The sequence below is a fragment of the Lactobacillus delbrueckii subsp. jakobsenii ZN7a-9 = DSM 26046 genome (assembly GCF_001888925.1).
Lineage (GTDB): Bacteria > Bacillota > Bacilli > Lactobacillales > Lactobacillaceae > Lactobacillus > Lactobacillus delbrueckii.
The window spans coordinates 632,046-689,061 of record NZ_CP018218.1; the positions used below are offsets into that span (position 1 = coordinate 632,046).

The 57,016-nt window shown below is 51.1% G+C and carries 56 protein-coding genes, 1 tRNA gene and 1 riboswitch (2 of these 58 only partly in view); of the genes, 46 read left to right on the top strand and 11 right to left on the bottom strand.

Annotated features, from left to right (window positions below; all coding sequences use genetic code 11):
* Positions 1-934: the 5' portion of an amino acid permease gene (locus tag LJ046_RS03255; RefSeq protein WP_002876648.1), read on the bottom strand. 461 nt of this gene lie to the left of the window's left edge; the window shows 934 of its 1,395 coding nt (coding positions 1-934); it begins with the start codon at positions 932-934; its stop codon lies beyond the left edge, outside the window.
* 77 nt (positions 935-1,011) lie between these two features.
* Here LJ046_RS03255 and mmuM point away from each other — a divergent pair, with 77 nt between their 5' ends.
* The 7 genes from mmuM (at position 1,012) to LJ046_RS03285 (ending at position 6,945) form a co-directional block, all read left to right on the top strand.
* On the top strand, positions 1,012-1,944 hold the full coding sequence (mmuM, locus tag LJ046_RS03260) for a homocysteine S-methyltransferase (RefSeq protein ID WP_002876647.1): 933 nt from the start codon (positions 1,012-1,014) through the stop codon (positions 1,942-1,944).
* A 55-nt stretch (positions 1,945-1,999) separates the two neighbouring features.
* Positions 2,000-2,152, top strand: coding sequence for a hypothetical protein (locus LJ046_RS10140; RefSeq protein ID WP_002876646.1), 153 nt, complete (start codon positions 2,000-2,002; stop codon positions 2,150-2,152).
* Positions 2,153-2,512: 360 nt separating this feature from the next.
* Positions 2,513-2,959 (top strand): MarR family winged helix-turn-helix transcriptional regulator, encoded by a 447-nt coding sequence (locus LJ046_RS03265; RefSeq protein WP_002876645.1) that lies wholly within the window; start codon positions 2,513-2,515, stop codon positions 2,957-2,959.
* Entirely contained in the window at positions 2,956-3,963 is a 1,008-nt protein-coding gene (locus LJ046_RS03270; RefSeq protein ID WP_002876643.1) for an asparaginase, read from the top strand. Before LJ046_RS03265 ends, LJ046_RS03270 begins: the two co-directional genes overlap by 4 nt.
* Before the next feature lie 96 nt (positions 3,964-4,059).
* The gene (locus LJ046_RS03275) at positions 4,060-4,890 is read left to right on the top strand and encodes a Cof-type HAD-IIB family hydrolase (protein WP_002876641.1); all 831 of its coding nucleotides are present in this window, start codon (positions 4,060-4,062) and stop codon (positions 4,888-4,890) included.
* A gap of 85 nt (positions 4,891-4,975) precedes the next feature.
* Positions 4,976-5,452, top strand: a complete 477-nt coding sequence (gene mscL / locus LJ046_RS03280; RefSeq protein ID WP_002876640.1) for a large conductance mechanosensitive channel protein MscL — start codon at positions 4,976-4,978, stop codon at positions 5,450-5,452.
* A 269-nt stretch (positions 5,453-5,721) separates the two neighbouring features.
* The gene (locus LJ046_RS03285) at positions 5,722-6,945 is read left to right on the top strand and encodes an IS110 family RNA-guided transposase (RefSeq protein ID WP_072557702.1); all 1,224 of its coding nucleotides are present in this window, start codon (positions 5,722-5,724) and stop codon (positions 6,943-6,945) included.
* Positions 6,946-7,189: 244 nt separating this feature from the next.
* Here LJ046_RS03285 and LJ046_RS03290 read toward each other — a convergent pair whose 3' ends face one another.
* Together LJ046_RS03290 and LJ046_RS03295 are read right to left on the bottom strand one after the other, a co-directional pair.
* A complete protein-coding gene (locus LJ046_RS03290) occupies positions 7,190-8,623 on the bottom strand; it encodes a nicotinate phosphoribosyltransferase (protein WP_035160951.1) in 1,434 nt (477 codons plus the stop codon).
* Positions 8,624-8,691: 68 nt separating this feature from the next.
* Entirely contained in the window at positions 8,692-9,246 is a 555-nt protein-coding gene (locus LJ046_RS03295) for a cysteine hydrolase family protein (RefSeq protein ID WP_002878752.1), read from the bottom strand.
* A gap of 252 nt (positions 9,247-9,498) precedes the next feature.
* Here LJ046_RS03295 and LJ046_RS03300 point away from each other — a divergent pair, with 252 nt between their 5' ends.
* Positions 9,499-10,356 (top strand): hypothetical protein, encoded by an 858-nt coding sequence (locus LJ046_RS03300; RefSeq protein ID WP_002878751.1) that lies wholly within the window; start codon positions 9,499-9,501, stop codon positions 10,354-10,356.
* Here the strand turns inward: LJ046_RS03300 and LJ046_RS03305 are convergent.
* Together LJ046_RS03305 and LJ046_RS03310 are read right to left on the bottom strand one after the other, a co-directional pair.
* Positions 10,349-10,615 (bottom strand): DUF1294 domain-containing protein, encoded by a 267-nt coding sequence (locus tag LJ046_RS03305; RefSeq protein ID WP_002878750.1) that lies wholly within the window; start codon positions 10,613-10,615, stop codon positions 10,349-10,351. The genes LJ046_RS03300 and LJ046_RS03305 overlap by 8 nt on opposite strands.
* A gap of 94 nt (positions 10,616-10,709) precedes the next feature.
* Positions 10,710-11,480 carry an NUDIX hydrolase gene (locus LJ046_RS03310; protein ID WP_002878749.1) on the bottom strand — a complete coding sequence of 257 codons (771 nt, stop codon included), beginning with the start codon at positions 11,478-11,480 and terminating at the stop codon, positions 10,710-10,712.
* Between the two features lie 175 nt (positions 11,481-11,655).
* Between LJ046_RS03310 and LJ046_RS09975 the strand changes: the two genes are divergently transcribed.
* The 5 genes from LJ046_RS09975 (at position 11,656) to LJ046_RS03330 (ending at position 14,813) form a co-directional block, all read left to right on the top strand.
* Positions 11,656-11,829 carry a ComC/BlpC family leader-containing pheromone/bacteriocin gene (locus LJ046_RS09975; protein WP_133281440.1) on the top strand — a complete coding sequence of 58 codons (174 nt, stop codon included), beginning with the start codon at positions 11,656-11,658 and terminating at the stop codon, positions 11,827-11,829.
* Positions 11,816-13,147, top strand: coding sequence for a GHKL domain-containing protein (locus LJ046_RS03315; RefSeq protein WP_002878748.1), 1,332 nt, complete (start codon positions 11,816-11,818; stop codon positions 13,145-13,147). Before LJ046_RS09975 ends, LJ046_RS03315 begins: the two co-directional genes overlap by 14 nt.
* On the top strand, positions 13,140-13,934 hold the full coding sequence (locus LJ046_RS03320) for a LytR/AlgR family response regulator transcription factor (RefSeq protein ID WP_002878747.1): 795 nt from the start codon (positions 13,140-13,142) through the stop codon (positions 13,932-13,934). The genes LJ046_RS03315 and LJ046_RS03320 overlap by 8 nt, the downstream gene beginning before the upstream one ends.
* Positions 13,935-14,086: 152 nt before the next feature.
* Entirely contained in the window at positions 14,087-14,374 is a 288-nt protein-coding gene (locus tag LJ046_RS03325; RefSeq protein WP_002878746.1) for a bacteriocin immunity protein, read from the top strand.
* Between the two features lie 187 nt (positions 14,375-14,561).
* On the top strand, positions 14,562-14,813 hold the full coding sequence (locus LJ046_RS03330; protein WP_002878745.1) for a hypothetical protein: 252 nt from the start codon (positions 14,562-14,564) through the stop codon (positions 14,811-14,813).
* Between the two features lie 307 nt (positions 14,814-15,120).
* Here the strand turns inward: LJ046_RS03330 and LJ046_RS10345 are convergent, their stop codons facing one another.
* From LJ046_RS10345 to LJ046_RS03345, 3 genes are all read right to left on the bottom strand, one after another.
* Positions 15,121-15,453 (bottom strand): alpha/beta hydrolase family protein, encoded by a 333-nt coding sequence (locus tag LJ046_RS10345; protein ID WP_231128070.1) that lies wholly within the window; start codon positions 15,451-15,453, stop codon positions 15,121-15,123.
* A 115-nt stretch (positions 15,454-15,568) separates the two neighbouring features.
* Complete coding sequence (locus LJ046_RS03340) at positions 15,569-16,369, bottom strand: ABC transporter permease (protein WP_002878742.1); 801 nt, start codon at positions 16,367-16,369, stop codon at positions 15,569-15,571.
* Positions 16,366-17,076, bottom strand: a complete 711-nt coding sequence (locus tag LJ046_RS03345) for a metal ABC transporter ATP-binding protein (RefSeq protein WP_002878739.1) — start codon at positions 17,074-17,076, stop codon at positions 16,366-16,368. Before LJ046_RS03345 ends, LJ046_RS03340 begins: the two co-directional genes overlap by 4 nt.
* Positions 17,077-17,493: 417 nt before the next feature.
* Here LJ046_RS03345 and LJ046_RS03350 point away from each other — a divergent pair, with 417 nt between their 5' ends.
* A complete protein-coding gene (locus LJ046_RS03350) occupies positions 17,494-18,162 on the top strand; it encodes a CPBP family intramembrane glutamic endopeptidase (protein WP_002878737.1) in 669 nt (222 codons plus the stop codon).
* Positions 18,163-18,233: 71 nt separating this feature from the next.
* Here LJ046_RS03350 and LJ046_RS03355 read toward each other — a convergent pair.
* A tRNA-Gly gene (locus tag LJ046_RS03355) sits at positions 18,234-18,304 on the bottom strand.
* A gap of 181 nt (positions 18,305-18,485) precedes the next feature.
* On the opposite strand from LJ046_RS03355, the gene trpS reads away from it, so the two are divergent.
* The 13 genes from trpS (at position 18,486) to LJ046_RS03420 (ending at position 32,786) form a co-directional block, all read left to right on the top strand.
* Positions 18,486-19,511, top strand: a complete 1,026-nt coding sequence (trpS, locus tag LJ046_RS03360) for a tryptophan--tRNA ligase (RefSeq protein WP_002878734.1) — start codon at positions 18,486-18,488, stop codon at positions 19,509-19,511.
* 1 nt (position 19,512) lies between these two features.
* Positions 19,513-19,995, top strand: a complete 483-nt coding sequence (locus LJ046_RS03365; RefSeq protein ID WP_025896120.1) for a deoxycytidylate deaminase — start codon at positions 19,513-19,515, stop codon at positions 19,993-19,995.
* Entirely contained in the window at positions 19,976-20,590 is a 615-nt protein-coding gene (locus LJ046_RS03370; RefSeq protein WP_002878722.1) for a hypothetical protein, read from the top strand. The genes LJ046_RS03365 and LJ046_RS03370 overlap by 20 nt, the downstream gene beginning before the upstream one ends.
* 105 nt (positions 20,591-20,695) lie before the next feature.
* Positions 20,696-20,859: riboswitch (M-box (ykoK) riboswitch) on the top strand.
* An 88-nt stretch (positions 20,860-20,947) separates the two neighbouring features.
* Complete coding sequence (gene mgtA, locus LJ046_RS03375) at positions 20,948-23,638, top strand: magnesium-translocating P-type ATPase (RefSeq protein WP_002878721.1); 2,691 nt, start codon at positions 20,948-20,950, stop codon at positions 23,636-23,638.
* A gap of 135 nt (positions 23,639-23,773) precedes the next feature.
* Positions 23,774-25,756: a methionine--tRNA ligase gene (gene metG, locus LJ046_RS03380; protein WP_002878719.1), complete on the top strand. Its 1,983-nt coding sequence runs from the start codon at positions 23,774-23,776 to the stop codon at positions 25,754-25,756.
* Entirely contained in the window at positions 25,756-26,535 is a 780-nt protein-coding gene (locus LJ046_RS03385) for a TatD family hydrolase (protein ID WP_002878718.1), read from the top strand. Before metG ends, LJ046_RS03385 begins: the two co-directional genes overlap by 1 nt.
* On the top strand, positions 26,519-27,091 hold the full coding sequence (rnmV, locus tag LJ046_RS03390) for a ribonuclease M5 (RefSeq protein WP_002878717.1): 573 nt from the start codon (positions 26,519-26,521) through the stop codon (positions 27,089-27,091). The genes LJ046_RS03385 and rnmV overlap by 17 nt, the downstream gene beginning before the upstream one ends.
* Positions 27,066-27,956 (top strand): 16S rRNA (adenine(1518)-N(6)/adenine(1519)-N(6))-dimethyltransferase RsmA, encoded by an 891-nt coding sequence (gene rsmA, locus LJ046_RS03395; RefSeq protein ID WP_002878715.1) that lies wholly within the window; start codon positions 27,066-27,068, stop codon positions 27,954-27,956. The genes rnmV and rsmA overlap by 26 nt, the downstream gene beginning before the upstream one ends.
* 59 nt (positions 27,957-28,015) lie before the next feature.
* The gene (locus tag LJ046_RS03400; protein WP_002878713.1) at positions 28,016-28,267 is read left to right on the top strand and encodes a Veg family protein; all 252 of its coding nucleotides are present in this window, start codon (positions 28,016-28,018) and stop codon (positions 28,265-28,267) included.
* A gap of 106 nt (positions 28,268-28,373) precedes the next feature.
* A complete protein-coding gene (gene purR, locus LJ046_RS03405) occupies positions 28,374-29,204 on the top strand; it encodes a pur operon repressor (RefSeq protein ID WP_002878711.1) in 831 nt (276 codons plus the stop codon).
* Between the two features lie 61 nt (positions 29,205-29,265).
* Positions 29,266-30,651, top strand: coding sequence for a bifunctional UDP-N-acetylglucosamine diphosphorylase/glucosamine-1-phosphate N-acetyltransferase GlmU (gene glmU / locus LJ046_RS03410; RefSeq protein ID WP_002878710.1), 1,386 nt, complete (start codon positions 29,266-29,268; stop codon positions 30,649-30,651).
* Between the two features lie 169 nt (positions 30,652-30,820).
* On the top strand, positions 30,821-31,576 hold the full coding sequence (locus tag LJ046_RS03415; protein ID WP_002878707.1) for a hypothetical protein: 756 nt from the start codon (positions 30,821-30,823) through the stop codon (positions 31,574-31,576).
* Positions 31,577-31,805: 229 nt separating this feature from the next.
* Positions 31,806-32,786, top strand: coding sequence for a ribose-phosphate diphosphokinase (locus LJ046_RS03420; RefSeq protein WP_002878703.1), 981 nt, complete (start codon positions 31,806-31,808; stop codon positions 32,784-32,786).
* A gap of 71 nt (positions 32,787-32,857) precedes the next feature.
* Here the strand turns inward: LJ046_RS03420 and LJ046_RS03425 are convergent, their stop codons facing one another.
* Entirely contained in the window at positions 32,858-34,171 is a 1,314-nt protein-coding gene (locus tag LJ046_RS03425) for an HD domain-containing protein (protein WP_002878701.1), read from the bottom strand.
* A gap of 138 nt (positions 34,172-34,309) precedes the next feature.
* Here LJ046_RS03425 and LJ046_RS03430 point away from each other — a divergent pair, with 138 nt between their 5' ends.
* The 9 genes from LJ046_RS03430 (at position 34,310) to alr (ending at position 43,374) form a co-directional block, all read left to right on the top strand.
* Positions 34,310-34,708: a YwiB family protein gene (locus LJ046_RS03430; RefSeq protein WP_002878700.1), complete on the top strand. Its 399-nt coding sequence runs from the start codon at positions 34,310-34,312 to the stop codon at positions 34,706-34,708.
* Positions 34,709-34,753: 45 nt separating this feature from the next.
* Positions 34,754-35,323, top strand: a complete 570-nt coding sequence (rpoE, locus tag LJ046_RS03435) for a DNA-directed RNA polymerase subunit delta (protein ID WP_002878697.1) — start codon at positions 34,754-34,756, stop codon at positions 35,321-35,323.
* A 116-nt stretch (positions 35,324-35,439) separates the two neighbouring features.
* Positions 35,440-37,059 carry a CTP synthase gene (locus LJ046_RS03440; protein WP_002878695.1) on the top strand — a complete coding sequence of 540 codons (1,620 nt, stop codon included), beginning with the start codon at positions 35,440-35,442 and terminating at the stop codon, positions 37,057-37,059.
* A gap of 120 nt (positions 37,060-37,179) precedes the next feature.
* Entirely contained in the window at positions 37,180-38,451 is a 1,272-nt protein-coding gene (locus LJ046_RS03445) for a UDP-N-acetylglucosamine 1-carboxyvinyltransferase (protein ID WP_002878694.1), read from the top strand.
* Between the two features lie 99 nt (positions 38,452-38,550).
* Positions 38,551-38,802, top strand: a complete 252-nt coding sequence (locus tag LJ046_RS03450) for a type B 50S ribosomal protein L31 (RefSeq protein ID WP_002878693.1) — start codon at positions 38,551-38,553, stop codon at positions 38,800-38,802.
* A 124-nt stretch (positions 38,803-38,926) separates the two neighbouring features.
* On the top strand, positions 38,927-40,294 hold the full coding sequence (locus LJ046_RS03455) for a UDP-N-acetylmuramoyl-tripeptide--D-alanyl-D-alanine ligase (protein ID WP_002878688.1): 1,368 nt from the start codon (positions 38,927-38,929) through the stop codon (positions 40,292-40,294).
* A gap of 9 nt (positions 40,295-40,303) precedes the next feature.
* The gene (gene cshA, locus LJ046_RS03460; protein WP_002878686.1) at positions 40,304-41,749 is read left to right on the top strand and encodes a degradosome RNA helicase CshA; all 1,446 of its coding nucleotides are present in this window, start codon (positions 40,304-40,306) and stop codon (positions 41,747-41,749) included.
* 85 nt (positions 41,750-41,834) lie between these two features.
* Positions 41,835-42,260 carry a holo-ACP synthase gene (acpS, locus tag LJ046_RS03465; RefSeq protein ID WP_002878685.1) on the top strand — a complete coding sequence of 142 codons (426 nt, stop codon included), beginning with the start codon at positions 41,835-41,837 and terminating at the stop codon, positions 42,258-42,260.
* Positions 42,244-43,374, top strand: a complete 1,131-nt coding sequence (gene alr / locus LJ046_RS03470; RefSeq protein WP_002878684.1) for an alanine racemase — start codon at positions 42,244-42,246, stop codon at positions 43,372-43,374. The genes acpS and alr overlap by 17 nt, the downstream gene beginning before the upstream one ends.
* 53 nt (positions 43,375-43,427) lie before the next feature.
* Here alr and cbpA read toward each other — a convergent pair whose 3' ends face one another.
* Entirely contained in the window at positions 43,428-44,126 is a 699-nt protein-coding gene (cbpA, locus tag LJ046_RS03475) for a cyclic di-AMP binding protein CbpA (protein ID WP_002878683.1), read from the bottom strand.
* A 169-nt stretch (positions 44,127-44,295) separates the two neighbouring features.
* Here cbpA and pth point away from each other — a divergent pair, with 169 nt between their 5' ends.
* The 10 genes from pth to pepT all read left to right on the top strand — a co-directional run.
* Positions 44,296-44,853 carry an aminoacyl-tRNA hydrolase gene (gene pth, locus LJ046_RS03480; RefSeq protein WP_002878682.1) on the top strand — a complete coding sequence of 186 codons (558 nt, stop codon included), beginning with the start codon at positions 44,296-44,298 and terminating at the stop codon, positions 44,851-44,853.
* Between the two features lie 16 nt (positions 44,854-44,869).
* The gene (gene mfd, locus LJ046_RS03485; RefSeq protein ID WP_002878681.1) at positions 44,870-48,346 is read left to right on the top strand and encodes a transcription-repair coupling factor; all 3,477 of its coding nucleotides are present in this window, start codon (positions 44,870-44,872) and stop codon (positions 48,344-48,346) included.
* A 67-nt stretch (positions 48,347-48,413) separates the two neighbouring features.
* Positions 48,414-48,656: an RNA-binding S4 domain-containing protein gene (locus LJ046_RS03490; RefSeq protein ID WP_002878680.1), complete on the top strand. Its 243-nt coding sequence runs from the start codon at positions 48,414-48,416 to the stop codon at positions 48,654-48,656.
* Positions 48,657-48,721: 65 nt separating this feature from the next.
* Positions 48,722-49,102 (top strand): FtsB family cell division protein, encoded by a 381-nt coding sequence (locus LJ046_RS03495; protein ID WP_002878679.1) that lies wholly within the window; start codon positions 48,722-48,724, stop codon positions 49,100-49,102.
* Positions 49,102-49,455, top strand: coding sequence for a S1 RNA-binding domain-containing protein (locus LJ046_RS03500; RefSeq protein WP_002878677.1), 354 nt, complete (start codon positions 49,102-49,104; stop codon positions 49,453-49,455). The genes LJ046_RS03495 and LJ046_RS03500 overlap by 1 nt, the downstream gene beginning before the upstream one ends.
* 45 nt (positions 49,456-49,500) lie before the next feature.
* Positions 49,501-50,796, top strand: coding sequence for a tRNA lysidine(34) synthetase TilS (gene tilS / locus LJ046_RS03505; RefSeq protein WP_002878675.1), 1,296 nt, complete (start codon positions 49,501-49,503; stop codon positions 50,794-50,796).
* Between the two features lie 71 nt (positions 50,797-50,867).
* A complete protein-coding gene (gene ftsH, locus LJ046_RS03510; RefSeq protein ID WP_002878674.1) occupies positions 50,868-52,979 on the top strand; it encodes an ATP-dependent zinc metalloprotease FtsH in 2,112 nt (703 codons plus the stop codon).
* 44 nt (positions 52,980-53,023) lie between these two features.
* The gene (gene hslO, locus LJ046_RS03515) at positions 53,024-53,905 is read left to right on the top strand and encodes an Hsp33 family molecular chaperone HslO (protein ID WP_002878673.1); all 882 of its coding nucleotides are present in this window, start codon (positions 53,024-53,026) and stop codon (positions 53,903-53,905) included.
* Between the two features lie 485 nt (positions 53,906-54,390).
* Complete coding sequence (locus LJ046_RS03520; RefSeq protein WP_002878672.1) at positions 54,391-56,016, top strand: peptide ABC transporter substrate-binding protein; 1,626 nt, start codon at positions 54,391-54,393, stop codon at positions 56,014-56,016.
* A gap of 9 nt (positions 56,017-56,025) precedes the next feature.
* Positions 56,026-57,016, top strand: partial view of a peptidase T gene (gene pepT / locus LJ046_RS03525; RefSeq protein ID WP_002878670.1) — the 5' portion only. 296 nt of this gene lie beyond the right edge of the window; only the first 991 of its 1,287 coding nucleotides appear in the window; the start codon lies at positions 56,026-56,028; the stop codon falls past the right edge of the window.

The window sequence follows — 57,016 nt, forward strand, 5'->3', positions numbered from 1 at the left end:
TGGTTGAGGCATAGAGGCCGGAATTGCCGGCAGAGATGATGGCTGTCAAAACGACGAAGTTCATCAAGTCGCTGGCAAAAGGAATCCCCATCATGTTAAAGACGTGGACGAAGGGACTTTCGGTAACGCCGGCTTGCTTGTAGGGGATGAGGCAGGCCATGATGAAGATGGAGCCGATGAAGAAGATGATCAGCCGCCATAAGGTGGTGTGGATGGCCTTAGGCAGGGTCTTTTCCGGTTCCTTGGCTTCCCCGGCCGTGATCCCGATCAGCTCCGTCCCCGAGAAGGCAAAGTTGACCGTGAGCATAGTGGTAAAAACCCCGCCAAAACCAGTCGGGAACCAGCCGTCCTCGGTCAGGTTGGTCAAACCTGGTGCTCCTTGGCTGCCCTTTAAAGGAATAACTCCGATCACCGCCAGTCCCCCTAAGATGATGAAGGCGACGATTGCCGCCACCTTGACGGCCGCGAACCAAAACTCGCTTTCCGCGAAAATCTTGACCGAGAAGAAATTGGAGAGGAAAATCAAAATCATGAAGACCAGGCTCCAGATCCAGACGGGGACAGAGGGAAACCAGTGCCGCATGATAATCCCCGCCGCGGTAAACTCGCTGCCCAGGGCAATAGTCCAGGTCAGCCAGTAGAGAATGGCGACCGTAAAGCCGGTGGCCGGATTAAGCAGGTTCTTAGCGTAAACGTGGAAGGAACCCGTGTAGGGCATGGCCACCGACAATTCGCCCAGGCAGAGCATGACGGCGTAAACCAGGATCGCCCCGAAGAAATAGGCGATAATCGTGCCGATGGGTCCGGCCTGGCTGATGGTATAGCCCGAGCTTAAGAAGAGACCGGTCCCGATGACCCCGCCCAGGGAGATCATCTGAATATGCCGGGCTTCCATCTTCCGCTCGAGGTGGTCGACTTTTTCTTGTTGAGCCATAAAAATACCTCTTCAAAACAGATTGGTTTTTTATTAAAATAAACAGTAACATGATAACACATGATGGAGGAAAAACGATGGCGGATTTACCATCCCTTCTGACCCAAGGCCCGGTGACTTTGGACGGGTCCATGTCCACGCCGCTTGAAGCCTGGGGCGAAGACACCAATTCCGACCTCTGGACGGCCAAGGCCCTCGCGGATAACCCAGACCTGGTCTACCGGGTCCACCAGGAGTACTTCAAGGCCGGCGCCCGGGTCACGATCACCGACAGCTACCAGGCCAGCCTGTCGGCCTTCATGAAGCACGGATTAAGTGAGGACGCGGCTCGAGGCTTAATCAGAGATTCCGCTGCCGTGGCCATTAAGGCCAGAGACGACTTTGAAAAAGCGACCGGCATCCACAACTTCGTGGCTGGTTCAGTTGGCCCTTACGGAGCCTACCTGGCTGACGGCAGTGAATACCGGGGCGACTATGCTTTAAGCCATGAAGAATACGTGGACTTTCACGCCCCGCGGATTGAAGAATTAGTTGCCGGCGGGGTGGACTGCCTGGCGGTTGAGACTCAGCCTAAGCTGAGCGAAGTCAGAGCTATTCTGGACTACCTCAAGGCCAAGTATCCGGACCTGCCTGTTTACGTCAGCTTTTCCTTAAAGGATCCGGCCACTATCAGCGAGGGCCTGCCTTTAACTGAAGCGGTCGAGGAAGTCAGCGCCTATGCCCAGGTCTTCGCGGCCGGGGCCAACTGCTTCAAGCTGGCCTGGACTGTCGATGTGGTGAAAAATCTCCGCGCTTCTAAATTGCCAATCGTCGTTTACCCTAATTCCGGGGCCGAATACGATCCTTCTGTTAAAAAGTGGGTCTACCCGCCGGAAGCCGCGGACTTTGGCCAGGCGGGGGCTGACTGGCTGGCGGCGGGGGCAAAACTGGTCGGGGGCTGCTGCACGACGATGCCGGAAGATATCGCCGGACTTGCCGCCGCGGTCAAAAAGGTTTATACTGATTTTTAAAATATTTCTAATCTCAGATTAATAAGCTTCTTGAGCAGAGAAAGCAGGTTAAACAGTGGCAGTTGAACGAGTAAAAGATTTTTTCAAAGATACTGACGTTAACGTAATTGAACTTCCTGAGTCTTCAGCCACCGTGGCCTTGACCATCCCGGCTCTGGAAAAATACTCTGACTATACGGCCTGGGTGGACGTGACCAAGACAGCTTAAGCAAAATAAAGAGAAACAAAAAACGCGAACCGGCTGGTTCGCGTTCTCTGTGATGTGAAAAATTACACTGATAACAATAACAATTTGCCACAGATAAAGTTCAGCGTTTGGTGTTACGCTCAACCTAATCGTAATTTTCTCATCTCAATGATAATACTTTCATTTTATCTCGTAAAGTACTAAGGGTGCTTTTTTTAAAAATACTTGGAAAATAGGGGACTTTTGAGGAAAAAATGGCAAATTTAAGCAAGTTGCGGGAGCAAATCGACCAGGCTAAGCGGCTGGAAGAGGAATTTTAACCGGTAAAAATGGTAAAATAGGCTCTTAGGTATTGTTGGTAGATTAGGAGCCGAGGAAACGATGGATTTAGGGTTAAGAGTCAAGAAGATCAATGATTTGATGGCCAAAAGGGGCAACTATGAGCTCAAGAAATTGGGCCTGACCTTTTCACAGTTTCACTGCCTGGTTTATCTGGAGAAATGCGCGGGCCAGCAGGCGCCTTTAAAGCAGCTGGAAAACCACTTTGAAGTGGCCCAGGCCACCATGGCCGGGATTGTCGGCCGCCTGGAAGGCAAGGGCTATGTCAGAAGCCGCCTGGCGGAAAGCGACAAGCGGGTGAAGATCGTCTGCCTGACGGATGAGGGCCGGCAGATTTGCGCCAGCGCTAAAAAGGGGATGCACAAGCTGCAGGAAAAGGTGGAGCAGCTCTACAGCCGGCAAGAACTAAGCCAGCTGGAAAAGTACCTGGATCGTTTGTATGAGCTTTTGGCTGAGGAAAATCGGGAAGCATGCGAGGAAAAAAGATGACCAATAAGAAAATATTGCTGCTGTCGACTGGGGGGACGATCGCGTCCGTGGCTTCAGAAGAGGGCTTGATCCCGGGCAAGTCCGGGGCGGAATTGCTCCATACCCTGGGCGGCCTGCCTTATGAAGTCGAGGTCAAGGACATTTTGTCTTTGGACTCTTCCAACATCCAGCCGGAAGAGTGGGCTTTTATCGCCGAACAGATTTATAAATTGCGCCGGGGCTTTGATGGTATCGTCGTCTCCCACGGGACTGACACCATGGCTTACACGGCGTCTATGCTCACCTTTATGTTGCAGGGAATTGACCTGCCCGTTGTTTTAACCGGGAGCCAGGCGCCCATGCAGGCCATCTTAAGCGATGCTCCAGATAACCTCCGGGTTGCTTTTGCCGCGGCCGCAACCTGCAAGCCGGGGATCTATATCGCTTTTAACCGGCAGATCATGCGGGGCTGCCGCTGCGTTAAGATCCGGACGACCGGTTTTGACGCCTTCAAGAGCATCAACGTTGACCCGGTGGCTATGGTGACTTCAGACGGCATTGACATCAAGCACAAAGACTTTGAATACGTGCCAAGCGAGCACGCCATCTGCACTTTGAACACCAAGGTGGAGACCCAGGTGGCCATGATCAAGCTTTTCCCAGGCTTTGACCCGGCGGTTTTGTCCGCCATGGTCGACAGCGGGGTCAGGGGGATCGTCATCGAAGCCTATGGCCTTGGCGGCATGAACTACATGCGGCGGAACATGGTTAAGGCGATCGGGGAGATCATCAAGCGGGGAGTCCCCGTGGTGGCCTGCAGCCAGTGTTTGTATGAACGGACTGACTTGACCAAGTATGAGGTTGGCCGGGCGGCTATGCTGGAAGGGGCGATCAGTGGCCGGGACATGACCAGTGAAAGTGCTGTAACCAAGCTGATGTGGGCCCTGGGCCAGGGGATGGGCCTGGAGGACGTCAGAGCCTTTTTCAACAAGGATATTGCCGGTGAGGTAACCATCACCGATTAAGCTGCGGTAAGGCAGCTTTTTTATTTTTTCTTTCCATTTTCTTTTTCATTTTTGTTTTCTTTTTGCTCCTAAAAGCGCTATCATGGTGGTAGAAAAATGATGATCAAACTGATTGCCAGCGACTTAGATGAGACCTTGCTGGGGCCGGGCAGCCGGGTAGTAGAGGAAAATCTGCGGGCTATTAAAAAATGCCAGGAACTGGGCATCAAATTCGTGCCCGCTACAGGGCGCGGCTTTTACTCTTTAAGGCAGACGCTAGAAGAACTGGGCCAGGCGGATCAAGCCGGCCAGTACACGATTTGTTACAACGGCGGGGCGGTTTTTGAAAACAAGGGGCCGCGCCTGATCTCCTTTACCGGGATGGACGGGGACCTGGTTGAGGAAATCTTCAAACGGGGGCAGGAATTAGGTCTGGGGATGCATATCTACACTGAGGACCAGGTTTACGGCTACCAGCTTACGCAAGAAGAGATCGATTTTTGCCAAGGCCGGGCCGACTTTGCGGCTTTGCCAGGCGGGGACTTAACGGCCTTGCGGGCCAGCGGAGCCCGTTTTGCCAAGATTCTTTACGTCGATACTGATTTTTCCCGCTTGAAAAAATTGCGGAAGGACCTGGCAGATTTTGAAAAAGTCAGTGAGATGAGCTTTTCATCCAACCGCTACCTGGAATTCAACCCGCCCAAGGTGAACAAGGGGACAGGCCTAAAGAAACTGTGCCAGGAGCTGGGCTATCAGCTGGGTGAGACCATGGCGATCGGGGACAGCTTCAATGACCTGGCCATGATCAAGGCAGCCGGCACCGGCGTCGGGGTGGCCAATGTCAGCCCGGAAATGCGGGCTGACTGCGATAAGATTACGGAGAAGACCTTTGACCGGGGGGCGGTGGCGGAAGCGATCGGCCGTTGGGTTTTGCCAGATTATGAGTAAGAAAAAACTTGTTAATTTTTCCTTTAGAATGATATAATTAATTCGCTAATTTATATAAGTACTAAATTATGTTTGGGAGTATCCTATGCCAAATCGAATTAATCTGCCAGACGGCCAGCAGGCTGTCGAATCTACTAAGGGCTTCTTCGCGGAGTTCAAGACCTTCATCTCTAAGGGCAACGTGATGGATATGGCCGTCGGTATCATCATCGGCAGTGCCTTCACCACCATCGTCAAGTCCCTGGTCAGCGACATCATCAGTCCGCTTTTAGGTCTGGTCGGTGGGATGAATTTTGACCAGTTCTCACTGAAATTTGCCGGGGTGACCCTGGCATATGGGAAGTTCTTGACCGCGGTCATCAACTTCTTGATGATGGCCTTTGTCCTGTTTTTGATCGTCAAGGCCTTCAATCGGGGCGGGTTCTTGATCAAAAAGGAAGAAGAGGTTGAAGAAGAAGCAACGACCAAGGTCTGCCCTTACTGCAAGAGCGAGATCGACATCGAAGCCAGCCGCTGCCCGATGTGTACGTCACAATTGGAAGAAAAAATGGCTGAACAATAAAATAGCAGGCAAAACATACTAACCTAGTGTTGGATGATTACTCGACGGAGTAGTCGTTCAACACTTTTTCTTTTACTATGTAAAGTGGAGATGAAGCCAATGCCGTTCTTTTTCTGGACACACGATGTCGTAGGCAAAACGGGCAGCTTCACCATTCAATTGTGAATCTCGTCTAAGTATGTTGGCTGTTAAAGTCCTGTTGAGAAAATTAGATCTGATTGGATTAGGTGGAGGTAGCTCATCTCCGAGTAAAGCGGAGGTTTATTCTTATGGATTTATTGAAAACTGTTTTCGGTATTGATGTTAGCAGCCGAAAGTCTAACGTATGCATTATGGTCAATGGCCAAAAAGTTAATGACTATGCCATCTCCAACGATATGGTAGGCTTCAATCAGCTGCTAGGTGACCTTAAGCAGGTTACTAACCCACAGATTATCTTTGAAGCAACTGGCGTCTATTCCAGAAGACTCCAGGCATTCTTGGACATGCACGAATTGCGCTATGTCATGATGAATCCGCTAGAAGCCAAAAGAAAGACAAAGGATGACCTGCACCAGAACAAGACCGATAAGCTTGATGCCTTGTACCTTGCCAAGCTGCAATCTGAGCACCCGCAGCGGCTGGCCTACGTTCAAAGCGAAGAATATCAAGAATTGATGGCCAATAACCGTATCTACGAGCAGGCTTCGCACGATCTGATAACCAACAGGAATAGACTGCACAAAGCCATTCAGCTCACTTTCCCAGAGATTGAGCACTTAATGGTTAATCCGAGAGGGAAAAACTACTGGAGTATTGTCCTCAGATTCCCACACCCAGATATCGTACTAGAAACAAAAGAAGCCGATATCATCGACTTCTTAAAGGGCTTAACCGGTATTGGTAAAAAACGCGCTAACGACATAGCGCAAAGTCTTATTCGGTTGGCTAAAGTCGCATGCCCAGCTGTCAAAAAGAACAGTGCTCATATTCGTGGCCTCAAAATGGCTATTAACAACATTCTGAGCGCTGAAGAAGAGTGCCAGACTGCTTTACAGGAGATGGCAAAGCTGGCTCCTAAACGGGATCTGGAGATCCTCACAAGCATTCCAGGCATCGGCAAAAACACTACTCTAAGAATCATTAGTGAGCTTGGGGATATCAGACGTTTTAACAACCCTAGCCAATTAAATGCCTTCGTTGGTGTTGATCCTCAAGTTTATGAATCTGGCAATCTCACGGCCCACCTGTCAATTTCAAAGCTTGGGACAGCTATTGGCAGAAAGGTGCTGTACTTGGCCATAAACCAAATTCAGTCGGCTAAGAAAGTGGGAAACCCTTGCCATATTGCGGATTATTACGAGAAACGAAAACGGTCTTCTGAGACTGCAAGTCACAAGAAGGCCGCTATCGCATCGATCCATAAATTATTACGGACGATCTTCGCTTTAATTAAGAATGATCAATTGTATAGCTATGACGTAGCCAAACATAACCAAAGACTTTTGTCATAAAAATTGATCCAATAGATATTATAACAGCCTCTTTTTTGAAATTACAGAAGGTGGCTGTATTTATCATGCCCTAAATCAGATATTTAACTCGATTCTCCGGGAACCATTTCCCGATTAGGCCCTTATTTCAAAATAAAATTGCCTAAAATCGTTGATAACACTTGACTTAGAGTAGAAAAGAAAACGAAGCTGCTCTACTTGAGCAACTTCGTTTTTTGTTTATGCAATTAAAGCGATGACTTACTTAAAGCTTGTGGTCCTTGATCATCTTGGCTTGCAGGTCAGCCAGGGCAGGAGTCAGGTAGACCGGGTAGCGGTCCGGGTTAAGCAGTCTTTGGGTTTCTTCAGGCAGTTCAGCCAGCTTTTCGTACATGTGCTTTTGGATCTTGAAGGTGTCGGTTTCGATGGACTTGGCCTTTGGGCCGACAACGACCTGAGTCAAGAGGACGGCATCGAAGTCCTTCAAGTTGGCTTCAGTTTCAGTCATCATCGGGTCCATGTTAATGCCGACGAATTCTTCTGGCAAGCTTTCATCAGCTAGGGCGATAACGTCCGCGAAGGCATTCTTGGTCCCCTTGTGGTAGAGGCGGTAAGCCTTCTTTTCACCAGGCAGGGTGACCTTTTCCTTGGAGTTGGACAGCTTGATCTTTGGCTGCCATTCCCCGTCGCCAATCTTCAAAGCGGCCAGCTTGAAGACCCCGCTCAGAACCGGTGAGCTGGAGCTGGTGATCAATTGTTCACCAACGCCGAAGCTGTCAAGCGGCGCGCCTTCTTGGAGAAGGGAGTGGATGACGTTTTCGTTCAAGGCATTGGAAGCAGTGATGGTTGCTTCCGGGAAGCCGGCGTCGTCCATCATCTTGCGGGCCTTGCGGGACAATTTGGCGATGTCGCCGGAGTCGATCCGGATGCCGAACTTCTTGTGGCCCTTGGCGCGGAGCTCTTTGAAGACTTTGATAGCGTTAGGCACGCCGCTAGTTAAGACATCGTAAGTGTCGACCAAAAGCAGGGCGTTGTCTGGGTAGACTTCCGCCCACTTTTCAAAGGCTTCGAGTTCGGTTGGGTAGCTTTGAACCCAGGCGTGGGCCATGGTGCCGGCAACCGGGATGTTGTACTTGGCTGCTGACAAGACGTTGCTGGTTGACCCGCAGCCGCCGATAACGGCAGCTCTGGCGCCCAGAACGGAAGCGTCCGGACCTTGGGCCCGGCGGGCACCAAATTCCATGACTGGCCGGCCAGCCGCGGCCAGGTTGATCCGGCGGGACTTGGTGGCGATCAAGGACTGGTGGTTGATTAGGTTAAGGACGAAGGTTTCCAGCAATTGACATTGAATCAAAGGCCCCTTGACCGTCAGGATTGGCACCCGCGGGAAGACCGGGGTGCCTTCTGGAATCGCGTATACGACGCAGTCGAAGGTCATGGTTTCCAGGTAGGAAATGAATTCAGCGCTGAAGAGATTGAGGGACTTCAGGTAGTCGATGTCTTCCTTGGTGTAGTGGAAGCCCCGCAGCTGTTCAACGACTTGTTCCAGGCCGGCGGAGACGACGAAGCTGCCGTTGTCTGGAACAGTCCGGTAAAAGACGTCGAAGACAGCTTCGGTATCTCTTGGCAGGGTTTCAAAGTAGCCGTTAGCCATTGAGAATTCGTACAGGTCGGTAATTAACGCGTGTGATAGAGACATAGTGTAAAAATCTGCTTTCTCAAAAATATAACTGTTAAAAGTAAAAATAAAAACTTAAACGGTAAAGGTTAGTCGACGACTTCAGCGCCCAAGCAGGACTTGAAGTGGTTCAGTGCCCATTCCTGTCCCGCGTCGTTTAAAGCGGCAACCGCCTTTTCGTGCACCGTGATGTCGTAGCCATGGTTGTAGGCGTCCATGGCGGTGTGCAGGACGCAGATGTCCGTGCAGACCCCGGCCAGGTGAACCCGGCTGACCTTGCGTTCACGCAAGAAGAGGTCCAGGCCGGTAGCGCAGAAGGCAGAGTAGCGTGACTTGTCCAAGACAAGGACGTGCTCGTCGTCTTGATGTTTATTATACCAAGTTTGCAGGGGTCCGTAGAACTCCCGGCCCCAGGTATTTGGCAGGTTGTGGGGCGGGAAGAGCTTGGTTTCCGGGTGGTAGGGGTTGCCCTTAAAGTGCTTGTCGGTTGGCAGGATAACCCACTTGCCGGCGGCCAAAAAGTGGTCGGCCAAGCTGACGATCTGGCCAGCCAAGGCCTGGGCCGGTGCCCCGCAGGTCAAGGCGCCTTTGTCATCTACGAAGTCATTGGTATAGTCAATGATCAAGAGTGCTTCATTTTCCATCTTTTTCTTCCTCTTTTGTTAAAAGTATAACTTACCTAAAATAGGATAAAAACAAAAAGTAAAATAAACTTTTACTCGCTTGACGTAAACTTTACTCCAGAAAAGATTAATTTGCAAGTTTTTCAGACAAAGAGGGTAAATTAAGCGTTTTTTACCAACAAAAAACGGAACTTTCTTTATAAAAGATCCGGCAAGATCTATAATTAGGGGTGGAAAGTAGGAATAATTATTGACAAAGAAAGAGTGTAAAAAATGAAGAAGAACAGGAAAAATTTGGCCCTGCTTCTGCTGGCGGCCAGCTTGCTTGCCGGTTGCGCGGGTCAAAGCAATAGTCAGTCCAGTCAATCCAGCCAGGCTAAGAGTGAGAAGAAGGCGGAAAGTAAGGCCAGCTCTAAGTCGGCGGCTAAATCCGTGGCCGGTTCTGCCGTTAGTTCGACAAAATCCTCCTCAAGCCAGGCCAGTTCTAAGTCCGCGGCTTCCAGCAGCCAAAGGGCAGATGCAAACCGGATGGGGACTTTAACTAGTCAATTAAGGGTCAAGCTGCCGGGGATGCTTTTGCCCGCGGCTGACGGCTTAGGCCGGGGCAGCAGCAACTTGAATATCCGCTACACCAGTTCAAGCAGCCAGAATGTTGTTTACTACAGCGTCGGAAATAGCCCGCTGGCCTTAAATGACAGCCGGATTGCTAGTGAGAAGCCATATGCCGTTTTAACGGAAAAAAAGAATGTGGCTGACGCCAGCAGCTTGATTAATTACCAAGAGCCCAAGACTGGTCTGCCAGCGGTTAAGATTGCCGGCAATGTGACTGGGACAGAAGAAGGGGCGGCTGGGTCGACTTATCTGCAGTTCAATCAGGGCCAGTGGTCCTTTGTCGTCCGGGCAAGTAATGTCCAGGGGCAAAAGCCGCTGCCAACGGCGAAAAAGCTGCTGGCGCTCTACCAGCAATATGGTCTGCCGGATACGGCGGCAAAGTCCAGCGTGCAGGTTGATGTTGGCGAAAGCCTAGGTTCTTTGAACACGGTGATCACCTGGGCCAAAGGGTCCAGCGTTTATCAGCTTAAGGCCCACAGTACGGAGACCGCCTTTAAGATGCTCAAGAGCCTTAACTAAATCTGAGAATAAGGTAAGCAATCGCGGCCCAGAGGATAAAGCCAGCGAAGATTGCCAAATAGAAGTAGGACTTGCGGACCTTGTGGTGAAAGACCAGCATGCCCAGGATAGACCCGGCAGGGGCCAGCAGGCCGCAGGTAAGCAGCAGCCGTTCGGGGATGCGCCAGGCGTGCATCCGGGCTTTAGCCTTGTCGATGCCATAGAGGGCAAAGGCGATTAAGTTGATAAGCAGCAGGCTGCTTTGCCAAAAGTTGTTCATGTCGTCTCCTGGTTATTTCCTAGTTAGTTTTAAAGAATTACAGGCCACCCTGCTCAGGCAGGGTGGTTTTTTGCAAAAGAAAAGCAAGGCAGTTTTAGCCTTGCTTGTTGTTAGCCTTTCTCCAGAGGATATTGCTCTGCGTTTCCTTAAGGCAATAGAGCTTTGGCGGCCGTCCGCTCTTGTGGTAATTCTTCTGCACGCCCAGCTCGGTAAAGAGGGAGCCATGGGTCTTGCGGAAGTTGGAGTTGTCGATCTCATCGACTGTGGTCTGGAAGAAGGGGGCGTAGACCTCGCGGGCTTCGCGGAGGGTGAATTCGGGGCCAAGGATCTGCAGGATACTGGGCTGGTAGTCCAGTTTGTTGCGGATGCGCTGGATGGCCACGGCGATGATTTCGTCATGGTCAAAGGCCAGGGCGTGGGAATTTTCCGCTAATTCAAAGGTCAGATCCTTGGCAGCGGAAAAAAGCTCATACTTGTGGCCGAAGTTTTCAAAGGCGAACCAGGCAACATCGCTGGCTCCGTAGCCGGGCCGCAGGTTTGGCATGGCGGGCAGGTAGGTCATGTAGGTTAGGGCCAGGGCCCGCTCGCCGGGCGTCCGGTGGGGAGAGGTAAAGGTGGCCAGCTGTTCGGTGGAAGATTCCGGAAGGTCAAGGCCGATTTTTTCTTTGATCAAGCGCACGGCAGCCTGGTCGGCACTTTCGTTTTCCCGAAGGAGGGTTTCCGGCAGGGCCCAGCGGTCCGCAAAAGGTTCGTCCTTGCGCTTGACTAAAAGCAGCTGAACCCGGTGGGTTTCCTTGTTAAAGCTCCAGATCAGGTTGGTGATGGTGATCAAGGGGCGTTCGACTATCTTTTCTAATTCAGGCATCAAAACGTCTCCTTTCAGTTTTATTACTATTATATCATTGCCGGGAGGATTAGCTGGATGTGGAAGAGGGATGAAAAATCAGTCTGAATTTTGACATAATCCGTCTCTTTTTCACGTTTGAGTTAAAATTTGTTAGGATAAAAATAGTTGATTTTTCATAAAAGGAAAGAAAATTATGGATAATAACTTGCATAAAGTTGAAACACTGACAGATGAAGAATTGGAACAGATTGTTGGGGGAAGTATTGCAGGATTTGGTATTTATATTGGCGGTGCTACTCAAGTGAAAAATAGTGAAGCTTCCTTGATTTTCCGTTTATTGCATTACAAGCGCCATGGAAGAAATTAAGCTATATGTTGAATTGATCGCTGGTGTTTTGTCAGCTGCTATTTCGGTTGCGTTTGATATATATGTTGGTTACCATTTAGCGGAAATTAAGCTGACTGGTTATCGCGATCGAATATTTTCTTTCGGACTATGTATACTAGCAATCTTAATGGCCATGCAAGGGAGATGGGAAACAAACGCAGCTAGTGTAGTGGAATTGATACTATTCACTTGGTACTATCGAAAATATGGCTTAGTCAAGGTTTCAGGCGCCTTTATGGTGGGGTTGCTAATAGATTTTTTGTATGATTTGATTATTGTCTTCTTACAAAGAATTCCAAATATCAGCGAATTAATGCTTAGTCTCTGCACATTGGGGCTGTCTATTGTTTACTATCCTCTATGTATTTTGTTGATTAAGCATTTTCGACAATGGCTACTGCAAAGATTGGAAGACCAATACCGAAAAATATTTTGGAGTTTATTAGCGTATTCATTCTGCTCATTGATGGTAGTTAATTTGATCAATATTTTTCTTGATGAGGCCAAACCTTCTGTTATTGTTTATTCTTACCTGTCAATTGGGCAAGCAGCTTTTAGCTGGATCGTTTATTATGCTTTGCGAAGGGCAGAGGATGCACGTTTTAAAGCCCAATTACAGCAGCAAAAGCAAAAAGAGCTGGAGGAATATGCAAACTACCTTGAACAAAGTGAAGATAATCTCCGGGCATTTAGGCATGATTACCGGAATCTGCTGAATTCGCTGAAAGTCAGTGCAGCTGAAGGGAATGTTCAAGAGCTGTTAGATAAATTGGAACGCTATTCTGCTGAAAACCTCGATTCCCAGGCTCTTCTTAAGTATAAAGACACAAACCACATTCAAGTTAAAACTCTTAAGAGCCTCATTATCACGAAGCTGAATGCCATATATCAAGCAGGCATTCCTTATGATTTTGAATGTCGGCAGACAATTGCGTCAATCCCAGGCAATGTTGATGAACTTGACTTAGTTAGAGTAATTGGGATTGCCTTTGACAATGCATTAGAGGAGAGTCAATCTCTTTCAGAAAGAAATGGTCATCCAGAGATACAGGCGATGCTTTACCAAGAAACAAAAGATAGTCTAGAGTTTGAAATCCGAAACAAGATCGTTCAGGGGAAAAGACAGCATACAAATCTAGCGACTAAAGGCTTTACAACGAAAACAGGACATCAAGGGCTAGGGTTGGCAAATTTACAAGATATCGAACAAAAGTATTCAGAATTAGATATCTCATACAATGTTTCGGATGGCTGGTTTGACCTTTACTTAACGATTGATCAAGAAGAGGATGAGTAAGTTGGAATATAAGGTTATTGTGTGTGATGACGATGCGTCTTTGGCTGAAAGCCTTGCTCAAAGGATAGTTTATGCCAGCGAGAATTTGTCAGATGACAACGAAAATTACCGGCAGAGCAAGGTGGACTTAGCATTGGTTGCCAACAGTTTTGAAGAGGTAGCTGGCTATTTGGTAGCTAACGAAACGACTAATGCACTTTATTTTTTAGACATTGAATTGAACAAGGGGATTAAGACAGGCATTGACTTGGCTGAGTTTATTCGAAGTCGTGATCCCAACGCGCAGATAATCTTTGTGACAGCGTATGATAAATACGCCCCATTGACCTATCGTCGGCGAATTGGCGCAATTGATTACATCAACAAGGAACTGCCCTCTGCCGCCTTTATGCAACGGCTAAAGGAAACTCTACAAGCAGCCTTTGATAATCTGTACCTTTTAAGTCACGTAAACCATCAGTATTTTAGTTACAAGTGCGGCCGGCATTTACAAAGAGTCAGCGCTTCTGAAATTTACTATATCGAAAACAGTACGATGCAGCACAAAGTTCATTTAGTGGCGGCAAATGGTGACAGCGAATTTAAGAACAACATTTCTAAGCTAGATGAAGAAAATGATTTTTTGCTAAAGGTTTCGCAGTCATGCGTAATCAATCCGGATAATGTTGTTAGTGTAGATTTGGCTAAAAGATACGTAACTTTTCCAAACGGAGATATAGTTTACTTCTCGAGAGATAAGAAGAAGCAGATCGCAGCACTTGGAGAAGAACAGGATCAGTCTCGATAACAACAGAATTGGTCCCTTTTATAAAAAAATGAAGTAAAAAATATAGAATGATGGCAAGAGCTGATAAGGAAAAGTTCTTCCACCAATTACAAACAGTGCTAGAATGTAAGCGAAAAATATTGTTTAATTTTTTATTTATGGCAGGTTGTACGATGTTTTTTAACAAGAAAGAAAACGAAGCAGAAGAAGCGTTCAAGAAGCAATTGGAAACTGTCGCAAATGATCCGGCAGTCAAGGCAAATGCGGCTTTGAGCAAGCTGCTTGAAGCAGCTGTTAAGAAGACTGAAAAGTCAGAATCAATCCGCTCAATTGCGTCTAACCTGGATACTCAATTGCGGTCCAACTTCGCTGAAAACGAACTGCCAAAGGCCGTTATCAGCTTGCAACTGGACTTGGCCCGCTACTCTGCAGTTGGTGCTAATGGCGTAGTTCTGAAGTAATCTACTGAAAACTTAATCATATTAAAATAAGTGCTGCTGAAGCTTGGTATTCCTTCTTCAACAGCACTTATTAATTTATTCTGAACAAAAAGTAAAAAAACTGCTACGCTTTGCTCATGATTGGTGCTACAATTATCGCAACTAAAGCAGAATAGGTATGATATTTGATCTCTAAGGAGGAGTCGCTATGTACCAAGCTTCACGCCTTCCGTTTTGGGAACGAGTTTTTCTTGTTGTCGGCAACAGTGTGATTTTCTGGCTGTGGCACCACCTCTTAATCGTGGCTCTGGGCCTTTTAACCTTGCTTGGCTTGGTGATCTATCTGGTTGTCAGTGGCATCCGGCAAAAAAACGTCGCTAAAGCTGTCTGGCCAGTCGTCATTTTCTTTTCCTGCCTGGGTCTGGTCTACTTTGCCATGAGCTGCGCGATTATGGACTAAAATAGAAAAAGCAAAGTGCTACTTAAGCTAGATATTCCAGCTTTGGCGGCACTTTTTTCTGCTATCTATAGTTTATTTAGGCATAAACAATACCCCCAAAATTGAAATATGGGGGTATATCTATTTAGTTTACAATCCTTGTTTGATTAACGAGACAACATATTCAAGCCTCGTCCCGCTTTCTCTGTGAGTAAATCCAGGTAGTATATTAACTTTGAATTTCTTCATGAATGGTAGCGCTAAAAATTGCTGATAGGGAACTCTTGAATCTCTAGAGCCGATTATAAAAATAGTTCGAGTATTTACCTTATTGATTGTCCCGACATAGAGTGTAAAAATCAAGCGCATTTTCTGAAAGATAGTCCTTAAGCCAAGATCGCTCAGATGAAAACAACTCTTGATAAGCAATACTGGTGAACGCGCTTATTGCTATAATTTTTCTGAATATATATTCGGCTGCAAACAGACTGGCTAGGTATCCGCCGTAGCTTTCTCCTAGTAAAACCATTTCTGTATTTGGATTTTGTCTTTTATACTCCCAAAAATATTCTTTTAAAAATCGGTAGTCACTAATTCCACCGTCATCATAAACAATAGGGTAGTTCACCAAAATAAAATTCCGTTGCTCATTGTAGAGCATAGTTGCGAAAGGGTCTTCTTGCCAATTTCTAAGGGTAAATAAGGGACCTCCATGCAAGTAAAAATAGACTTTCTTACAGTCGCGACAGAAAATATATTCAACTATTTTACGCATACTATCTTTCAGCCAGACTTAATGGCATTTTACGTAAAATTATCTGGGCAAAAATAATCATTATAATTGTGAGTATTAGAGCAATTAACAAATCGTTAATGTTAAATATACCAAAGGCTACAGTTCTAAGTGCTTTTAATTGGTAGGATAGAGGATTGATATAGGCTAACACTTTAATGATCAGTGGAGAATTATTGCTGAAGACATAAAGCGTTGGCGCAGCATATGCAACTGGTGAGAAAATCAAGGTCATGATAATGTCTCGTTGCTGGTAAGAAGAAATCCGTGTGCTAAGAACGATTCCCAACGTGGACCAGAATTCAAGTGAGATGATTAATACAAGCAGAGATAGTAGCAATAACCCTAAATTGTACACACCACCTGTAGCAAGTCCAAGAACAATCAATACCGCGCTTTGAAATAAGAGACCGGCAATTGGGAAGAAGCTCATTCCAGTTAGGTAGTGCCATGGCTGAACACCATTCGTAAATTTAATAGCCAGTAAACCATATTCTTTATCAACTGTCGCCCGGTACATCGCTTGCGACATCTGGGTGGTCATGAAGAAACTCAAAACACCGGTCAATGCGTACTGCTTGTAGGGCAAAATTAGTGATTCGTAGTGAACGGAAGCTAAATTTTGATTCAAAGCCATTACCAACAAGCCGTAAGTAATAAGCGGCTGCATGAACATTGATAAGAGCAAGCCTTTATTATGCACGAAAGCCCGCCACTCATTGTTGGCAACAATTCTGATTGACCGTAATCCCAAAGATATATTTCTAAAATGTTGCGGATTCATTTTTCTATCGCCTTCCGTTCGTTAAGGTATTTTTCTCGCAAGCTCGTACCACTGTCCAAAAAATCAGTAAGCGGACCAAAGTATTTTTGTTCATGATCGTCTAAGAAAAGAACGTGACTCGCGTAGCTTTCCAGCAGAGTTAAGTCATGTGAAGAAGTTAATACAATACTTCCAGCATCAACTTTTTGCTTTAAGTAGGTAAATAGTTTTTCCGAAGTTTCCACATCGAGCCCGGTTGTGGGCTCATCTAGTATGTAGACTTGTGGCTCACGGGCAATTTCTCTGGCGATTTGTACTCGTTGCTGCTGGCCACCAGAAATATGATCAACCGGCTTAGCACTTAAATCACTAATACCCAAGAGTTTTAAGGCCTGCTTGGTTGTTTTTTGGGCTTCCTTAGGCTTAAAGCCAGCGAGAAGCGGTCCTTGATACACATTGTCAGAGACACTGGTATACCAATCAATCAGCTGGCTTTGGGGACTGAAGCCAACATCGTTGAAAGGATTAACCCGATCAGTTTTCAGTTTCCATGAAATCTGACCCGACACTGGTGGAATGACGCCAATCAAGCTGTTAATCAAGGTAGATTTCCCGGCACCATTAGCGCCGATTAAAGCGATAAACATTCCTTTATCCAGGGAGAAAGATAAATCGTGAACAACAACTTTATCTTTATAACCAATATTTAGACTATCAGCAATAATCATTTTCTATTTCCTCTAAAGTTAGACTGCTCTTTTTCGAAAGTTATACTTATTGTAATTCCAATAAACGATAAAATAATCTCATGAGAAATTAATGTAAAACACATTTTAGAAAGAAAACATACATATGTCAATAGAATTAAAAAAATAAAGAGCTTCAAAGTGGTTCTATTATTGTTGGTAATTTTTTAGCAGATCCAGAGACATTTGTAATAAATTCAGATGCAATCACAAGCAAAGTGCTGCTTGAGCCAGATATTCCGGTTTTGGCGGCACTTTTTTCATCCCTTCAGGTAAAAAGCATGAAACATTGTAAGGCAAAAGTAACCAAAAATATTCATACAAAGGCCAAAAAGGGCCCGATTTCTTTGGTATAATAAGATAATTACAAATGTTTCACGGAGGAGTGAGTGGAATAAGATGAATACGCCACGATCACGCGAAGGTAACCTTGTCCGTTACCTCGTCTATTTTGTAGTTTTTGTTTTCACGGCCCTGGCCGACAACCTGGCGATCAAGAGCCCGTCCATCAGCATCTGGAACGTGATCCTGTTCCTGGTTCTGGCGGCCATGTGCCTGCTTTTTTACATTTACCGCTACAACCGTGAACAGCGCTTCTTCGATTCACGCTTCAATGTCCCCTGGCTGAGCAGCTTCAACTTCACCTTGCTCTTAAGCTTCGTGGTTGCCGCCGGCCGGATTGGGATCTCCTACCTGCAGCTCTACAAAGGCATGCCTGCCTCGGGCCTGCAGCTGGCCTATGCCTCTCATTCCACCAGCTCCTTATACTGGTTCATGATGCTGGCCAATGGGGTAGTCCTGCCGATCCTGGAAGAGTATCTCTGCACCGGCTTCTTGTTCAACTACTGGTTCAGAACTGAGAAAAAGGGCGTGGCCTACGTCGGCATAATCTGCTCGGGTCTCTTTTACGCCATCTTGACCTTCCAGTTCACTCCGGCAATCTTTGCCTTCAACTTTGCCTTTGGCATGCTTTTCGCCTGGAGCTACCTCAGCACCCAGACCATCTGGCTGCCTCTTTACCTGGCAGCCTTAAACGGGGTCTTGACGGTTGTGACCATCGCCGTTTAACTGAAGAGAGCAAAAAATAAGCGAGGCCGTTTGGCCTCGCTTATTTTTTTGTTAATTTATGGTATAAAAAAAGCGGATAGAGTGAATCGAACCCTCATCTCTAGCTTGGGAAGCTAGCGTTCTACCATTGAACTATACCCGCAAGATGTTTTAAGTATAGCATGGAAAAAAACTTTCGCCAAGTCCTTTTGGCAACTTTTTTTCAAAAAGATTCTTCCGGCCCGGCGGGAGTGGTTTAATCTATTTGTTATTTTTGCTAAAATGATAATAATAACGCCCGATAGAAACAATTTAACAAAGAATTTAGCAAAGGAAAGCGAAGAATGACGAAAGAAATTATTTTGACTGGCGACCGGCCAACCGGCAAGCTGCACATCGGCCACTACATCGGCTCCTTGAAGAACCGGGTCATGCTCCAAAACACCGGCAAGTATGACTCTTACATTATGATTGCTGACACCCAGGCATTGACTGACAATGCCCGCAACCCGGAAAAAATCCGCAACTCCCTGATCGAAGTTGCCCTGGACTACCTGGCTGTTGGCTTGGATCCGGAAAAGTCAACCATCTTTGTCCAGTCCCAAATCCCGGCCCTGTTTGAACTGACCACTGACTACATGGACCTGGTAACCCTGTCCCGGCTGGAAAGAAACCCTACTGTTAAGACGGAAATCAAGCAAAAGGGCTTCGGTGACTCCCTGCCAGTCGGCTTCTTGACCTACCCGGTTGCCCAAGCCGCTGACATCACTGCCTTCAAGGCGACCTTAGTCCCAGTCGGCGATGACCAGGAACCAATGCTGGAACAAACCCGGGAAATCGTCCGCAGCTTTAACCGGACCTACAATGTCGACGTCCTGGTTGAACCAAAGGGCTACTTCCCGCCTAAGGGCCAGGGCCGCCTGCCAGGCCTGGACGGCAACGCCAAGATGTCCAAGTCCCTGGGCAACGCCATCTACCTGTCTGATGACGCGGAAACAGTCAAGAAGAAGGTTATGTCCATGTACACCGACCCTAACCACATCCACGTGGAGGACCCCGGTCAGGTTGAAGGCAACACCGTCTTCACTTACCTGGACGTCTTTGACCCGGACAAGGACACTGTTGCCCAACTTAAGGAAGACTACCAAAAGGGCGGGTTAGGTGACGTCAAGATCAAGCGCTACTTAAACAAGGTCCTGGAAGCTGAACTGGCCCCAATCAGAGAACGCCGGCAAAAGTACGCTGAAAACCTGGATGCCGTTTACGACATGCTCTACCAAGGGTCACAAAAGGCCAACCAGGTGGCTGACCAAACCTTGCAGGAAGTCCGTGATGCGATCGGCTTCAACTACTTTAAGAACCGAGGCTAATATGACGCGCAAACGAATTCCCTGGAAACAGTACTTTATGATGCAGGCCCTGGTGATCGCCCAGCGGTCAACCTGTGACCGGGCCCTGGTCGGCAGCGTCTTGGTCAAGGACAAGCGGATCCTCAGCACTGGCTACAACGGGTCAGTTTCCGGCCAGGACCACTGCGATGACGTGGGCCACCAGCTAGTCGATGGCCACTGCGTGCGGACGATTCACTCTGAAATGAACAGTCTGATTTCCTGCGCGAAAAACGGGGTCTCAACCGACAACACGGAAATCTACGTGACTCACTTCCCATGCTACAACTGCACCAAGCACCTGCTGCAGGCCGGGGTGATCAAGATCAACTATTATTATGATTATCACGACAGTCCTTTGGCCATTCAACTGCTGCGTGATAGTGGAGTACCTTATGAACAAATTAAGCTTGACCGCCAATTCGTCGAAGAACTGGCACACAAACTTGAAGACGGTAGCGACTAGGCTGGCCTGGCTCCTGGCCTTAGTCTGCCTTTTTCCCCTGGTGACCGGGGCCAGCAGCTTTTTCGTCCAGGACAATGCCGGCATCATCAATTCCGATACCTGGAAAATGGTTGACCAAAAGAATGCCAAGTACCAGAAGTCTGACCAGCACCCGATCGTGATCGTCGAGACCCTGCAAAATGCCAAAAAGACCCAGCCGGCCGGCTTGAGCAAGGCAAGCAGAACCCTCTATATTGTGATCAACGTGCAAAAGGACGGGACTAAGAAGGCCTATCTTTACAGCAGCAGCGACCTGCACAGCCAGTTTACCGCCCAGGTCCGGGCCAACATCCTCAGCCACACGGCTTCCAAAATCACGGCTGATGACCCGATCGCCTTCAATGAAGGGGTGCAGGAGCTGTTCAAGATTTCCGTGACCTTGATCGACCAAAGCCTTGGCTTTAAAAAGGACTCCCTTGACCTGTCCAGCGAGGAAGTGAACCGGGTGATCAAGCCAGCTGACCTCAGAATTCCGATCATGCTGGCCCTGTTGGTCTTGATCGCGGCCGTGATCATCTTCCTGCGCTTTACGATAAGACGGCAGGCTAGAAAATAAAGGTTTTTCACAGAAAAACCAAATAAAAACGCTAAGTTTACATATAAGTGGTTTACAAGCCTGCTTTAAGCGTGTATAGTCTTCTATGTAAAGTTAAAAAGAGAGCAAATGAACTGTTAGGTGAGACTCCTACGTGAACACACGCTATCGCCCAGAAACATCCAGAGATGCCAACGGGTTAAATAGAAATTGTCGAAATAAGGCACTTTCCAGGTAGCTAGCATGTGCTTACGTCACGTAGTGTTAAAGCTGAGCGATTAGTTAATGGCGTGGCCCTATTTTGGAAGGTCCCCCTTACGGTTTGTAAGGGGGATTTTTTGGTTCGTTTGCGAAGTTGTCATAGAGGGGAGAACTATTATGCTCAACAAGACAATGAACAAAGCTGCCAGCGATGACGCAAAGCGGGTTGCAAGAATTGCCCTGGAAAAGCGGAGCGTGACTTTGGCCCAATTGCATACCAGCAGCAACGGCCTCAGCACTGAAGAAGCAGCCAAGATCCGGGAAAAGACCGGAACCAACGAGATCGCGAGCAGCAACCAAGCCAGCAAGCTCCACTTTCTGGTCGAAGCTTTCCTGACTCCGTTTACCCTGGTCCTGCTTATTTTGGCGACGATGTCCTTGTTCACCAACTACATCTTCGCCCCGCAAGGGGAAAAGGACCTCAGCACCGTTATCATCATGGTGGTCATGGTCCTGGTTTCCGGGATTACGTCCTTCATCCAGAACGTCCGCACTTCCAACGCCGTCCGGTCCCTTTTGAAGATGGTTTCTGTCACGACCAACGTGCGCCGGGACGGCAAGGACCAGGAAATCCCGACCAAGGACGTGGTGGTCGGCGACATCATCAACGTTTCAGCCGGGGACATGGTTCCAGCTGACATGAAGCTTTTGTCCAGCACTGACCTGTTCTGCTCAGCCAGTTCCTTGAACGGGGAATCAACGCCGACGGAAAAGAATGCCAACTTTGTCCCAACCCCGGACAAGATGGAAAACTACCTGGACTACCCAAACATCCTTTTTAAAGGCACGACTATTGTCTCCGGCTCCGGCCGCGGGGTGGTCTTCGCCACTGGCGAGCACACCGTGTTCGGCAAGATTGCAGCCCAGATCGCCGACACCGAAATGAAGGAGACGACTTTTGACACCGGGATCAAGAACGTCTCCAAGCTGCTCTTGACCATGACGGCCATCATCGCGCCTCTGGTTCTCGTGGTCAACGGCTTGACTAAGGGCAACTGGACTGATGCTTTGATCTTCGCCATCGCTACGGCGGTGGGCCTGACGCCGGAAATGTTGCCAGTCATCGTGACCACCAACCTGGTCCGGGGAAGCCTGGAAATGAGCAAGCACCAGACCATCGTCAAGAAGATGAACTCCATCCAAAACTTCGGTTCAGCCGACATCCTCTGCACTGACAAGACCGGGACCTTGACCCAGGGCCAGGTCATCCTGGAAAAGCACTATAACCTGGAAATGCGGGAAACCGACCGGGTTTTGAAGATGGCCTACCTGAACTCTTACTACCAAACCGGGATGAAGGACCTGATCGACCAGGCAGTCATTGACGTGGCTGATGACGACCTGGACACCAGCGAAATCCAGCGGGACTACCACAAGATCGACGAAATTCCTTTTGACTTCCAGCGCCGGCGGATGAGCGTGGTGGTTGCCAACTCTGACCAAAAGCACGGCGAGCACCTCCTGGTTACCAAGGGGGCGGCTGAAGAAATGCTGGCCGTCTCCAGCCAGGTGGAAATCGGCGGCCAGATCCTGCCTTTGACTGAAGAAAGAAAAAAGCAGATTTTTAAAGATATCGACGACTTGAATAGTGACGGGATGCGGGTTATCGTCTTGGCCTACAAGGTTGACCCGTCTCCAGTCGGCAAATTCACGGTTGATGATGAAAGCGACTTGATCGTGATCGGCTTCTTGACCTTCCTGGATCCGCCAAAGGAAAGCGCCAAAAATGCCCTGGCTAGCCTCAACCGGGACGGCATTACCGTTAAGATTTTAACGGGGGACAATGAAGCCGTTACCCGGGCCGTGGCCTTGAAGGTCGGCCTTAACATCGATACGGTTTACGGGCAAAAGGACCTGGTCGGCAAGAGCGATGAGGAACTGGCCAAGATCGTTGAAGAATGCGACATCTTCGTTAAGCTGTCACCGGAATGGAAGACCAAGATCATCGATGCCCTGCAGAAAAACGGCCACACGGTCGGCTACATGGGTGATGGGATCAACGATGCCCCGGCCATGAAGCAGGCGGACGTCTCTATCTCAGTTGACTCAGCTGTCGACGTGGCCAAGGAATCAGCGGACATCATCCTTTTGCAGAAGGACTTGAGCGTCTTGGAGCACGCGGTCCGGATCGGCCGCAAGACCTTGACCAACACCATGAAGTACATCAAGATCACCTTGTCTTCCAACTTCGGGAACATCTTGTCCATCATGGTCGCCTCAGTCTTCCTGCCGTTCTTGCCAATGCTGCCGCTGCAGCTCTTGATTTTGGACCTGCTCTACGGAACCAGCTGCCTGGCTTTGCCCTTTGACAGCGTGTCTGAAGACTACCTGCACGTGCCGCGGGAATGGGCAACCAAGAACATGCCGAAGTTCATGTTCTACTTTGGGCCGACGTCATCAATTTTTGACGTCATCACCTTTGCCGTCCTCTTCTTTGTAATCTGCCCGGCCCTTACTGGCGGCAGCTACGCTTCCTTAGGACCGGCAGGGCAGCTGGCCTTCATGGCCATCTTCCACACCGGCTGGTTCGTGGAATCCCTCTGGACCCAGGAAATGGTCATCCATGCCTTGCGCGACGAACGTCTGCCACTTATCCAGCAGCGGGCATCAAGCCCAGTCATGCTTGCTACTTTCGGGGCTGCTATCTTCGGGACCCTTCTGCCATTTTCAAAATTGGCAGGAGCCATGAAGTTCGTCCACTTGAACGAAGAATTCCTGTGGATCGTGGCTGGCCTCCTGGTCTGCTACCTGCTTTTGACGACAGTCGTCAAGCACTTCTACATGAAGAAGGAAAAATTCTTGATTTAACTGAAAAAGAACGGTCTTTAGTAAAAAGACCGTTCTTTTTTGCCCGAAAGCCCGTTAAATCGCCGATAGGCTTTATAAGCTAAGGCTTTTTGTTGTATGATAAGGAGTATAGAATTTTTGAGGAGATCAAGCACTATGGCAGATAACAAGAAAACTTTTTACATTACCACGCCAATCTACTATCCGTCTGGCCGTTTGACCATTGGCAATGCCTACACTACGGTAGCAGCGGACACCATGACCCGCTACAAGAAGGCCCGCGGCTATGACACCTTCTTCTTGACCGGGACCGACGAACACGGCTTGAAGATCGAACAAAAGGCCGAAAAGCTGGGCATGAAGCCAAAGGCTTACCTGGACGGCATGGTCAAGGACATCAAGGAACTGTGGAAGAAGCTGGACATCAACTACGACAAGTTCATCCGGACCACTGATGAAGAACACGTCAAGGCTGTCCAGAAGATTTTTGAAAAGCTGAAGGCATCAGGCGACATCTACCTGGGTGAATACACCGGCTGGTACTCAGTTGAAGACGAAGAATACTTCACTGAATCCCAGCTTAAGGAAGTCTTCAAAGACGACCAGGGCAACGTTGTCGGCGGGATCGCCCCATCTGGCCACGAAGTTCAATTGGTCAAGGAACCATCCTACTTCTTCAAGATGAGCAAGTACGCTGACCGGCTTCTCCAGTACTACAAGGACCACCCGGAATTCATCCAGCCAAACTCCCGGGAAAAGGAAATGGTGAACAACTTCATCAAGCCGGGCCTGGAAGACTTGTCAGTTACCCGGACCACGGTTGACTGGGGGATTCCGGTGCCAAGCGACCCGAAGCACGTCGTTTACGTTTGGATCGACGCCTTGGCCAACTATATCACTGCCTTGGGCTACGGGTCAGAAAATGACTCCCTCTTCAAGAAGTACTGGCCAGCTGACGTCCACCTGGTCGGCAAGGAAATCGTCCGTTTCCACACCATTTACTGGCCAATCATGCTGATGGCTTTGGATTTGCCGCTGCCTAAGCAGGTCTTCGGCCACGGCTGGGTCTTGATCTACAAGGACAAGATGTCCAAGTCCAAGGGTAACGCCGTTTACCCGGAATCCTTGATTTCCCGCTACGGCCTGGACCCGGTCCGCTACTACCTGATGCGGGCCATCCCATTTGGAGCTGACGGTTCCTTTACCCCGGAAGACTTCGTTGAACGGACCAATTTTGACCTGGCCAACGACCTGGGCAACCTCTTGAACCGGACTGTTTCCATGATCAACCAGTACCAAAAGGGCCTGGTTGCCCCGGTTGACCAGGAACAGGACAAGTACGGCCAAGACCTGGCTGCCGTTGCCGCCAAGGCAATCAGCGACTACTACGGCAACATGGACAAGATGCACTTCTCCAACGCTTTGGAAAATGTCTGGCAGCTGATTTCCCGGGCCAACAAGTACATCGATGAAACTACCCCATGGGTTTTGAACAAGGAAGGCAAGACTGAAGAACTTTCCAGAGTCATGAGCAACCTGGCTGAAAGCCTGCGCCTGGTAGCCATCATGATCGCTCCGGTTATGACCGAAACTCCAGGTAAGATGTTTGCCCAACTGGGCCTGGACTGGGAAGATGAAAGCCAGAAGGACTTGAACTTCGGCGGCTTTGCCTGGGATGTAAACGTCGTTGCCAAGCCAACTCCAATCTTCCCACGCTTGAAGAATGACGAAGAAGTGGCCTACATCAAGGAAGAAATGAAGAAGGCCAAGCCAAAGAAGCAGTCAAGAAGAGAACAAAAGCAGGAAGAAAAGCTGATCACGATCGACGACTTTGCCAAGGTCAAGATCCAGGTCGGCAAGATCCTGTCCGTTGAACCAGTCAAGGGATCAAGCAAGCTCTTGATGTTCAAGCTGGACTTCGGCAAGACCGGCGAGCGGCAGATCTTGAGCGGGATCCGCAAGTTCTACCCAGATGAAAGCATCCTTTTGGGAAAGAAGGTTCTGGCTGTAACCAACTTGAAGCCGCGCAAGATGTTGGGCCACGAAAGCCAGGGTATGCTTTTGTCCAGCGAAGCTGACGGCGATGTCAAGCTGGCCCTGGTCGGCGACGAACACCCGGTAGGGGCTGAACTGGGCTAATGAAGATCTACGACAACCATACCCACTTAAACGACAAGCCTTTTGCCGGCAAAGAAGCCGATTATATCCAAAAAGCCAGGGACTTGGACGTGGTTGGGATGAACTGCGTGGGCCAGGACCCGGAAATGAATCTGGGCGCCCTGGAATTAGCTAAGCGCTTTGCCAATGTCAAGGCCATCATCGGCTACTGCCCGGACGTGGCTAAAGACTATGACCAGGCAGCTGAAGACCTGCTGGTTGAGCAAGTTAAAGGCGGCCAGGTAGTCGCTATCGGGGAAATCGGCCTGGACTACTACTGGGATGAGTCTCCCCGGGATGTGCAAAGGAAAGTTTTTGCCCGGCAGATTGAAGTTGCCCGCGATTTGCAATTGCCGGTAAATATCCATACCAGGGACGCCTTCGCGGACTGCTGGCAGATCTTGAAAGAAGCAGACCTGGAATACGGGGCGGTTTTGCACAGCTACAACGGGGGCCCGGAATGGACGGAAAAGTTCCTGGACTTGAACGTGAACTTTTCTTTCTCCGGGGTCGTTTCCTTCAAGAAGGCCGCGGAAGTGCATGAGTCAGCCAAGCTGGTTCCTTTGGACCGGCTTTTGGTTGAAACTGACGCGCCGTTTTTGACTCCGGTGCCTTACCGGGGCCGGCAAAACGAGCCTGGCTATGTCCGCTACGTTGCCCAGGCGGTCGCGGACTTGAAGGGGCTGGATCTGGCCGAAGTTGCGGAAGCAACTTATGCTAATACAATGAGGATTTACGGATTAAATGCAGAAGAATTTTAACGCCGTCGTTGTCGTGGAAGGCAAGGACGATACGATGCGCTTAAAGCAGTTTTTTCCAGGAATTGAGACGGTCGAGACGAATGGCTCGGCCGTTTCTGATGCGGTCCTGGCTAAGCTGAAGAAACTGGCCCAAAGCCGCGAGATTATTGTTTTTACCGATCCTGACGTCAATGGCGAGCGGATCCGCCGGATAGTGACCGAAGCCGTGCCAACGGCCAAGCAGGCCTTTATTACCCGCAAAGAAGGCGAACCGCAAAAAAAGGGGAGCCTGGGGGTAGAGCACGCTTCAAAGGAAGCTTTAGAGCGGGCCTTGAGCGACTTGCGCGAGGTCCAAGCCCAAAAGGCTGACTTTGACTACGGGGACTATGTCGACTTGGGCCTGGCCATGGGTCGCCAGTCCCGGCAATTACGGGAGGCAGTCGGGATCAAGCTGGGGATCGGCTATGCCAATTCCAAGCGTTTTTACCAGCGCCTGCAGACTTTTGGCATCAGTTTGGCTGAACTTAAGCAGGCAGTAGAGGAGGCGGAAAATGACCAACAGAATTCCAATCGCTAGTCCGGTAAGGACGGCGGCTATCGTCAATCGTTACTTTGTGCACGCCAAGAAGAACCTGGGCCAGAACTTCCTGGTTGACCTGGATGCCGTCCAGGGGATCGTTCGGGCAGCCGGGATTGAGCCCGGCGACCAGGTAGTGGAAGTCGGCCCGGGGATCGGCTCTTTGACTGAACAGCTGCTTTTAGCCGGAGGCAAGGTGGCGGCTTATGAAGTCGACCAGAGCCTGCCGGAAATCCTGGCCAACGAACTGCCGGAAAAGGTGGACGGCCAAGACCTGGACCAGCGCTTCAAGCTGATCATGAAGGATGTTTTGAAGGCGGACTTTGCAACTGATCTGGCGGGCTTTTTTGATTTAAGCAAGCCCGTCAAGGTTGTGGCCAACTTGCCTTACTACATCACCACGCCGATTATTTTCAACCTGCTGGAATCCAGCCTGGACTTTACCAGCCTGACCTTGATGATGCAAAAGGAAGTGGCTGAGCGTCTGGCTGCCCAGCCGGGCTCTAAGGCCTATGGCCCCCTGTCCATTGCCGTGCAGACTCAAATGAGCGTGGACCTGGCCTTGGAAGTTGGGCACGCTTCCTTCATGCCCAAGCCAAAGGTTGACTCAGCCGTAGTGGTTTTAACGCCTTTGGAAAAGCCAGCTGACGTTGGCGACCGCAAGCAGTTCAACCGGGTGGTTAAGCTCTGCTTTGCCCAGCGGCGCAAGACCCTGGCCAACAACTTGAAGACTTTGCTTCCAGACAAGGAAGACCGGGAAAAGCTGCTGGCCGACCTGGACCTGGACCCGCGCCAGCGGCCGGAACAACTGGCCATCAGCGATTTCATCAGAATCAGCCAGGCTATAGCGGAAATGAATAAATAATTCAGTCTTGATTTGAATAGGAAATTATGTTACAATATTCTGATGAAGGAGTGTCATAATTGCCAATCAATATTCAAGACATTAAGCAGAAGTTAGATACCCACCTAGGCGAAGAGCTGACAATCGTTGCCCAAGCGGGCCGCAAGAAGGTAACCAGACGCCGCGGAATTTTGACGAACACGTTTCCTGCCGTGTTTGTAGTGGCTCTGGACCAGGACAGTAATAATTTTGAACACGCATCATACAGCTACACTGATGTTTTGACCAAGAACATCCTGCTGGAATTTGATGATGAAAGCGATGCAGAGTAAAAATACGAATTTTTGCACTAACATTTCTTGAAAATGTTAGTGATTTTTTTTGCCCTTTAGAGTATATTAGTATAAGTACAAAAACAGACATTAGGAAGGAAAGAGAATGAAACGTTCTGAAAGATTAGTAGATATGACCAAGTTTTTGATGGAGCGCCCGCATACTTTGATTGCTCTGCCCTTTTTTGCCAAGCGCTACGGGGCAGCGAAGTCATCAATCTCTGAAGACTTGGCCATTTTGAAGCACACTCTGGCCAGCAACGAGGATGGGATCCTGGAGACCGTTGCCGGGGCAGCCGGCGGGGTCCGCTATATCCCGTTCTTAGGCCAGAAGCCGGCTGAGAAGTACCTCAAGGACCTGGCAGGCCGCATCCAGGACTCCAGACGGATTCTGCCGGGCGGCTTTGTCTACCTGTCAGATATTTTGGGCAGGCCATATGACCTGGAGATGATCGGCAAGCTGATCGCCACCCGCTATGCTTACGCCAATATCGAAGCCGTCATGACGGTGGAAACCAAGGGGATTTCTTTGGCTAATGCCGTGGCCAGCTACTTGAACGTCCCAGCGGTAACCGCCCGCAAGCGGTCCAAGGTGACGGAAGGGGCTACTGTGTCCGTTAACTACATGTCCTCTGCAACTTTCCGGGTAGCCAAGATGGAGTTGCCGACCCGGGCCCTGGACAAGGATACGAACGTTCTGATTGTGGACGACTTCATGAAGGGCGGCGGCACTCTGGACGGGATGCGGCAACTGGTCAAGGAATTTGATTGCCAGGTGGCCGGCGTCTGTGTTCTTTGCGAAACTGAATATGAAGAGGAACGCAAGATCAAGGACTACGTTTCCTTGGTCAACATTGACCAGATCGACAGCGAAAAGGAAATCATCCTGGCTCAGCCGGGCAACTTTTTGACTAGAACTAACTTCGACCGTTTCTAAATGTTACAATATAAGCTGGCCATGAAGGCTAGCTTATTTTGATTTAGAAGGTTATAAACAGATGGGAAAATATGTCGTAGTTTTGGCTGCCGGCAAGGGCACCAGAATGAAATCCAAGCTTTACAAGGTCTTGCACCAGGTTTGTGGCAAGGCCATGGTTGAACATGTCGTTGATGCCGCCAGAGCGGTCAAGCCGAGCAAGATCGTGACCATTGTCGGCCACGGGGCAGAAGACGTGGAGAAAGTCTTGGCGGGCAAGTCTGAATTTGCCATGCAGGAAGAGCAGCTGGGCACCGGCCACGCGGTTATGCAGGCGGAAGGCCAGCTGGCTGCTTTGGAAGGGGCAACGCTGGTCGTAACCGGGGATACCCCGCTTTTTACCAGTGAAACTTTCGAAAAGCTCTTCGCCTACCATGAAGAAGAAGGCAACGCGGCCACGGTTTTGACGGCTGAAGCTCCGGATCCTTTTGGCTACGGGCGGATCATCAGAGATGACCAGGGCAATGTTTTGCGGATCGTGGAACAAAAGGACGGCAAGCCGGAAGAACTGAAGGTCAAGGAAATCAACACCGGGGTCTTCTGCTTTGACAACCAGGACTTGTGGGCTGCTTTGAAGCAAGTCGGCAACGACAACTCTCAAGGCGAGTACTACTTGACTGACGTTTTGGAAATTTTACGCAAGGCCGGCAAGAAGGTCGGGGCTTACAAGATGCCGGACTTCAGCGAAAGCCTGGGGGTAAACGACCGGATCGCCCTGGCTGAAGCCACCCGGATCATGCAAAGAAGAATCAATGAAGGGCACATGCGGGACGGGGTTACCTTTATCGACCCCGCCACGGCTTACATTGACGCTGACGTGGAAATCGGTAATGACACGGTGATTGAAGGCGGCGTGACAATTAAAGGCCACACCGTGATCGGGTCAGACTGCTTGATCACTTCCGGGTCAAGAATCGTTGACAGCCAGATCGGCAACGGCGTGACGGTAACTTCTTCCACGATTGAAGAATCAATCATGGAAGACAACACGGACATCGGGCCAAACTCCCACTTGCGGCCAAAGGCTTTGATTAAGCGGGGAGCCCACCTGGGCAACTTCGTGGAAGTCAAGAAGGCGGAAATTGGCGAAAACACCAAGGTCGGGCACCTGACTTACGTTGGGGATGCTACTTTGGGCAAGGACATCAATGTCGGCTGCGGGGTCATCTTCTCCAACTTTGACGGGGTCAAGAAGTTCCACACGACGGTTGGTGATAAGTCCTTCATCGGGGCCGGGTCAACCCTGGTTTCTCCGATTAATGTGGCCGACCATGCCTTTATCGCGGCTGACTCAACCATTACCAAGGACGTTGGCAAGTATGAAATGGCCATCGCCCGGGGCCGGCAGGTCAACAAGGAAGACTACTGGCACAAGCTGCCTTTGTCTGAAGACGAAGAATGGAAATAATCTCGAAAAGGAGCTCCGGCTCCTTTTTTTAATAAGTAAAATGAATCCGCTTACAGTGGCTTTTAAGGAAAAATTGCCTTTCTTTTGAGAACTTTAATAAGCAATTTTTAAACAGAGGGTGTATAATCTAGGCAATGTACAAAAAGAAGCAAGAAAGGTTTGCATATCGATGAAGTTTACTAAGAAAATTGCTTTTGCATCAGCATCATTGGCTTTGACCATGGCTACTCCAGCCGCCCTGCTTACTCAAAACGCGGCTTTTGCCAAAACCACCACGGTTAAGCAAGCAACCAAGGTTAAGGTAACTAAGAAGACCACTCCTTTTTACCACAAGGACGGTTCTAAGTTCACCAAGAAGAAGCCTTACGTTTACGGCAGCTGGAAGAGCACTGTAGCTTACAAGAACACCAGCTACAACGTAGTTAAGACTGTAACCATCAAGGGTGCTAAGTACTACTACATCGGCAACGACGCTTACCTGAAGGCCAGCGACGTCAAGGTAACTGCAACTAAGACGGTTAAGTCCAGCTCAACTTCAAGCACAAAGAAGGCAAGCACTAGTTCAAGCAAGACTACTTCCAAGAAGACTAGTTCAACTTCAAGCTCAAGCAAGTCCAGCTCCAAGAAGACTAGTTCAACTTCCAGCTCAACTTCAAGCAGCTCTTCTTCCAAGAAGACCAGCTCAAAGAAGACTGTAACTCAAATTCAAGTAACTAAGAAGACCACTCCTTTCTACCACAAGGACGGTTCAAAGTTCACTAAGAAGAGCCCATACGTTTACCAAGGCTGGAAGAGTACTGTAGCTTACAAGGGGACCAAGTACAAGGTTTCCAAGACTATCACCATCAAGGGAAGCAAGTACTACTACATCGGCAACAGCGCCTACCTGAAGGCCAGCGCCGTTAAGGTAATCGCATCTAAGTAATCCAGAAGAAGCTTTGACAATTGTCAGAGCTTTTTTCTTTGCCCGAAAACAGACGATTTTTTCTATCCGCTTGAAAAACAAAAGGCTTTCTTGCTCTTCTTTCAGGTCAAAATAGGAGTAAGAGGAATTTTTTGCTTAAAAACTGAACACAAATCCCTTTTTTCCAACAAAAGAATGCCGGATTTTGTTAGAATAGAACTGTTAAATGCTGTTTTTTTCGGAGGGAATTATGTCTTACAAGGACAACATCAAGCTTTTTGCGCTTAACTCAAACAAACCGTTGGCAGAAAAGATCGCTAAGCGGATGGGGTTAAAGCTTTCAACCTCAAGCGTCGTTCGCTTCAGCGACGGTGAAATTCAAGTCGACATCGACGATTCTGTCCGTGGCAAGGACGTCTTCTTGATCCAATCCACAAGCGCGCCGGTCAACGACAACCTTATGGAACTTTTGATCATGATCGACGCTGTCCGCCGGGCCAGTGCCGCTTCCGTAAACATCGTCCTGCCTTACTACGGCTACGCTCGTCAAGACCGGAAGACCCGGGCCAGAGAACCAATCACTGCTAAACTGGTCGCAGACATGATTCAAGCTGCCGGGGCTGACCGCGTCCTCTCACTGGACCTGCACGCTCCGCAAATCCAAGGTTTCTTCGACATCCCTGTCGACAACTTGATGGGTGCTCCTTTATTGGCTGACTACTTCCTGAGCAACCACCTGGAAGAAGACGCTGTTGTCGTTTCTCCAGACCACGGTGGCGTTACCCGGGCAAGAAAATTAGCTGAATTCCTGGGCACTTCAATCGCCATCGTCGACAAGCGCCGGCCAAAGGCCAACGTTTCCGAAGTCATGAACATCATCGGTGACGTCAAGGGCAAGCGGGCCATCTTGATTGACGACATGATCGACACTGCCGGCACTATCACCCTGGCTGCCCAGGCCTTGAAGAACGCCGGTGCTACCGAAGTTTACGCCTGCGCGACCCACGCCGTTTTGTCCGGCCCAGCCGTAGACCGCTTGAACAATTCCGTAATCAAGAACCTGGTCTTGACCGACTCAATCCAACAGCCAGCCGAAAAGAACCTCGATAAGATGATTCTCGTTTCCGTTGGGCCTTTGATGGGTGACGCTATCAAGCTGATCATGGAACACAAGCCAATGAGTCCGCTCTTTGACACTCGTTACGACGCTAACAAGTACAAGGACAAGTAAGGACCTGTATGCAAAAACAACCGCTGCAAATTCTGCAACGGTTGTTTCCTTTTGGAAATTATTCTTTTGCCTTATTTTTTCGTAAGCAATTCCCCGTTTTTCAGGTACTGCTGAAAATCTGCCTGCTTGAGCATGGCAACCGGGAAGAAGAAGCGCTCATCGCCTTGCAGGGTTCCATTTAAGGCCTTGACCAGGGGGCTGAGCTGGGACAACTCAATCAAGCTGCCGTCTTCCTGCATGATCTCGATCTGGCTGTTGGCGTTCTTGCCACTTGGCTTATAAGCGTCATATGGCTCGTCAAAGGCTGACCCTACTCCGGTATAGTAGTCCGGGTCAAAGCCGGCCTTCTTGATCAAGTCCTTTAATTGCGGTAAAAGCTGCTTGCTTTCTTCGTTGATCTTCGCGCTGGCTAAAGGCCGCCGGAAGAGGTAGCGCTTGGTTAGGTCTGCTAAAACCGGGTCGCTGGACTCAGTCCACATGCTGAAGTTGGTCTCTATGACCCCGTCATCCATCTTCAAGTAGTCTTGCAAGTCCCAGGTCCCGGCCAAAAATCTGGCTAAACTTGGCGTAACCGGCAGTTCTTTTTCCTGGTAGAGGTACTGGGCCCGCTTCAAAAGGTGGTGAAGGATGACCTCCATGGACCGGTTGACCCGGTGGTAGTAGATCTGCTGGTACATCTGGTAGCGGGAGACGATATAGTCTTCAACGGCGTGCATCCCGTTAGCCGTAAAGCAAACCCCTTTTTCATAAGGGCGGATGACCCGCAAGATCCGGGACAGGTCGAATTCCCCATAAGAAGCCCCCGTGAAGTAGGCATCCCGCAAAAGGTAGTCCATCCGGTCGGCGTCCGCCTGGCTGGAGATGAGCTTGACCACCTGGGGATTAGGGTAGGTCTTGGCGATCACGCTGGCCACCGCCTTTGGGAAGTCCGGGTCGACCTTGCTCAAAGCCTGGTTGACCTCAGTGGAAGGATCCAGAATGATCTGCTGGCCGATCTGCTCATGGTTGGTGCCGAAAAGGTGCTCAAAGGTGTGCGAGTATGGGCCGTGGCCGATGTCATGCAAAAGGCCGGCCATCTGCACCAGCAGGTTTTCGCTGGGGTCCCAGAGTCCGTCGCCGGTACTTTGACTAGGGTATTTGTCAGTAAAAAGGTTGCTGATCCGTCGGGCCAGTTCGTAGACGCCCAGGTTGTGCTCAAAGCGGGTGTGGGTAGCGCCGGGGAAGACGAAGGCCGTCGGGCCCAGCTGCTTGATCCGCCGCATCCGCTGGAATTCTTGCGAGCGGACGACTTCCAGGGCCACTTGGGTGTCCAGGTGGATATAGCCGTGGACCGGGTCACGGACGACGACTTCGCGGGCCAGTTTAGGACTGTCAAATTTTGTCAAAAGTAAATCCTCCATTCTTATTGTTTTATATTTTTGCCAAAACATAGTAAGATGTGCTTGATTAGCTATAGAAATTATAGCAAAAGTTGCCAGAGGCCGCTGCTTGCGGCTGTTAAAGGAGAAGAATTTTTTATAAAGATGAGCAAGATTAAGATCGATTTGACGAGCAAGATTACCCAGGGCGAGCAAACGGAAACCATCCGCCAGCAGGCAGAAGGCGAATTGCGGGAAGACGGCGCGGTGAAAAGAATTTTTTACGAGGCGGAAAAGGTGCCGGTCAAGATGCTCGTAAAAGAGCAGGAGCTCTTAATCCGGCGAGGGACTGACCACAGCAACTTCTCCCAAATGCATTTTATTTTAGGCGAGAAGGGGCAGTGCAAGTATGTGGTTGAGGGCCGGCAGCTGGATCTTTTGTCGGAAACCAAGCGCCTGGAATTGAAAGAAAATGCCGCTGGTCAGCAACTTGAAGTTGAATATGACCTCTTTAGTGGTGTAGACTTAATTGGTAGTTATGCCGTCTCGTTGATTTTTGCTTAAATGACGTGTAAAATAGACAAGATTGAATAGAGAGGACGTTCAACTGTGGGATTAGCTGATTTTAAAGACGTGGATCGCAACGAATTGTCAATGATTGAAGTTGCACACGCAATTCTGGAAGACCGTGGCGAAAGAATGGCTTTTGCCGATATCGTTAACGAAATGCAAAAGTACCTGAACAAGAGCGACGAAGAAATTCGCCAGCGCTTGCCGCAATTTTACACGGACATGAACATCGATGGCCGCTTCATTTCCATGGGTGAAAATGTCTGGGCCCTGCGGACCTGGTTCAAGTTTGAAGCTGTCGATGAAGAAGTTGACCACCCAGAAGACGACGGCGACGAAGCATCAACTCGCAGGCACCACAGGAAGGTCAACGCCTTCCTGGCCACGACTGAAGGCGATGACGTGATCGACTACGAAAACGATGACCCAGAAGACGAAGACTTGTCCGACGACAGTGACGCTGACGAAGATGACGCTGACGACAATTACGATGACGATTACGACGACAATGAAGACGACGAAGATGACGACTCATTGCCAGACGGGATCGAAGGTCAGCTGTCACAAATGGATGACGACGACCTTGATGACGGTGAAGACGAAGAATAGGATTTTGTCCTTGACTTGCGGCTGAAAAGTCGTTATTATTTTGCGTGGGCACCCTATGTGCGTTTAGCTCCCTAATTGCTAGGGAGCTTTTTTATTATTTTTCAAAGGAGAGCTCAATGACCAAATATATCTTTGTGACTGGCGGCGTTGTTTCATCATTGGGGAAAGGGATTACTGCATCAAGCATTGGTCGCTTGCTGAAGAACCGCGGCTTAAAAGTTACCATGCAGAAGTTCGACCCATACATCAACATCGACCCCGGTACGATGAACCCTTACCAACACGGTGAAGTTTTCGTGACTGACGACGGTACGGAAGCTGACCTTGACTTGGGCCACTATGAAAGATTGGTCGACGTTAGAACCAGCAAGTACTCTAACGTGACGACTGGCAAGATCTACCAGGAAGTCCTGCAGCGCGAACGGCGCGGCGACTACCGCGGCGGCACTGTACAGGTGATCCCGCACGTAACTAACATGATCAAGGAAAAGGTCATGCGGGCAGCGCAAATGACCGACACTGACGTGGTTATTTCCGAAATCGGCGGTACGGTCGGTGACATGGAATCAACTCCGTTTATGGAAGCCATCCGGCAAATGCGGCGGGAAGTCGGCTCAGAAAACGTCATGTACGTGCACGTTACCTTCGTTCCTTACCTGCGGGCAGCCAAGGAACTGAAGAGTAAGCCGACCCAGCAATCAGTTTCCATGCTGCGGTCAATCGGGATCCAGCCAAACATGCTGGTTCTTCGCTCAGAAATGCCAGTTCCGCAGGAAATGAAGGACAAGATCTCCACTTTCACCGACGTTCCAGTCGACTACATCGTGGAATCTTTGGACGCGCCATCTCTGTTTGACGTGCCGTTGTCCTACCAGGAACAAGGCGTTGACCAGAAGGTCGTTGACTTCCTCCACATCGACAGCCCGAAGCCGGTTGCCGACATGGACGAATGGCGCCGGATGGACGAACGGGCCAAGAACTTGAAGTACAAGACCAAGATCACCCTGGTCGGCAAGTACGTCGAACTGGAAGATGCCTACATTTCCGTAACTGACGCTTTGCAGCACGCCGGCTACCTGTACAACAGCAAGATCGAAGTTGAAAAGATCCAGGCTGAAGACATTACTGAAGACAATGTAGCCGAACTTTTAAAGGACACCCAGGGCTTGATCGTGCCAGGCGGTTTCGGCACCCGGGGTCTGGAAGGGATGATCACTTCCATCAAGTACGCCCGCGAACACGACATTCCATTCCTGGGGATCTGTCTGGGGATGCAGATGGCCAGCGTGGAATTCGCCCGCAACGTTTTGCACCTGGAAGACGCCAACTCAGCTGAAGCAGAACCAAACTGCAAGAACAACATCATTGACTTGATGGCTGACCAGCGCGACCAGGAAAAGATCGGCGGCACCTTGCGTCTGGGCTTGTACCCAGCCATGCTGAAGGCCGGCACTAAGACTCGGGAATGCTACGACGGCCAGGAAGTCATCCAGGAACGTCATCGTCACCGCTACGAATTCAACAACAAGTACCGGGAAGACTTTGAAAAGGCCGGCATGACCTTCTCAGGTGTTTCTCCAGACAACCACCTGGTGGAAATCGTTGAAATCACGGACAAGAAGTTCTTTGTTGCCGCTCAATACCACCCGGAATTCCTGAGCCGGCCAAACCGGCCAGAAGGGCTCTTCAAGGGCTTTATTGGGGCAGCCAGCGGTTTGCAGGTCGACAAGTTCTAAATTTTGTACGATAATAATAGATAGTGACAAGAGAAGAGAAACCTCTTCTCTTGTTTTTTTGACGAAGATCTATTAACATTATTATGATAATTTGACAAAAGAAAAGGACTACTTTCCCAAATGAAGCAAATGATAATTCACGGAGGGAAACCCCTGCAAGGCGACATCTGGATTGGCGGCGCGAAGAACTCAACGGTAGCGCTGATTCCGGCCTCAATCCTGTCGAGAACGCCGGTGACCCTGGAATCAGTTCCGCGGATTGCCGACGTTGACAATTTGATGGACTTGTTGAGCGAAATGGACGTGCACTGCGACTTCCGCGAAACGACCCTGCAAATTGACCCGACTGAAATCAAGATGAGTCCCCTGCCAGCTGGGAAGATTAAGAGCTTGCGCGCGTCTTACTACTTTATGGGCGCTTTGCTCGGTCGTTTTGGCAAGGCGGTTGTAGGTTTTCCTGGTGGCGATGATATTGGCCCGCGGCCGATTGACCAGCACATTATGGGCTTCCAATCCCTCGGCGCCGACGTTAGATATGAAAATGAGCAGATTGTAATTACCGCGCCTGATGAAGGGTTGAAAGGGGCCCAGATTCACCTGAAGATGGCTTCTGTTGGGGCAACGATGAACATCATCATGGCCTCAGTCACGGCCAGCGGCCGGACGGTGATCGAAAACGCGGCCAAGGAGCCGGAAATTATCGACCTGGCAACTTTCTTGAACAACATGGGGGCCAAGATCCGCGGGGCGGGGACTGACACCATCAGAATCGACGGGGTTGACCGCCTGGAGGCCAAGGTGCCGCACACGATCATCCCTGATCGGATTGAAGCCGGGACTTACATTTCCATGGCAGCCTGCATCGGTAACGGGATCCGGATCCACAACATCATCGCTGAACACCTTGACGCCTTTTTGGCCAAGGTGGAAGAAATGGGCGTGGTGATCGACACTGATGAAGACTCCCTCTTCGTTTACCCGGCCGGGGACCTGCGCATGGTCCAGGTCAAGACCGGGACCTACCCGGGCTTCGCGACTGACTTGCAGCAGCCAATTACGCCGCTCTTGCTGACGGCTAAGACCGGGGAAGGGGTCATCATCGACCCGATCTACCCGAAGCGGACCCGGCACGTGCCGGAACTGCAGAAGATGGGGGCTTCCATCACGGTCGTTAACAACATCATTCTGGTTCAACCGGGCAGCCGCCTGCGCGGGGCGGTGGTTCACGCTGACGAAATCCGGGCCGGGGCCTGCTTGATGCTTACGGGCTTGATGGTTGACGGCGAAACGGTGATCAACAATGCTGGCAACATCTTGCGCGGCTATGACCGGGTGGAAGAAAAGCTGCGCCAGCTGGGCGCTGACGTGGTCATCCGGGACGTGGAAGATTAACTTGAGCCCTTGTCAAACGGGCTGGATAGTGGTACTATATTAGAGTTAACCGATTAATCTATGGCCTGTAGAAGGCTATGGCAAAGGAGTTTTAGAATTATGAAACAAGGTATTCACCCAGATTATCAAGAAGTTTGCTTCATGGACTCAGCAACTGGTTTTAAGTTTGTTGCCGGCTCAACTTTGAAGTCATCAGAAACTATTGAATTCGAAGGCAACACTTACCCATTGATCCGTGTTGAAATTTCATCAGATTCCCACCCATTCTACACTGGCAAGCAAAAGTTTGCCGCAGCCGATGGTCGAATCGAACGTTTCAACAAGAAGTACGGCTTCAGCAAGAAGAACTAATCGTTCTCTTTACTTTAAAAGCAGCCCTCTTGGGTTGCTTTTTTATTGCGAAGAGCGCTAAACAACGTATAATATACTAAGTGTTATTCTCAAGTAAGTGTTATTCTCAAGGAGCAGCATTGGAATGAAAATGCAGTTGGCAGAAATCGCCCAAGCCTTAAATACCAGTTGTGAAGGGGACGCAGAAACGGTCATTACCTCAGTGGCCTTTGACTCAAGAAAGATTAGCCAGGGCGCCCTCTTTGTCCCGATCAAGGGGGAAAGAGACGGCCACGATTTTGTGGGTTCAGCCATTGAAGCCGGCGCCAGCGCCACTTTGTGGGAAGCTGGCCACCCAAACAAGCCGGAAGGCATCGCGGTTTTAGAAGTTGCCGACACCTTGAAGGCCATGCGGGATCTGGCCCGCTACTACCTGCAGAAGGTCAACCCAACCGTGGTCGGCATCACCGGCTCAAACGGCAAGACCACGACCAAGGACATGGTGGCTGCGGTTTTGGCCAAGCGCTTCAACGTTTACAAGACCCAGGCCAACTTCAACAATGAAATCGGCGTGCCGATGACTATTTTGGAAATGAAGCCGATCACTGAAATCCTGGTTTTGGAAATGGGGATGGACCGGGCTGGCCAACTGCATGAACTGAGCCAGCTGGCCCGGCCGGATGTGGCGGTCATCACCATGATCGGGGAAGCCCATATCGAATTCTTCGGCAGCCGGGACAAGATCGCCGACGCCAAGATGGAAATCACGGACTTTTTGCAAGAAGACGGCGAATTCATCTACAACGGTGATGAACCTCTCCTGGCGGAAAGAGCCGCAAAGCTTTCCCAGGACAAGTCCACCTTTGGTTTCGCGGACTCTGACAGCATTCATGCCAGTGACCTCCGCAGCACCATGCACCATTCCTTCTTCAAGATTAACGGGACTGACCGGGAATTCTCAATTCCAATGATCGGCCGCCACAATGTGGCTAACGCCATGGCCGCTATTCTGGTTGGCCGCCACTTCGGGGAAAGCGACGAGGAAATCGCCGCTGGCCTGGCCAACTTTGTGCCAACAGCCAACCGGATGGAATGGGAAAAGGGCGACTGCGGCGAAGACATCATGAGTGATATCTACAACTCCAACCCAACGGCAGTTAAGGCCGTGACTGCCTCCTTTGGCCAGGTTCCAGTCAGTGAAGGCGGCCGCCGGATCGCGGTTTTGGCCGACATGCTGGAACTGGGCAGCCGGTCAGCCGACCTGCACAAGGGTCTGGCTGCCTGCCTGGACCCGGACAAGATCAACGTCCTTTACCTTTACGGGCCGGAGATGAACCACCTTTACCAGGCCCTGCTGGGCAAGTACGACCAGCAGAATCTGCACTACTACCCAGAAGACGAGATGAGCCATTTAATCGATGATTTAAAGAGCGACATCCACAGCCAGGACATCGTTTTGCTGAAGGGGTCCCACGGGATGCACCTGGAACGAGTCCTCGACAGACTGAAATAGGAGAACAATTTGAAATTTACTGAACTAGGATTGAACGATAATATCTTAAAGGCAATTAAGCGGTCAGGCTTTGAAGAAGCCACCCCGATCCAGGCCCAAACCATTCCTTTGGCTCTGGCAGGCCAGGACGTGATCGGCCAGGCCCAAACCGGGACGGGGAAGACAGCTGCCTTTGGTCTGCCAATCCTGCAAAAGCTGGACCTGGACAAGCAGGAGCAAGCCATCCAGGCCATCGTAATTGAACCAACCAGAGAACTGGCCATCCAGACCCAGGAAGAACTTTTCCGCCTGGGCAGAGACGAAAATGCCAAGGTCCAGGTCGTTTACGGCGGGGCGGACATTGGCCGGCAGATCCGGGCCTTGAAGAAGGTGCCGGAAATCCTGGTCGGGACTCCTGGCCGGCTTTTGGACCACTTGAAGCGCAAGACCATCAAGCTGGACGGCGTCAAGACAGTTGTTTTGGACGAAGCCGACGAAATGCTGGACATGGGCTTCATCCAGGATATCGAAAGCATCTTAACCTATGCTGAAAACCGGGACCAGACCCTCTTGTTCAGCGCGACCATGCCAAAGCCAATCCAGGTTTTGGGCGAAAAGTTCATGCATGACCCGCAAGTCGTGAAGATCCAGGCCAAGCAACTGACGGCTGATTTGATCGACCAGTACTTCGTCCGCGTCCGGGAAAACGAAAAGTTCGACACCATGTGCCGGCTGATCGACGTGGAAAATCCGGACCTGGCCGTGGTCTTTGGCCGGACCAAGCGCCGGGTTGACGAACTGACCCGGGGCCTGGTTGCCCGGGGCTACAACGCGGCCGGCATCCACGGCGACTTGACCCAGGCCCGGCGGATGCAGGTGCTCAAGCGCTTTAAGGAAGGGGAGCTTGACATTCTGGTGGCTACTGACGTGGCTGCCCGGGGCCTGGACATTTCCGGGGTTACCCATGTTTACAACTACGACATTCCGCAAGACCCGGACTCCTACGTCCACAGAATCGGCCGGACCGGCCGGGCCGGCAAGAGCGGGATGAGCGTGACCTTCGTGACGCCAAACGAGATCGGATACATGCGGACTATTGAGGACTTGACCAAGAAGAAGATGTCTCCTCTGCGTCCGCCGACAGACGCCCAGGCCTTTGCCGGTCAGATGAAGCAGGCGGTCTTGAAGGTGGACGACCTGTTGAGCGGGGATTTGAGCAAGTATGACGACGCGGCGGAAAAGCTGCTGGAAAATTACTCAGCTGAAGACATCGCCGCTGCTTTGCTGAAGGAACTCTCTAACGACAGCGAGGTCACGGTTACCATCACCCCTGAAAACCCTCGCTCTTACCGGGGCAAGCACTCAGGCGGCCGCGGTAGCCGCAGCCGGAGCGGTAACAATAACTTCAAGGGCAAGCGCAATTTTGACAGAAAGAAGCGCAAGCCAGGCTTTAAGTTCCACGGCCGGAAGGGCTAAATTTTTAAAAAAAGTAAAAAGGACCGGGCTTTTGTCCCGGCCTTTTTCTCTTTGTGCTATTATTTAAACAGCGTGAGGTGGAAAGATGATCAAAAATATCGGTGTGGACCAGATTGAGGTGGACCGGATCGCCAAGGTCGTTGACCGGGGGGACGGCTTTGCCCGAAAGGTTCTGACCGACCGGGAATTTGCTCAGTACCAGGACTTGACTCATAAGCGGAAGATTGAGTACCTGGGCGGTCGCTTCGCCATCAAGGAGGCCTTCTCCAAGGCCTGGGGATCCGGGATTGGCCAGGCAGTTTCCTTTGAAGACGTGGAAACCTTGAAGACCGAGTCCGGAGCGCCCGTAACTACGTCGCGGATTTTTACGGGGCGGATTTTTTCCAGCATCGCGCATGATGATCACGAGATCGTCGCCGTGGTCGTGCTTGAAGAGCCGGCCGGCTGGCGCCGCGCGATCGGCAAACTATCGCACCTGTTATCTGGGAGGAAAAATGATCACAGCAGTTAATCGACCAGCAGCCCTGCATATCAACCTGGCTGCTATCAAGGAAAACACCCGTCAGGCCAAGGACCACTTGAAGCCGGGCCAGAAGCTCTTTTGCGTGGTTAAGGCCAATGCCTACGGGCATGGGGCATCGCGCCTGGCGCCGGTGATGGAAGAAGCCGGAGCAGACGGCTTCTGCGTGGCCATGCTGGATGAAGGGCTGGAACTACGCCGGGCTCAGATCGTCAAGCCAATCCTGGTCTTGGGCCTGCAACCGGCTGAAGAAGCCGCCCTGGCTGCCGTCAACGATATTTCTTTGCCGGTGTCCAGCCTGGACTGGCTCAAGAAAGCGGAAAAGGTCCTCCGCAAGGAAGGCCTGCAGCTGAAGATCCACCTGGCCATCGACTCCGGCATGGGCCGGATCGGCTTTAGCGAAGACGAAGACTTCAAGGCAGTCAACGAATATCTGCAAGGCAATGATGCCTTCTTTGTGGAAGGGATGTTCACCCACTTTGCTTCCGCTGACTCTGCTGATGCCAGCTACTTTGACTACCAGGTCAAGCGCTTCAAGCACATGGAAAGCCTGCTGACGGTCAAGCCAAAGTGGATCCATGTGGACAATACCGCGGCCATCCTCTTTGACAAGGACGTAGCCAGCGACATTGTCCGCTTCGGGATTGGCCTCTACGGTCTAAACCCTTCATCAGCCCCAGGCAGCCGGGACTTAGAGCCTGCTTTTGCCCTTAAGCCGGCCATGTCTTTTGTCAGTGAACTGACCTATGTCAAGCAGATCCACAAGGGCTACGGGGTCGGCTACGGGTCAACCCACATCGCAGAAGAAGACGAATGGATCGGGACCGTGCCGGTTGGCTACGCTGACGGCTGGATCCGGAAGTTCCAGGGCTTCAAGGTCAAGGTTGGGGACACTTACTGCCCGATCGTCGGCCGGGTCTGCATGGACCAGTTCATGGTTCTTTTGCCCAAGGAAGTACCGGCTGGCACGCCAGTTGAACTGATCTCAGCTGATCCGGCAGCGCCAAACAGCCTGCGCCGGGCAGCTGACTGGCTGGATACCATCCACTATGAAGTGGCCTGCCAGTTTAACGACCGTCTGGACCGGATTTACGATAACGAATAAGATCAGGAAAAAACCTCCGAATTTTGCTTCGGAGGTTTTTAATATGTTTTTGCTTATTCTTCGTTCAAGAAGACGCCTGGCTTTTCTTCGCTCATAATGTTCATGCCGGCAGCCAGGTCTTCAACGGCAACGACTGGGAAGCCCTTGGCCTTGAGCTTCTTGCAGATGGCCTTCAGTTCAGTTTCCGTGGTCCCTTGCGGCAGGGTGAAGAGGGTCCGGCGGACGTACTTGCCGTCAAATTCGCTGGCTGGCGCATCCAGAGTCATGGCCCCGGCCAGGTTGACAAACTTGGCGATGATCTTGGTCATCTTGGCCAAGTTGCCGCTGTCGTTGGTTGACAAGACAGTCAAGACGTAAGCCCCGGTCTTGATGTTCCAGGCTGAGGACAGCATGTCCAGCAGGCGGGCGTGGGTCAAGATGCCGTAGAAGGTGTTGTCAGTGTCCAAAACAGCAATGTAAGGCAAGTCCTTGATGGTAAAGAAGACTTGGAAGAATGGCGCGTTGATCTTGATGGTCTTGGTGGCGTTCTTCAAGAGGTAGGTTACCGGCAGGCTCATGTCCCCGCCTTGGGACTTGTGGCGGTAAATGTGCATCTTGTAGATGTTGCCGCGGAAGATCTTGCCGCTGTCATCCAGGATCGGCACGCAGCGGTAGCCGGAGCTTTCCAGTACCTTCAAGGCTTCTTCCAGGGTAGCATGTTCGTTGACAGTCGTCAGGTAGTCTTTCTTGATGACCAGTGATTTGATTAACATAGGATAACCTCCGTTATCTGGATTTACATGTAAATGTTTTCTTATCTCATACTTTCACATTATAGCATGCAGAAAACAAAAATTAAAGACAGGTTAAAAGACAGGAAAGCGTAAGATTTTTGCCAGTTGTGCTAAAATTATTAAGATACAGCAAGTGAGGAGACTTTTGATGAAATTAATCGTTGCTTTGGGCAATCCTGGCCTTAAATATGAAAAAACCAAGCATAATACCGGCTTCATGGCCCTGGACCACTATTTAGATGAAAAAGGCCTGCGCCTGGACCGCGACAAGTTCACGGCCCTCTACGCCAAGGAGAAAGTGGCGGGCGAGGACGTGATCTTCATGGAGCCGCAGACCTACATGAACGAATCCGGCAGAGCCGTGGGCGCGGCGGCCAAGTTCTTCAAGATCGACCCCAGCGACATCCTGGTTATCCACGACGACATGGACATGCCAATCGCCAAGCTACGGATCCGGGCCGGCGGTAAGTCGGGCGGCCACAACGGGATCAAGAGCATCATTGCCTGCCTGGGGACTGAGAAATTCAACCGCCTGAAGATTGGCATCCAGCACCCGGACAAGCAGAGCGTGGTTTCCTGGGTCCTGACTCCTTTTAATCCCGACCAGCAAAAGGAGCTGGAAGCCAGCTTTGCCAAGGTTGACCAGATCATTGACGACTTTATCGCTGGCAAAGACGCCCAGTACTTAATGAACCGTTACAATTAAAGACAAGCACACGAACATGCAAGTAATTGATTTTTTGAAAAAAGATCAAGGAGTGACTGCTTTTATCGCGAAAACGTCCCGGATCAAGAACTCCCTGCTTACAGGAGTCGAACGGGGCGCTTTTGCTGTCCTCATCCAGGCTTATTTAGCCCAGGTGGGCCAGCCCCTGCTTTTGATCGAAGAGAATGAATACAAGGCCCAGGAACGCTACAACGACCTGAGCCGGCTTTTGGCCGATGATGACCTGGAGCTTTTTGCACTGGACGGGAACCTGGCCACGCAAACGGCGGTCAGTTCACCGGATGAACTCAGCAGCCGGATTCAGTGCTTGAACCTGCTCTTAAGCGGCCGGCCTGGTGTCGTGATCGCGACACCGCAGGGCCTGCAGTATCCGTTAAGTGCCCCGTCCCTGTTTAAAAAGGGACAGAAGCATTTTGCAGTTGGGGATGAAATTGCCCTACCCGACCTGGCCCAGTGGCTGAACCAGGCTGGCTACCACCGGGAAAACCTGGTAGTTAAGCCGGGCGAGTTCGCTATGCGGGGGGACATCGTCGACCTTTATCCTTTGGACCGGGAAAGCCCCCTGCGCCTGGAATTTTTCGGCGACGAAATCGACACGATCAAGACTTTTGACCTGACCAGCCAGCGCAGCCTGGAGGAATTGCCGGAAGCGACCGTACCAGCGGCCAGTGACCACGTCTTTACGGCAGAAGACTTGGACCGGGCGGGCCGGGAACTGGCCGGCGACCTGCCAAAGGAAGCAGCCGCCAGCCTGGAAATCGCCCAGGAAGCCTTAGCTAACGGGCAATTGCCGGATGACTGCGACCGCTACCTGGACTACCTTTTGCCTGAGTCTTTCAGTCTGCTGGACTACTTGCCGGCTAAAGGATTGCTTTTGTTTAACGACTGGCAGCTGATCGCCGAAAGCGTCAAGAATATGGGCGCTATCAATGATGACTACCTGGCCAGCCAGATCGCCAGCAAGATGATGACCAGCCGGCAGAAGCTGCGCCTGGATTTTGACGCGGTGCTAAAGGCAGATTGCCACCACCGCCTCTATGTTAGTCTGATGGCCCACTCCATGGGCCGGCTCCGTTTTGGCCAGCATTTGGCCTGGGACAGCCGGGAGCCGCAACAGTTTTTCAGCCAGATGGAGCTTTTGAAAACTGAGCTGGACTCTTATGCCAAAAAGGGGCAGACGGTGGTCTTGCAGGTGTCCAGCCGCCGGCAAGCGGAGGAATTCAACCGGAGCTGCCATGACTATGACATCTACCTGCCTTTGGCAGAAGCAGACGGCTTAAAAGAAGGCCGGGCCCAGCTGGTTATCGGCGGCTATGCCAGCGGCTTTGTCCTGCCGGACAGCGACCTGGTCTATCTGACGGAAAAGGAGCTTTTTAACCAAAACAAGCGGTCGAAGAAGCGGATCAAGACCCTGGAAAATGCTCAGCGCCTGCGCAGCTATACAGAGCTCAAGCCTGGCGACTATGTGGTCCACGTCAACCATGGTATCGGCCGCTTTGAAGGCATCCAGACCTTGGAAACCGACGGGAAAAAGCGGGACTACATCACCATCACCTACCAAAAGGGTGACCAGCTGTTTGTCCCGGCTGACCAATTGAGCTTGGTGCAAAAGTACGTTGCTTCAGAAGGCAAGCAGCCCCACGTCAACAAGCTAGGCGGCAGCGAGTGGGCCAAGACCAAGAAGCGGGTTGCGGCCAGAGTTGAGGACATCGCTGACGACTTGATCGACCTGTATGCAAAAAGAGAGGCGGAGAAGGGCTTTGCCTTTTCCCCGGATGGATCAGACCAGGCGGCCTTTGAAGCTGCCTTTCCTTATGAGCCAACCCCTGACCAATTGCGGGCTACTGCGGAAATCAAAGCTGACATGGAAAAGGCCAAGCCGATGGACCGGCTTTTGGTCGGGGATGTCGGCTTCGGGAAAACCGAAGTAGCCATGCGGGCAGCCTTTAAGGCCATCTGTGACGGCAAGCAGGTCGCCTTCTTGGTGCCCACGACCATCCTGGCCCAGCAGCACTACCAGACCATCAAGGACCGCTTTAAGGGCTTCCCAGTGGAAATTGCCAGCTTCTCCCGTTTCCAGGGCCAGGCCGAAAGCAAGAAGATCGTGGCCGGCCTGAAAGACGGCAGTATTGACTTGGTAGTCGGCACCCACCGGATTTTGTCCAAGGACGTCCAGTTCAAGGACCTGGGCCTGCTCATTATCGATGAAGAGCAGCGCTTTGGGGTGGCCCACAAGGAAAAGCTCAAGCAGCTGAAGACCAATATTGATGTTTTGACCCTAACGGCTACTCCGATCCCGCGGACTCTGCACATGTCCATGATCCGGATCAGAGACCTGTCAGTCATGGAAACGCCGCCGCAAAACCGGTATCCAATCCAGACTTATGTCCTGGAACAGTTGCCAGGCACGGTCAAGGAGGCCTGCCAAAGGGAAATGCAGCGGGGCGGCCAGGTCTTTTACCTGCACAACCGGGTCGGGGACATCGAAGAAACGGTTGCCCGCTTGGAGCAGCTTTTGCCAGATGCCCGGATCGCCTATGCCCATGGGCAGATGAGTGAAAACCAATTGGAAGACATCTTGAGCCGCTTTTTGGACCGGGAATTCGACATTTTGGTCACCACGACAATCATTGAAACTGGGATCGACATGCCTAATGTCAACACCATGATCATTGAAGATGCCGACCACTACGGCCTCAGCCAGCTCTACCAATTGCGGGGCCGGATCGGCCGGTCAGCCCGCCTGGCCTATGCCTACTTCCTCTACCAGCCAAACAAGGTTCTGACGGAAGTGGGGGAAAAGCGGCTGGACGCCATCCGGGACTTTACCGAGCTGGGGGCAGGCTTCAAGATCGCCATGCGGGACTTGTCCATCCGCGGGGCCGGCAACATGCTGGGGGCCCAGCAGCACGGCTTTATCGACAGCGTCGGCTACGACCTCTACTCCCAGATGCTGGCTGACGCCATCAAGGAGCGGCAGGGGAAGAAGCCAGTCAAAAAGAGCAATGCCGAGGTCGACCTGGGCCTGGAAGCTTATATTCCAGAAGACTACATCGCCGACCAGGAGCAGAAGATCGAATTTTACAAGAAGATCAAGGGGATCGGCAGCCTGCAGGACCGAGAAGACATCGAAGATGAGCTCCTGGACCGCTTTGGTGACTATCCGGCAGCTGTTGAGAACCTGCTCAACGTGGCCAGCCTGAAGGCCAGCTGCGACTTGGCCCAGATCTTGACTCTGGTCAAGGAAAAGGACCAGATCCGGGTCATTTTCAGTGATTATGGCAGCCGGGAAATGGAAGGGCCAAACATCTTCAAGGCCCTGGAACATGTTTCCTGGAAGGCCCGGATCGCACTTGGCGCCCAAAAGCGCCTGGTGGTTACCCTGCTTTTGCCAGACAAGCTGACCCGGCGGGCCATGTTCACGGAACTGGGCACTTTTGCCAAGGACGCGGCGGAGATCATCCAGCGGTAATTTTTTAAGAGCAAAAAGTTAAAGTAGGAAAAGCTAAAAAGCAAAAATTAACAGACAGGAGACAAGCATGAGAATCGACAAATTTTTGAAAATATCCCGCCTGGTCAAGCGCAGAACGGTGGCCAAGGAAATGGCTGACCAGGGCCGGGTAAGCGTGAACGGCAAGACCGTCAAGTCCAGCTACAACGTGGTTGTCGGCGATGTAATCGCCGTCGCTTACGGAACCAGGGTAATTAAGGCCAGGGTCCTGGACTTGCGGGAAACGACCAAAAAGGCGGAAGCCGGGGACTTATACGAATTAGTCGACTAATGACTTTTTTCACCAAAGCTGATATACTGAATCTGTTATATGATTTTAGGATAGGGTAGACAGTGATGGGGAACAACAGAGGAAATCAGCAAAATGTAACGCCGCTGCGGCCGGACCAGGATGTCCGCCGCCTGAAGAAGCGGCAGATCAAATTCAGGGAAGTCCACCGGGTCCGGCGCAACCGGCTGCTGGCCTTGATCTTGCTGGTCTTTGCCGTCTTGGGCTTCCAGCTGGCCATGACCAAGGCCCGGACGGCCAAGATCCAGAAGCAGGTCAGCCAGAACCAGGCAACCTTGACCAAGATCAAGAAGAATAAGGAAAAGCTGACCAACGAGCGCGACGATATGAAGGACAGCGACTACGTGGCTAAGGTGATCCGCTACAAGTACAAGTACACTAAAGACGGTGAGCGGATCTACAACATCAAGGAAAAGGGCGATAACTGATGAATTACAAAGTTGGCCAGCGCCTTGACGGAGTAATCAACAACGTGACAGACCTGGGTATCTTCGTGACCCTGCCCAAGCATAAGAGCGGCCTTGTTCACCGCAATGACTTTGGCAGCGACTGGCCAAGAGAGCGGCAGCACTGGCAGGCAGGCGACCAGGTTAGAGTAGTGGTCCAGAACCTGCGCAAGGGTCGGCTGGACTTGTCCATCCGCCGGGTCAACGATCCGGATCTGATCGACCCGACCAACCAGTTCAGCCAGTTGCGGGCCGGCGACTTTGCCCGGGTCCTCAACCAGGTTGACCAGGAGGCGCGAGCAGAAATAGAGCAGCTGGAAGCTGCCTTGAAATAAAAACGGCCCGAGGGGCCGTTTTTTGTATGGACGAGGGAGTAAAGCATGGACATTGAAAAAAGACTATTGGCCTTTTTCGCCGAAGAAGGCCTGCCTTTGGAAGGAAATTTCTTGGTCGCGGCCAGCGGCGGTCCGGATTCCATGGCGCTTTTGGATTTAATGCGGCGCTTGCCAGGCGGCTTTCAGCTCTACGCGGCCCACTTAGACCACAAGCTGCGGGCTGACAGCCAAAAAGAGAGCCAGTTGCTGCGGGCCTACTGCCATAAGTACCAGCTTCCCCTGTATGAAAGCGTCTGGCCCAAGTCCCTTCATCCGGAAAGCGGCCTGGAAGCAGCGGCCAGAGACTACCGCTATAACTTCTTGTTTGAAGTGGCCCGGCAGGTCAAGGCAGACTACCTGCTGACAGCCCACCACGGGGACGACTTGCTGGAAAATATTCTGCTCAAGCTGGTCCGGTCAGGTATTCCCCGGGAAATGAACAGCCTCAAACCTGTCAGCCAGCGGGGGCAGGTCAAGCTGGTCCGGCCGCTTCTGTCGGTTGGCAAGGCGGACCTTTTGGCTTACGCGAAAAAGCAGGGGCTGGAATATGTCGAAGACGAGACCAACTTTACAGGTATCACGGCCCGCAACCGCCTGCGCCAGGAGGTCGTCCCGCTTTTGAAAAAGGAGAGTCCGGACCTCTTGGAAAATGCCTGGCGCTTCAGCCAGGAAATGACGGCGGAAGAAGACTACTTTGCCCAGGCGGCTGGCAAGTTGCCGGAGCCGGAGCCCTTCTTTGGCGGCTGGCGGATTCCTAAAGCGGCCGGGCAGGCGGAAAGCGAGCTGGTCAAGGCCTACCTGGAGAATTTTATCCAAAAAAAGTACAATAAAAGAGTCCAGCTGGACCGGATTCTGTTAGCCAACCGGCAAAGCCAGGAAAAAGGGGGGCTCCATCTCAGCTTTTACCAGGGCCACTACTGGCTTTATCCGGTCAAGCAGCCGGCTCCCAGCCCCCTGGAAGAAGTTGTGGCCGGCCAGCCCTTCTTTTTCAGAGGAAATTGTTATCTGTTAAGTGAGGAAAGGAGAGAGGAAAGTCCCCTGGCGGAAATATCATTTCCCGGGAAATTATCTGCCGGGAGCTTGCCAAACGGCCAGCGCCTGCTTTTAAAAGACGGCCGCCGGACTAAGAGCAAGAAGCTTTTCGCGGCGGCTGGAATTCCGCTTGCCTTGCGGGGCAACTGCCTCAGCCTTTTTGCTGGCCAAGAAGCAGTTTATGTTGCAGGCTGCTACCAGCAGGCAGTTAAAGAAGGGAAAAGGCCGCTGTATTTGTACCAAGTGAAAACATGCAAGAAAGGCAGATAAAAACTTCGATAGTTGCCGGCTTTTATGTTAAAATTTGGGGGAGTAATTCTTCGATCTGACGGAGGTCATTTATGAAAAATAATCGGAATCGACTATTTAGCAATGGTCTATTCTACATAGTCGTATTTTTGCTTCTCCTCTGGGGAATCAATTGGGCCCTTGGCGGCAGCAGCAATTCCGGTGCAACCGAAACCATCAGTTACTCGGAATTCGTGAAGAAGCTGCGCAATGGCGAAATCAAGGACTTTAACGTGCAGCCGTCCAACGGGGTCTACTCCGTAACCGGTAGCTACAAGTCAAGTCAAACCAAGTCATCCTCAAGCTCAGATATCTTTGGCGGAAACACCTCCTCCAAGGTGACTGGCTTCTCAACCACGATGCTGGGAAACGACTCCAGCGTCAAGAAGGTCCAGGACCTGGCCCAGTCTGAGAACGTCAAGATGAGCACCCAGGGTGAATCACAATCCAGCAACTGGATCTCAACGATCATCATGCTGGTGCCAACTGTCCTCTTCATCGTCTTGATGGTCATGATGATGAACCAAGGCGGCAGCCGCGGCCAGGGCGGCATCATGAACTTCGGCCGCTCCAACGTCAAGCCGCAGGACCCGAAGAAGAACAAGGTCCGCTTTGACGACGTGGCCGGTGAAGAAGAAGAAAAGCAGGAACTGGTGGAAGTTGTCGAATTCTTGAAGAACCCAGCAAGATACACCAAGCTGGGGGCAAGAATCCCGTCCGGTGTCCTGCTTGAGGGGCCTCCGGGTACTGGTAAGACCTTGCTGGCCAAGGCCGTAGCCGGTGAAGCGGGCGTACCTTTCTTCTCCATCTCTGGTTCAGACTTCGTTGAAATGTTCGTCGGGGTCGGGGCCAGCCGTGTCCGTGACCTGTTCACTAACGCCAAGAAGAACGCGCCAAGCATTATCTTCATCGACGAAATCGACGCCATCGGCCGCCAGCGTGGCAATAGCCAGGGCGGCGGCAACGATGAACGTGAACAAACCTTGAACCAGCTGCTGGTTGAAATGGACGGCTTCGAAGGCGACGAAGGCGTTATCGTCATGGCCGCGACCAACCGGTCTGACGTGCTTGACCCGGCCTTGACCCGGCCAGGCCGGTTTGACCGGAAGGTCCTGGTTGGTCCTCCGGACGTCAAGGGCCGGGAAGCCATCCTGCGCGTTCACGCCAAGAACAAGCCGCTGGCTGACGACGTCGACTTGAAGGAAGTTGCCCGTCAGACTCCTGGCTTTGTCGGGGCTGACCTGGAAAACGTCCTTAACGAAGCTGCCTTAGTCGCAGCCCGCCGGAACGGGACCAAGATCACCGCGGCCGACATCGATGAAGCTGAAGACCGGGTAATCGCTGGTCCAGCCAAGAAGGACCGGATGATTTCCAAGAAGGAACGCGAACGCGTGGCCTTCCACGAAGCCGGTCACTCAATCTGTGGTCTGGTCCTGAGCGACTCAAGAACTGTCCGCAAGGTGACCATCGTGCCTCGTGGCCGGGCAGGCGGCTACAACATCATGCTGCCGAAGGACGACCAGTTCATTTTGACCAAGAAGCAGCTCTTTGAGCAAATCGTGGGTTTGATGGGTGGCCGGGCCGGTGAAGAAGTCGTGGTCAGCGACCAGTCAACTGGGGCTTCAAACGACTTTGAACAAGCCACGGCAATCGCCCGCAGCATGGTGGTCAACTACGGGATGACCGATGAACTGGGCATGGTTGAACTGGAAAAGGAAGGCGAAGGCACTCCTTACGGCTTCAAGCCTTATAGTGAAGCAACTGCGGCCAAGATCGACGAAGCGGTCAAGAAGATCCTGGACGAAGCCCACGCCAAGGCGGTTGAAATTGTTGAAAACAACCGGGAAAAGCACCGGATCATTGCTGAAGCCCTGCTGAAGTACGAAACTCTGGATGAAAAGCAAATTTACTCACTCTACAAGACTGGGAAGATGCCTGAAAAGTTCAGCGAAGAGTTCCCATCTGAAGCCAAGGCCTTGAGCTATGAAGAAGCCAAGGAAGCTGCGCAGAAGCGGGCAGAAGAAAAGGCGGAAGAAGATACTGTTGAAAAGCAAGCTCTGCCGACGCCAAGCGAAAGCGACCTGTCAAAGGATCCTGAAAAGGACGACAATGACGCTCCTAGTCAGAAGACTGAACAAACAGACGATTCAGACAAGGATGAATAGAAGAAATAGAGCCGGCAACGGCTCTATTTTTATGGAGGAAAATCATGAACGACTACTTAATCAAAGCAATTAATGCCAGCAAGGACCTGCGCCTTTTGACCATTAACGGCAAGGACCTGGTCGCTGAAGCGCAAAAGCGGCACGACACCTGGTCAGCTTCTTCAGCTGTATTAGGCCGGAGCCTTTTGGGCGCGCTTCTCTTAGCCGGGGCAGAATTAAAGGGTGACCAGGAACTGACTTTGCGCCTCTTGGGCGATGGCCCGGTTGGGGCAGCCGTGGTTACGGCCAAGTCAGATTTGACTGTTAAGGGCTATGTCCAAAATAACCACGTGGCCTTGCCGGCCAGAGAAGACGGTCACATCAACGTTAAGAAGGCTGTCGGCAAGGGCTGGTTGCAGGTAACCAAGGACCTGGGCTTAAAGCAGCCTTACACCGGTGAAGTGCCGATCGTGTCCGGGGAAATCGCTGAAGACTTGACCTACTACCTGGCTAAGTCAGAACAGATACCGTCAGCTGTTGGCCTGTCAGTTTTCGTCAACCCGAACGACACCATCGGGGCCGCGGGTGGCTTTTTGCTCCAGCCACTGCCAGGGGCCAGCGAAGAACTCCTGCAGGAAACTGAAGACCGGATCAAGGCCCTGCCGCAGCTCTCATCCGCCTTTTTGGACGGGATGACGCCGGAAGACTTGGCCAAGAAGATCCTGGGCGATGACTGCAAGATCCTGGAAAAGGACGAGGTCTCCTACCACTGCGACTGCTCCAAGGAAAAGTACGCCGGTATGTTGGAGACTTTGAAGGGCAGCCAGCTCAAGGAAATGATCGACGAAGACCACGGAGCTGAACTGGTCTGCAACTTCTGCGGGAACAAGTACAATTTTACGGAAGCAGAACTGCAAGCCATTTTGGACAAAAAGCTGGGAAAATAACATTTTCTCCCTTGACGAAAAGTAAAAATTACTTTATGCTCTAATTATAGTTAAATTAAGTAAAGCTTAAAAAGATGAGTAGTCAGGGGAAGCCTCTACAGAGAACTGTTGGTGCTGAGAAACAGGAGGCGGAAGCTGGCGAAGATGGTCTTGTGTTGGCATGGTCCCGGGCGAGTCGCTGATAAGCCGGACCCGCTTAACGCCCGTTAGCGCGTTCAGATCTTCTGACTGGAAGACTTCAAGGGCCCTGGCCGTGAGGCGGGGCTGAATAAAGGGTGGTAACGCGCGAAGACGTCCCTTGGCCTCTGGGCCAAGAGGCGTCTTTTTTTCTGGCAGAGCATCTGTTGAGGAAGCTTTTTTGCTTTGAATGATGGGTGGTAACACGCTACTAGCGTCCCTGAGAGTTGATCTCAGGGGCGCTTTTCTTTTTAAGCTGCGATGTGTTTGTTAATAGTTGTTATTTCTAGTAAAAAACGGAGGAAATCATGACCTTGAAGAAAATTACCGCTGCCGGTCTTTTGACCGCCTCGGCCCTCGTTTTAGCCGCTTGCGGCCAGCAAAAGAATTCCCAGTCCCAAACCAAGCAAGTCCTTAATTGGACCGAAAGTGCCCAGATCTCAACCCAGGACCCGTCACTGACGACTGACTCCACTTCCTTCCAAGCCCTTTTGAACACCCAGGAAGGGCTCTACCGCCTGGACAAAAAGCAAAAGCCCCAGCTGGCCCTGGCCAAGAGCGCCAAGGTTACTGACGGGGGCAAGACATATACTTTTGTCTTGCGAGACGCCAAGTGGTCCAACGGCCAGGCGATCACGGCCAATGACTTTGTCTACTCCTACCGAAGAAGCTTGAACCCGAAGACCAAGTCTTCCATGGCCTTCTACCTCTACCAGATCGTAAACGCCGAAGCCATCAATGCCGGCAAGAAGCCTGTCAGCAGCCTGGGCGTCAAGGCCTTGAGCAAAAACAAGCTGCAGATCAAGCTGGTCCGGCCGGTTTCTTACTTTAAGCTCCTGCTTGCCTTCCCGCTTTTCTTCCCGGAAAACCAGCAGTTTATTGAAAAAGTCGGCAGCAAGTACGGGACGGCGGCCAAGTACACCATTTCCTCCGGTCCTTTCAAGCTGACAAAGTGGACCGGGTCCAACAAGCAATTTACCCTGGTAAAAAACCAAAACTACTGGGACAAGAAGAACGTGAAGCTGGACAAGGTCAACGAAACCATCAGCGAAACTTCTTCAACTGCCTACAACCTTTACCAGGCTGGCAAGCTGGATGAAACTTACCTGACCGGGGAACAAGTCAAGGCCAACAAGGGCAAGTCCACCTTCTACGGCCGGCCGGCTTCCGCTATCCAGCGCCTGGAATTAAACCGCAAGAAGGTCAAGGCCTTTAACAACTTCAACATCCGCCGGGCCCTGTCCTTGGCTATCGACAGAGAGAGCCTGGCCAAGGTCTTGAGTGATGGGTCAGTGGCGGCCAAGGGCTTCGTTCCATCCGGCATGGGGAATAACCCGACGACCGGGGAAGCTTTTTACAAGGAAGCCTATGTCAAGGAAGCAGTCAGCTACAACCTGAAGGAAGCCAAGAAGTACCTGGCCAAGGGCTACAAGGAACTGGGCATCAAGTCCCTTAACCTCAACCTGACGGTCAGCGATACTGACTCTGCCAAGCAGGTGGGCGAATTCCTGCAAAGCAAGCTGGGCGAACTGCCAGGGGTGAAGATCACCGTGACGACCCTGCCATACACGACCTTGATCTCCCGGCAAAGCGCCGGCAACTACCAGCTGACCATCAAGAACTGGCAGGCTATCTTAGGTGACCCGATCAACTTCCTAGATGTTTTTGAAAAGGACTCCAGCTACAACACCAGCGGCTTTGCCAGCAGCAAGTACGACCAGCTGCTCAATGAAGCCGAAAACGTCTACGGCAACAAGCCGGTTCAGCGTTGGAAGCGGCTGGTGGCAGCTGAAAAGCTGTTGATGAATGAACAGGGGACTATCCCGCTGATCCAGACGGCCAAGCCGCAGCTGGTGCAAAGCTACGTCAAGAACGTGTCCTACAACCCGCTGGGCATCCCTTACGACTTCAAGCTTGTTTACATCAAGAAATAGGAGGCAGGCATGGCTTTTTCCGACTTTGATTTTTTAGAGAAAAACTTCATCCACTACGCCAAGGAAGACACCCAGTCCAAATACGCCAATAAAGACCAGGTTCCGACCACGCCTAATCAGGTCAAGATGATGAAGGAACTGGCTGACCAGGTCAAAGACTATGACCTTGAGTCTTATTACAATGAAAAAACTGCCTTCGCGATCGGCCACCTGGCCGCTAATACTGCAGGCGTTGCCCCGATCGGCTTTTTCGCCCATGTGGACACGGTTGAATTTGACGACCGCTTCCCCATCCGCCCCCAAGTCCACCGGGACTACCAGGGGCAAAAGCTGGCCCTGGATGAAGCGAACGGCATTTTCCTGGACCCGGAAGAATTTCCTGACCTGCTGACCTTAAAGGGGCAGACCTTGATCACCAGCGACGGGAAAACGGTTCTGGGGACTGACGACAAGGCCGGGGTGGCAGGCCTGCTGGCAGCTCTCAAGTATCTCCATGAGCACCCGGAAGTTGAACATGGCGATATCTATGTGGCTTTTGGCCCGGATGAAGAAATTGGCCTGGGCGGGCAGCGCTTTGACCCGGCTGATTTTCCGGGAGTGGAATTTGCCTATACCTTGGACAATGGCCGGCCAGGCGACTTTGAATACGAGACCTTCAATGCCTCAGCCGCTGATTTGACGATCAAGGGAACCGTGGTCCACCCGGGTGAAGCTTACGGGCTGCTGGTCAACGCTACGACGATCATGACGGAATTTTTGGCGGCTTTGCCCCAAGACCAGGTGCCGGAAAAGTCCCGGGGCCACGAGGGCTTTATTATGGTTACGGACGCCCAGAGCAGTGTCGATTCAGCCCATGTCGGCTTGATCATCCGCGACTTTGACTGGGATGAATTTTTGGCTAAAGAAGATTTGGTCAAAAAGCTCGTCGCTTCCTTAGGGGAAAAATACGGGCCAGACCGCTTCCAGCTGGACCTGCGCCGGCAGTACGAGAATATCTACA

Bases quoted from the DNA above. Each gene is read 5' to 3' on its own strand.
- LJ046_RS03310 (WP_002878749.1), bottom strand. From the start codon at position 11,480: ATGCCTGAATTAGAAAAGATAGTCGAACGCCCCTTGATCACCATCACC.
- LJ046_RS03500 (WP_002878677.1), top strand. From the start codon at position 49,102: ATGAATTACAAAGTTGGCCAGCGCCTTGACGGAGTAATCAACAACGTG.
- mmuM (WP_002876647.1), top strand. From the start codon at position 1,012: ATGGCGGATTTACCATCCCTTCTGACCCAAGGCCCGGTGACTTTGGAC.
- LJ046_RS03320 (WP_002878747.1), top strand. From the start codon at position 13,140: ATGAGTAAGTTGGAATATAAGGTTATTGTGTGTGATGACGATGCGTCT.
- mfd (WP_002878681.1), top strand. From the start codon at position 44,870: ATGCAAGTAATTGATTTTTTGAAAAAAGATCAAGGAGTGACTGCTTTT.
- LJ046_RS03315 (WP_002878748.1), top strand. From the start codon at position 11,816: ATGGAAGAAATTAAGCTATATGTTGAATTGATCGCTGGTGTTTTGTCA.
- glmU (WP_002878710.1), top strand. From the start codon at position 29,266: ATGGGAAAATATGTCGTAGTTTTGGCTGCCGGCAAGGGCACCAGAATG.
- LJ046_RS03415 (WP_002878707.1), top strand. From the start codon at position 30,821: ATGAAGTTTACTAAGAAAATTGCTTTTGCATCAGCATCATTGGCTTTG.
- LJ046_RS03275 (WP_002876641.1), top strand. From the start codon at position 4,060: ATGATGATCAAACTGATTGCCAGCGACTTAGATGAGACCTTGCTGGGG.
- cbpA (WP_002878683.1), bottom strand. From the start codon at position 44,126: ATGTTAATCAAATCACTGGTCATCAAGAAAGACTACCTGACGACTGTC.
- metG (WP_002878719.1), top strand. From the start codon at position 23,774: ATGGCAGATAACAAGAAAACTTTTTACATTACCACGCCAATCTACTAT.
- LJ046_RS03440 (WP_002878695.1), top strand. From the start codon at position 35,440: ATGACCAAATATATCTTTGTGACTGGCGGCGTTGTTTCATCATTGGGG.
- LJ046_RS03300 (WP_002878751.1), top strand. From the start codon at position 9,499: ATGAAGAAGAACAGGAAAAATTTGGCCCTGCTTCTGCTGGCGGCCAGC.
- LJ046_RS03455 (WP_002878688.1), top strand. From the start codon at position 38,927: ATGAAAATGCAGTTGGCAGAAATCGCCCAAGCCTTAAATACCAGTTGT.
- LJ046_RS09975 (WP_133281440.1), top strand. From the start codon at position 11,656: ATGGATAATAACTTGCATAAAGTTGAAACACTGACAGATGAAGAATTG.
- mscL (WP_002876640.1), top strand. From the start codon at position 4,976: ATGCCAAATCGAATTAATCTGCCAGACGGCCAGCAGGCTGTCGAATCT.
- LJ046_RS03495 (WP_002878679.1), top strand. From the start codon at position 48,722: ATGGGGAACAACAGAGGAAATCAGCAAAATGTAACGCCGCTGCGGCCG.
- LJ046_RS10345 (WP_231128070.1), bottom strand. From the start codon at position 15,453: ATGCTCTACAATGAGCAACGGAATTTTATTTTGGTGAACTACCCTATT.
- LJ046_RS03420 (WP_002878703.1), top strand. From the start codon at position 31,806: ATGTCTTACAAGGACAACATCAAGCTTTTTGCGCTTAACTCAAACAAA.
- LJ046_RS03345 (WP_002878739.1), bottom strand. From the start codon at position 17,076: ATGATTATTGCTGATAGTCTAAATATTGGTTATAAAGATAAAGTTGTT.
- acpS (WP_002878685.1), top strand. From the start codon at position 41,835: ATGATCAAAAATATCGGTGTGGACCAGATTGAGGTGGACCGGATCGCC.
- tilS (WP_002878675.1), top strand. From the start codon at position 49,501: ATGGACATTGAAAAAAGACTATTGGCCTTTTTCGCCGAAGAAGGCCTG.
- LJ046_RS03265 (WP_002876645.1), top strand. From the start codon at position 2,513: ATGGATTTAGGGTTAAGAGTCAAGAAGATCAATGATTTGATGGCCAAA.
- LJ046_RS03285 (WP_072557702.1), top strand. From the start codon at position 5,722: ATGGATTTATTGAAAACTGTTTTCGGTATTGATGTTAGCAGCCGAAAG.
- LJ046_RS03490 (WP_002878680.1), top strand. From the start codon at position 48,414: ATGAGAATCGACAAATTTTTGAAAATATCCCGCCTGGTCAAGCGCAGA.
- rsmA (WP_002878715.1), top strand. From the start codon at position 27,066: ATGACCAACAGAATTCCAATCGCTAGTCCGGTAAGGACGGCGGCTATC.
- ftsH (WP_002878674.1), top strand. From the start codon at position 50,868: ATGAAAAATAATCGGAATCGACTATTTAGCAATGGTCTATTCTACATA.
- alr (WP_002878684.1), top strand. From the start codon at position 42,244: ATGATCACAGCAGTTAATCGACCAGCAGCCCTGCATATCAACCTGGCT.
- mgtA (WP_002878721.1), top strand. From the start codon at position 20,948: ATGCTCAACAAGACAATGAACAAAGCTGCCAGCGATGACGCAAAGCGG.
- LJ046_RS03385 (WP_002878718.1), top strand. From the start codon at position 25,756: ATGAAGATCTACGACAACCATACCCACTTAAACGACAAGCCTTTTGCC.
- LJ046_RS03430 (WP_002878700.1), top strand. From the start codon at position 34,310: ATGAGCAAGATTAAGATCGATTTGACGAGCAAGATTACCCAGGGCGAG.
- LJ046_RS03295 (WP_002878752.1), bottom strand. From the start codon at position 9,246: ATGGAAAATGAAGCACTCTTGATCATTGACTATACCAATGACTTCGTA.
- LJ046_RS03305 (WP_002878750.1), bottom strand. From the start codon at position 10,615: ATGAACAACTTTTGGCAAAGCAGCCTGCTGCTTATCAACTTAATCGCC.
- LJ046_RS03330 (WP_002878745.1), top strand. From the start codon at position 14,562: ATGTACCAAGCTTCACGCCTTCCGTTTTGGGAACGAGTTTTTCTTGTT.
- LJ046_RS03520 (WP_002878672.1), top strand. From the start codon at position 54,391: ATGACCTTGAAGAAAATTACCGCTGCCGGTCTTTTGACCGCCTCGGCC.
- hslO (WP_002878673.1), top strand. From the start codon at position 53,024: ATGAACGACTACTTAATCAAAGCAATTAATGCCAGCAAGGACCTGCGC.
- LJ046_RS03340 (WP_002878742.1), bottom strand. From the start codon at position 16,369: ATGAATCCGCAACATTTTAGAAATATATCTTTGGGATTACGGTCAATC.
- rnmV (WP_002878717.1), top strand. From the start codon at position 26,519: ATGCAGAAGAATTTTAACGCCGTCGTTGTCGTGGAAGGCAAGGACGAT.
- LJ046_RS03270 (WP_002876643.1), top strand. From the start codon at position 2,956: ATGACCAATAAGAAAATATTGCTGCTGTCGACTGGGGGGACGATCGCG.
- pth (WP_002878682.1), top strand. From the start codon at position 44,296: ATGAAATTAATCGTTGCTTTGGGCAATCCTGGCCTTAAATATGAAAAA.
- LJ046_RS03445 (WP_002878694.1), top strand. From the start codon at position 37,180: ATGAAGCAAATGATAATTCACGGAGGGAAACCCCTGCAAGGCGACATC.
- purR (WP_002878711.1), top strand. From the start codon at position 28,374: ATGAAACGTTCTGAAAGATTAGTAGATATGACCAAGTTTTTGATGGAG.
- LJ046_RS03450 (WP_002878693.1), top strand. From the start codon at position 38,551: ATGAAACAAGGTATTCACCCAGATTATCAAGAAGTTTGCTTCATGGAC.
- LJ046_RS03325 (WP_002878746.1), top strand. From the start codon at position 14,087: ATGTTTTTTAACAAGAAAGAAAACGAAGCAGAAGAAGCGTTCAAGAAG.
- LJ046_RS03350 (WP_002878737.1), top strand. From the start codon at position 17,494: ATGAATACGCCACGATCACGCGAAGGTAACCTTGTCCGTTACCTCGTC.
- LJ046_RS03365 (WP_025896120.1), top strand. From the start codon at position 19,513: ATGACGCGCAAACGAATTCCCTGGAAACAGTACTTTATGATGCAGGCC.
- trpS (WP_002878734.1), top strand. From the start codon at position 18,486: ATGACGAAAGAAATTATTTTGACTGGCGACCGGCCAACCGGCAAGCTG.
- LJ046_RS03290 (WP_035160951.1), bottom strand. From the start codon at position 8,623: ATGTCTCTATCACACGCGTTAATTACCGACCTGTACGAATTCTCAATG.